The 55,735-nt window shown below is 65.1% G+C and carries 58 protein-coding genes (1 of these 58 cut by a window edge); 25 read left to right on the top strand and 33 right to left on the bottom strand.

The window, feature by feature from the left end; translation table 11 throughout:
* Positions 1–7 precede the first annotated feature (7 nt).
* Together HL666_RS24670 and HL666_RS24665 are read right to left on the bottom strand one after the other, a co-directional pair.
* On the bottom strand, positions 8–667 hold the full coding sequence (locus tag HL666_RS24670) for a DUF2865 domain-containing protein (protein ID WP_172184093.1): 660 nt from the start codon (positions 665–667) through the stop codon (positions 8–10).
* Positions 668–682: 15 nt separating this feature from the next.
* On the bottom strand, positions 683–1,429 hold the full coding sequence (locus tag HL666_RS24665; protein ID WP_172110062.1) for a L,D-transpeptidase: 747 nt from the start codon (positions 1,427–1,429) through the stop codon (positions 683–685).
* A 222-nt stretch (positions 1,430–1,651) separates the two neighbouring features.
* Here HL666_RS24665 and HL666_RS24660 point away from each other — a divergent pair, with 222 nt between their 5' ends.
* From HL666_RS24660 to HL666_RS24650, 3 genes are all read left to right on the top strand, one after another.
* Positions 1,652–2,770 carry an AI-2E family transporter gene (locus HL666_RS24660; protein WP_172110063.1) on the top strand — a complete coding sequence of 373 codons (1,119 nt, stop codon included), beginning with the start codon at positions 1,652–1,654 and terminating at the stop codon, positions 2,768–2,770.
* 81 nt (positions 2,771–2,851) lie between these two features.
* A complete protein-coding gene (locus tag HL666_RS24655) occupies positions 2,852–3,223 on the top strand; it encodes an ElaB/YgaM/YqjD family protein (RefSeq protein ID WP_172110064.1) in 372 nt (123 codons plus the stop codon).
* Between the two features lie 104 nt (positions 3,224–3,327).
* Positions 3,328–3,771 (top strand): hypothetical protein, encoded by a 444-nt coding sequence (locus HL666_RS24650; protein ID WP_172184091.1) that lies wholly within the window; start codon positions 3,328–3,330, stop codon positions 3,769–3,771.
* An 85-nt stretch (positions 3,772–3,856) separates the two neighbouring features.
* Here HL666_RS24650 and HL666_RS24645 read toward each other — a convergent pair whose 3' ends face one another.
* The gene (locus HL666_RS24645) at positions 3,857–4,297 is read right to left on the bottom strand and encodes a hypothetical protein (protein WP_172110066.1); all 441 of its coding nucleotides are present in this window, start codon (positions 4,295–4,297) and stop codon (positions 3,857–3,859) included.
* A gap of 354 nt (positions 4,298–4,651) precedes the next feature.
* Between HL666_RS24645 and HL666_RS24640 the strand changes: the two genes are divergently transcribed.
* Positions 4,652–5,083, top strand: coding sequence for an energy transducer TonB family protein (locus HL666_RS24640; protein WP_246741620.1), 432 nt, complete (start codon positions 4,652–4,654; stop codon positions 5,081–5,083).
* A gap of 97 nt (positions 5,084–5,180) precedes the next feature.
* Here the strand turns inward: HL666_RS24640 and HL666_RS24635 are convergent, their stop codons facing one another.
* Positions 5,181–5,984: a response regulator gene (locus HL666_RS24635; RefSeq protein ID WP_172110561.1), complete on the bottom strand. Its 804-nt coding sequence runs from the start codon at positions 5,982–5,984 to the stop codon at positions 5,181–5,183.
* A gap of 197 nt (positions 5,985–6,181) precedes the next feature.
* On the opposite strand from HL666_RS24635, the gene HL666_RS24630 reads away from it, so the two are divergent.
* Both HL666_RS24630 and HL666_RS24625 read left to right on the top strand, forming a co-directional pair.
* Positions 6,182–6,418, top strand: a complete 237-nt coding sequence (locus HL666_RS24630) for a NepR family anti-sigma factor (protein ID WP_172110067.1) — start codon at positions 6,182–6,184, stop codon at positions 6,416–6,418.
* Positions 6,419–6,967: a sigma-70 family RNA polymerase sigma factor gene (locus HL666_RS24625; protein WP_006612137.1), complete on the top strand. Its 549-nt coding sequence runs from the start codon at positions 6,419–6,421 to the stop codon at positions 6,965–6,967.
* Between the two features lie 111 nt (positions 6,968–7,078).
* On the opposite strand, the gene HL666_RS24620 is transcribed toward HL666_RS24625, so the two are convergent.
* The 16 genes from HL666_RS24620 to urtA all read right to left on the bottom strand — a co-directional run bounded on the left by HL666_RS24620 (position 7,079) and on the right by urtA (position 21,862).
* Positions 7,079–8,734 carry a CHASE domain-containing protein gene (locus HL666_RS24620; protein WP_172184087.1) on the bottom strand — a complete coding sequence of 552 codons (1,656 nt, stop codon included), beginning with the start codon at positions 8,732–8,734 and terminating at the stop codon, positions 7,079–7,081.
* 443 nt (positions 8,735–9,177) lie between these two features.
* Positions 9,178–9,801 (bottom strand): urease accessory protein UreG, encoded by a 624-nt coding sequence (gene ureG, locus HL666_RS24615; RefSeq protein ID WP_172110069.1) that lies wholly within the window; start codon positions 9,799–9,801, stop codon positions 9,178–9,180.
* Positions 9,802–9,945: 144 nt separating this feature from the next.
* Positions 9,946–10,668 carry an urease accessory protein UreF gene (locus HL666_RS24610; protein WP_172134465.1) on the bottom strand — a complete coding sequence of 241 codons (723 nt, stop codon included), beginning with the start codon at positions 10,666–10,668 and terminating at the stop codon, positions 9,946–9,948.
* Complete coding sequence (locus HL666_RS24605; RefSeq protein ID WP_172110070.1) at positions 10,655–11,275, bottom strand: urease accessory protein UreE; 621 nt, start codon at positions 11,273–11,275, stop codon at positions 10,655–10,657. Before HL666_RS24605 ends, HL666_RS24610 begins: the two co-directional genes overlap by 14 nt.
* Positions 11,276–11,302: 27 nt before the next feature.
* Entirely contained in the window at positions 11,303–11,602 is a 300-nt protein-coding gene (locus tag HL666_RS24600; RefSeq protein WP_172134450.1) for a putative quinol monooxygenase, read from the bottom strand.
* A gap of 49 nt (positions 11,603–11,651) precedes the next feature.
* Complete coding sequence (gene ureC / locus HL666_RS24595; RefSeq protein ID WP_172134451.1) at positions 11,652–13,367, bottom strand: urease subunit alpha; 1,716 nt, start codon at positions 13,365–13,367, stop codon at positions 11,652–11,654.
* A gap of 44 nt (positions 13,368–13,411) precedes the next feature.
* Complete coding sequence (locus tag HL666_RS24590) at positions 13,412–13,924, bottom strand: hypothetical protein (RefSeq protein WP_172134452.1); 513 nt, start codon at positions 13,922–13,924, stop codon at positions 13,412–13,414.
* Between the two features lie 14 nt (positions 13,925–13,938).
* A complete protein-coding gene (locus HL666_RS24585; protein WP_172134453.1) occupies positions 13,939–14,478 on the bottom strand; it encodes an HD domain-containing protein in 540 nt (179 codons plus the stop codon).
* A gap of 3 nt (positions 14,479–14,481) precedes the next feature.
* Positions 14,482–14,787 (bottom strand): urease subunit beta, encoded by a 306-nt coding sequence (locus HL666_RS24580; RefSeq protein ID WP_006612145.1) that lies wholly within the window; start codon positions 14,785–14,787, stop codon positions 14,482–14,484.
* A 170-nt stretch (positions 14,788–14,957) separates the two neighbouring features.
* Positions 14,958–15,260 carry an urease subunit gamma gene (locus tag HL666_RS24575; protein WP_172110074.1) on the bottom strand — a complete coding sequence of 101 codons (303 nt, stop codon included), beginning with the start codon at positions 15,258–15,260 and terminating at the stop codon, positions 14,958–14,960.
* Between the two features lie 62 nt (positions 15,261–15,322).
* Complete coding sequence (locus tag HL666_RS24570; protein WP_172184085.1) at positions 15,323–16,159, bottom strand: urease accessory protein UreD; 837 nt, start codon at positions 16,157–16,159, stop codon at positions 15,323–15,325.
* 58 nt (positions 16,160–16,217) lie between these two features.
* Complete coding sequence (gene urtE, locus HL666_RS24565) at positions 16,218–16,913, bottom strand: urea ABC transporter ATP-binding subunit UrtE (protein WP_172184084.1); 696 nt, start codon at positions 16,911–16,913, stop codon at positions 16,218–16,220.
* A gap of 4 nt (positions 16,914–16,917) precedes the next feature.
* A complete protein-coding gene (gene urtD / locus HL666_RS24560) occupies positions 16,918–17,679 on the bottom strand; it encodes an urea ABC transporter ATP-binding protein UrtD (RefSeq protein ID WP_172110077.1) in 762 nt (253 codons plus the stop codon).
* Between the two features lie 5 nt (positions 17,680–17,684).
* Positions 17,685–18,848 carry an urea ABC transporter permease subunit UrtC gene (gene urtC / locus HL666_RS24555; protein WP_172184082.1) on the bottom strand — a complete coding sequence of 388 codons (1,164 nt, stop codon included), beginning with the start codon at positions 18,846–18,848 and terminating at the stop codon, positions 17,685–17,687.
* Positions 18,845–20,407 (bottom strand): urea ABC transporter permease subunit UrtB, encoded by a 1,563-nt coding sequence (urtB, locus tag HL666_RS24550; protein ID WP_210262120.1) that lies wholly within the window; start codon positions 20,405–20,407, stop codon positions 18,845–18,847. Before urtB ends, urtC begins: the two co-directional genes overlap by 4 nt.
* 132 nt (positions 20,408–20,539) lie before the next feature.
* Complete coding sequence (urtA, locus tag HL666_RS24545) at positions 20,540–21,862, bottom strand: urea ABC transporter substrate-binding protein (protein ID WP_172110080.1); 1,323 nt, start codon at positions 21,860–21,862, stop codon at positions 20,540–20,542.
* Between the two features lie 507 nt (positions 21,863–22,369).
* Here urtA and HL666_RS24540 point away from each other — a divergent pair.
* The 3 genes from HL666_RS24540 (at position 22,370) to HL666_RS24530 (ending at position 24,611) form a co-directional block, all read left to right on the top strand.
* Entirely contained in the window at positions 22,370–23,782 is a 1,413-nt protein-coding gene (locus HL666_RS24540) for a DEAD/DEAH box helicase (protein ID WP_172110081.1), read from the top strand.
* A gap of 24 nt (positions 23,783–23,806) precedes the next feature.
* Positions 23,807–24,097, top strand: coding sequence for a translation initiation factor IF-1 (gene infA, locus HL666_RS24535; protein ID WP_172110082.1), 291 nt, complete (start codon positions 23,807–23,809; stop codon positions 24,095–24,097).
* 301 nt (positions 24,098–24,398) lie between these two features.
* Complete coding sequence (locus HL666_RS24530) at positions 24,399–24,611, top strand: cold-shock protein (protein ID WP_006612155.1); 213 nt, start codon at positions 24,399–24,401, stop codon at positions 24,609–24,611.
* 154 nt (positions 24,612–24,765) lie between these two features.
* On the opposite strand, the gene HL666_RS24525 is transcribed toward HL666_RS24530, so the two are convergent.
* From HL666_RS24525 to HL666_RS24510, 4 genes are all read right to left on the bottom strand, one after another.
* Positions 24,766–25,320, bottom strand: a complete 555-nt coding sequence (locus tag HL666_RS24525) for a TadE/TadG family type IV pilus assembly protein (protein WP_172110083.1) — start codon at positions 25,318–25,320, stop codon at positions 24,766–24,768.
* Between the two features lie 47 nt (positions 25,321–25,367).
* Positions 25,368–25,913, bottom strand: a complete 546-nt coding sequence (locus tag HL666_RS24520; protein ID WP_172110084.1) for a TadE/TadG family type IV pilus assembly protein — start codon at positions 25,911–25,913, stop codon at positions 25,368–25,370.
* A 305-nt stretch (positions 25,914–26,218) separates the two neighbouring features.
* Positions 26,219–26,656: a pilus assembly protein N-terminal domain-containing protein gene (locus HL666_RS24515; RefSeq protein ID WP_172110563.1), complete on the bottom strand. Its 438-nt coding sequence runs from the start codon at positions 26,654–26,656 to the stop codon at positions 26,219–26,221.
* Positions 26,657–26,854: 198 nt separating this feature from the next.
* Positions 26,855–27,682 carry a sterol desaturase family protein gene (locus HL666_RS24510; RefSeq protein ID WP_172110085.1) on the bottom strand — a complete coding sequence of 276 codons (828 nt, stop codon included), beginning with the start codon at positions 27,680–27,682 and terminating at the stop codon, positions 26,855–26,857.
* Between the two features lie 400 nt (positions 27,683–28,082).
* On the opposite strand from HL666_RS24510, the gene HL666_RS24505 reads away from it, so the two are divergent.
* From HL666_RS24505 to HL666_RS24460, 11 genes are all read left to right on the top strand, one after another.
* Positions 28,083–28,247 (top strand): Flp family type IVb pilin, encoded by a 165-nt coding sequence (locus HL666_RS24505; protein WP_008964729.1) that lies wholly within the window; start codon positions 28,083–28,085, stop codon positions 28,245–28,247.
* An 82-nt stretch (positions 28,248–28,329) separates the two neighbouring features.
* Positions 28,330–28,464, top strand: coding sequence for a hypothetical protein (locus HL666_RS34455; protein WP_283812593.1), 135 nt, complete (start codon positions 28,330–28,332; stop codon positions 28,462–28,464).
* Positions 28,465–28,567: 103 nt separating this feature from the next.
* A complete protein-coding gene (locus HL666_RS24500; protein WP_172134458.1) occupies positions 28,568–29,092 on the top strand; it encodes an A24 family peptidase in 525 nt (174 codons plus the stop codon).
* Between the two features lie 126 nt (positions 29,093–29,218).
* On the top strand, positions 29,219–30,019 hold the full coding sequence (cpaB, locus tag HL666_RS24495; protein ID WP_172110087.1) for a Flp pilus assembly protein CpaB: 801 nt from the start codon (positions 29,219–29,221) through the stop codon (positions 30,017–30,019).
* 17 nt (positions 30,020–30,036) lie between these two features.
* Positions 30,037–31,518 (top strand): type II and III secretion system protein family protein, encoded by a 1,482-nt coding sequence (locus HL666_RS24490; protein ID WP_172110088.1) that lies wholly within the window; start codon positions 30,037–30,039, stop codon positions 31,516–31,518.
* A 22-nt stretch (positions 31,519–31,540) separates the two neighbouring features.
* Positions 31,541–32,281 carry a CpaD family pilus assembly protein gene (locus HL666_RS24485; protein ID WP_172110089.1) on the top strand — a complete coding sequence of 247 codons (741 nt, stop codon included), beginning with the start codon at positions 31,541–31,543 and terminating at the stop codon, positions 32,279–32,281.
* Entirely contained in the window at positions 32,278–33,546 is a 1,269-nt protein-coding gene (locus tag HL666_RS24480) for a CpaE/TadZ family protein (protein ID WP_172110090.1), read from the top strand. Before HL666_RS24485 ends, HL666_RS24480 begins: the two co-directional genes overlap by 4 nt.
* A 21-nt stretch (positions 33,547–33,567) precedes the next feature.
* Entirely contained in the window at positions 33,568–35,031 is a 1,464-nt protein-coding gene (locus tag HL666_RS24475; protein ID WP_172184078.1) for a TadA family conjugal transfer-associated ATPase, read from the top strand.
* Between the two features lie 12 nt (positions 35,032–35,043).
* On the top strand, positions 35,044–36,018 hold the full coding sequence (locus HL666_RS24470; protein ID WP_172110092.1) for a type II secretion system F family protein: 975 nt from the start codon (positions 35,044–35,046) through the stop codon (positions 36,016–36,018).
* Positions 36,019–36,027: 9 nt separating this feature from the next.
* Complete coding sequence (locus HL666_RS24465; RefSeq protein WP_172110093.1) at positions 36,028–37,002, top strand: type II secretion system F family protein; 975 nt, start codon at positions 36,028–36,030, stop codon at positions 37,000–37,002.
* Positions 37,003–37,086: 84 nt separating this feature from the next.
* Positions 37,087–38,328, top strand: coding sequence for a Zn-dependent hydrolase (locus HL666_RS24460; protein WP_172184076.1), 1,242 nt, complete (start codon positions 37,087–37,089; stop codon positions 38,326–38,328).
* Positions 38,329–38,337: 9 nt separating this feature from the next.
* Here the strand turns inward: HL666_RS24460 and HL666_RS24455 are convergent, their stop codons facing one another.
* On the bottom strand, positions 38,338–39,147 hold the full coding sequence (locus tag HL666_RS24455; protein ID WP_172110095.1) for a tetratricopeptide repeat protein: 810 nt from the start codon (positions 39,145–39,147) through the stop codon (positions 38,338–38,340).
* Between the two features lie 194 nt (positions 39,148–39,341).
* On the opposite strand from HL666_RS24455, the gene HL666_RS24450 reads away from it, so the two are divergent.
* On the top strand, positions 39,342–40,724 hold the full coding sequence (locus HL666_RS24450; RefSeq protein WP_172184074.1) for a leucyl aminopeptidase family protein: 1,383 nt from the start codon (positions 39,342–39,344) through the stop codon (positions 40,722–40,724).
* Entirely contained in the window at positions 40,717–41,556 is an 840-nt protein-coding gene (locus HL666_RS24445) for a C40 family peptidase (protein WP_172184073.1), read from the top strand. The genes HL666_RS24450 and HL666_RS24445 overlap by 8 nt, the downstream gene beginning before the upstream one ends.
* 691 nt (positions 41,557–42,247) lie before the next feature.
* On the opposite strand, the gene HL666_RS24440 is transcribed toward HL666_RS24445, so the two are convergent.
* A complete protein-coding gene (locus tag HL666_RS24440; RefSeq protein WP_172184071.1) occupies positions 42,248–43,594 on the bottom strand; it encodes an O-antigen ligase domain-containing protein in 1,347 nt (448 codons plus the stop codon).
* 170 nt (positions 43,595–43,764) lie between these two features.
* On the opposite strand from HL666_RS24440, the gene HL666_RS24435 reads away from it, so the two are divergent.
* Positions 43,765–44,613 carry a DUF6502 family protein gene (locus tag HL666_RS24435; protein WP_172110099.1) on the top strand — a complete coding sequence of 283 codons (849 nt, stop codon included), beginning with the start codon at positions 43,765–43,767 and terminating at the stop codon, positions 44,611–44,613.
* The gene (locus tag HL666_RS24430; protein ID WP_172184069.1) at positions 44,610–45,860 is read left to right on the top strand and encodes a DUF5666 domain-containing protein; all 1,251 of its coding nucleotides are present in this window, start codon (positions 44,610–44,612) and stop codon (positions 45,858–45,860) included. Before HL666_RS24435 ends, HL666_RS24430 begins: the two co-directional genes overlap by 4 nt.
* A gap of 124 nt (positions 45,861–45,984) precedes the next feature.
* Here the strand turns inward: HL666_RS24430 and HL666_RS24425 are convergent, their stop codons facing one another.
* The 7 genes from HL666_RS24425 to HL666_RS24395 all read right to left on the bottom strand — a co-directional run bounded on the left by HL666_RS24425 (position 45,985) and on the right by HL666_RS24395 (position 54,862).
* On the bottom strand, positions 45,985–46,242 hold the full coding sequence (locus HL666_RS24425) for a hypothetical protein (protein ID WP_172184067.1): 258 nt from the start codon (positions 46,240–46,242) through the stop codon (positions 45,985–45,987).
* A 38-nt stretch (positions 46,243–46,280) separates the two neighbouring features.
* Positions 46,281–47,918 (bottom strand): ABC transporter ATP-binding protein, encoded by a 1,638-nt coding sequence (locus HL666_RS24420; RefSeq protein WP_172184065.1) that lies wholly within the window; start codon positions 47,916–47,918, stop codon positions 46,281–46,283.
* A 5-nt stretch (positions 47,919–47,923) separates the two neighbouring features.
* Positions 47,924–49,102, bottom strand: coding sequence for an ABC transporter permease (locus HL666_RS24415; protein WP_172184063.1), 1,179 nt, complete (start codon positions 49,100–49,102; stop codon positions 47,924–47,926).
* Positions 49,102–50,214: a microcin C ABC transporter permease YejB gene (locus HL666_RS24410; protein WP_172110103.1), complete on the bottom strand. Its 1,113-nt coding sequence runs from the start codon at positions 50,212–50,214 to the stop codon at positions 49,102–49,104. Before HL666_RS24410 ends, HL666_RS24415 begins: the two co-directional genes overlap by 1 nt.
* 3 nt (positions 50,215–50,217) lie before the next feature.
* Complete coding sequence (locus tag HL666_RS24405) at positions 50,218–52,095, bottom strand: extracellular solute-binding protein (RefSeq protein ID WP_210262097.1); 1,878 nt, start codon at positions 52,093–52,095, stop codon at positions 50,218–50,220.
* Entirely contained in the window at positions 52,092–53,936 is a 1,845-nt protein-coding gene (locus tag HL666_RS24400; protein WP_172184163.1) for an extracellular solute-binding protein, read from the bottom strand. The genes HL666_RS24405 and HL666_RS24400 overlap by 4 nt, the downstream gene beginning before the upstream one ends.
* A 377-nt stretch (positions 53,937–54,313) precedes the next feature.
* Positions 54,314–54,862, bottom strand: coding sequence for a c-type cytochrome (locus HL666_RS24395; protein WP_172110104.1), 549 nt, complete (start codon positions 54,860–54,862; stop codon positions 54,314–54,316).
* Positions 54,863–55,102: 240 nt separating this feature from the next.
* On the opposite strand from HL666_RS24395, the gene HL666_RS24390 reads away from it, so the two are divergent.
* A protein-coding gene (locus HL666_RS24390) for a 3-deoxy-manno-octulosonate cytidylyltransferase (RefSeq protein ID WP_172110105.1) crosses the window boundary here: on the top strand, positions 55,103–55,735 show its 5' portion. 108 nt of this gene lie beyond the right edge of the window; the window shows 633 of its 741 coding nt (coding positions 1–633); the start codon lies at positions 55,103–55,105; its stop codon lies beyond the right edge, outside the window.

The following is a 55,735-nucleotide window of genomic DNA, read 5'->3' as shown; positions in this document are numbered from 1 at the left end:
GCCGTGCTCAGTCCGATGCCATGACCGGCGCGCGCTCATATTTGGCGCGCAGCGCCGCCGGCGCCGGCGAGAAGTTGAGCTCGGCGCTCTTGCGGCCCGCGCTCCGGTTGGCGACCTTCAGGCCGTCCTCGCTGGCAACGACGTCGCCCTTGCGCAGGGTCGGGTCGTTGTCGATCGACACTTTGGCAAGGCCGAAATGGTCCTTGCCGTTGCAGGTGCAGCCGTCGAGCACCTCGGTCCGATACTTGAACGCGTTGGGCAGTGCCGAATACGGCCTGCCGCCGTCAGTCTCGGCGCTATCGATCGTGCTGCCATACACGACCTCGGTCTTGGACGCCGGGCAGAAGCTGTTGCACGTCGCCTCCTTGCTCTGGTCGCCGGTGGCGCCGAGCGGGAAGTAGCGGCCATCACAGGTGCGTACGCACCAGGCGACGCTGCTGCTGCCGCCGCGGTACGTGACATCTCCCCGCGGCGCCGGGCGTGGCGCCGGCGGCGCCTCATCGGCGAACGGCATGCGGATATAGGGCTGCGGCGCCGGCCGCGCGTGGAAGCCGCCGAACAGCGCGGAGAAGAAATCCTGCGCACGGGCGGCGCTCGGCGCAGCCAGCGCACCCGCGCCGACCACGGTCGCGAGCGAGATGATTGCAAGGGCCCTTCGGCTGGTCATGAACGCACTCCTAGATCAGTTGACGGCGGCCACCGGCAGCGACATCGCCTGCCGGCCGGAGGGCAACGACGTCACGCGCGGCACGCGACCGGCGCTTGCCTGCAGCGACGCATTCTTCGGCAGCACCACGACCTTGGTGCCGACCTGCACGCGGCTGAACAGGTCCGAGACATCCTCGTTGGTCAGGCGGATGCAGCCGGAGGACACGAACCTGCCGATCGTCGTCGGATCGTTGGTGCCATGGATGCGATATTCGCTCGAGCCGAGATACATCGCGCGGGCTCCGAGCGGATTGCCCGGACCGCCGGCCATGAAGCGCGGCAGATAGGGCTGACGCGCGATCATCTGGGCCGGCGGATGCCAGTCCGGCCATTCCGCCTTGCGCGAGACCGTCTGCACGCCCGACCAGGTGAAGCCTTCGCGCCCGACGCCGACGCCATAGCGCAACGCACGGCCGCCGCCGAGCACGTAGTAGAGATAGGTGTTGGCCGTATCGATGATGATCGTGCCGGGCGCCTCGCGGGTGTCGAGCGTGACGATCGTGCGGCGCAGCCGATCAGGCAGCAGGCTGTCCTCATCCTGGCTGGCCGCAGGCGCAGTCTGGTCGTCCGGCGGAAACATCTGCTGCTCGACCGGCGCATAGCCGAGGCTCTGCGCGTGAGAGGCGGTCATACCCGGTGCCAGCAGGAGCGCGGCGGCGATGGCGATCGTCGATGCGGTTCGCCGCGCGCGGCAGCGTTGACCGGAAACGAGGTTTGTCATGGGATGCCCCCTATAGACCAGCACCGCGAATGCGATGCGCAATTGCCTCAACAAACGCGAGATGGGCCGCCGCAGTTCCGGCCGCGATGTGGTCGCGCTGCGTCAGTCAAGCGCGGCAGCTCTCACGTTCTCGCGACGGAACCCCACGCCCCTTCGACGGTTGAGCGAATGTAGAACGTCATCACGCGAGGCGCGCGCGAACGGGTCCATCGGGCAATCATGGTGCATGTACTTCCCACCGAGCGGCTGCTCGCCAGCGGCAAGGACGGCTCTGCCCTGAACGAAAGCCGCCATGATCTGCCTCCGGTGATCAAACGGGCGGAGGTCGTCGCCGTCGCGCTCGTCATCGTCACCGCGATCTGCGTGACCGGTGTCCTCTATGTCGCCCGAGGATTCTTTCTGCCGATCGTCATGGCGTTCGTCGTCGGCACCATGCTGTCGCCCGCCGCCAATTTTCTCGAGCGCCATCGGGTGCCCCGCGGCGTGGGGGCCGTGGTGATCGTGATCGCCGTAGCGGCCGGGCTCGCCTTCATCATCGGCCTGATCTCGGCACCGGTGCTCGACTGGACCAACCGCCTTCCCGAGCTTGCCGCAACGCTCAAGGCGAAGCTGCACGTATTCGATCGGCCGCTGGCGCTGTGGCACGAGATGCAGGCCGCGATCGGTGGCGGAAGCTCGCAGGTCGCGACCAGCCTGGAGCTGCCGAAGTTCGACTGGGTGCAGCCGACGATCGAATTCCTGTCGCCGACCTTCACCGAATTCCTGCTGTTCTTCGCCACACTGGTTCTGTTCATCGCGAGCTGGCGCGATCTGCGCAGGACGCTGATCATGACCTTCGCCGATCACGAGGCCCGGCTGCGGACGCTGCGAATCCTCAACGAGCTCGAGCTGCACCTCGGCAACTACCTGCTGACGGTCACGCTCATCAACACCGGGGTCGGCATTGCGGCCGGGCTCGCCTGCGCGATCGCAGGCATGCCGAATCCGGCCGGCCTCGGCGCGCTGGCGGCGACGCTGAACTTCATCCCGATCATCGGCCCGATCGCGATGTTCGCGGTGCTGGTCGTGGTGGGCGTCATCGCATTCCCGACCCTGAGCGGCGGCATGGTCGCCCCGCTCATCTTCGCCGTCATCACCTTCATGGAGGGCCACTTCGTCACGCCCACCATCATCGGCAGGCGCCTCGCCCTCAATGCCCTCGCCGTCTTCATTGCATTGGCGTTCTGGACATGGCTATGGGGACCGATGGGCGCCTTTCTCGCGTCACCGCTGCTGATCGTCGGGCTCATCGTCAAGGAGCACCTGCTGCCGGACGATTCGCCGCAACTGCCTGCGGACTGATTCGGTTTCGGCACCGGGAACTTCGGCCGAAACGATGCGTTTGCCGAAAGTCCGCACACCAGCTTGCTCCGGGAGCCTCCCATGCCATCGACCAATGGTGAGACCGCGTTGAAAGATCTCGCCGACAAAGCGAACTATGAACGCCTGCAGAAGGATGTCCACGCCGTGAAGAACGATATCGCAGCCCTCACCGAACAGATCACCGACGCCCTCAACGCCTTCGCGGGTCAGGCCGGCAAGCAGGCCCGCAGCGGCTATCGCCAGGCGCGCGAGAACATGGACCAGACGTTCGACGACATGTCCGAGCGCGGCGGCGCCATGCTGGGCGCGGCCCAGGATGCGGCAAACTCTCTCGAAGAGCGGCTGGAGGACGTGATCTCACAACGGCCGCTCGCGACCGTCGGACTTGCGCTCGGTCTCGGCTTCCTGATCGGCGTGACCTGGAAACGCTAGGCTGCGCAACCCCGCGACGCCACCTCCGAACGAATCAATCGGCGCCGCTCGCGGCGCCGATTCGAGTTTATCGGCCAGCCATCGAGAGACGAGGGAGAAGTCACATGCTTCATCGCATGATCGCAGAGGTCAAGGAATCGACCGGACACACCGTCAGGCTGACTTCTCTTGCGTTGGCGGCCGCAGTCGGACTGTTCATTACCACCTGCTTCCTGTGCGCGGCGGCGTTCGTCGCGGTGCTCGAACGCTACGGCCTCGTCGCAGCCTGCCTGACGGGAGCGGCGATCTTCTTCGTCGTGACGTTGATTGCTGCAATCAGCTACATGGCGCGCAAGCGCACGGTTGCAAAGCATGCGCCGCGGCCGGCGGAGGCGGCACGATCTGCGGCTCAGTCGCTTCTCGCTGATCCGATGCTGCTCGCCAGCGGCCTGCAGGTCGTACGCATGATCGGGGTCAAACGGCTTGTTCCCCTTCTCGCTGTGGGAGGCTTGGCGCTTGGCCTCCTGGTCCGCAGCCAGATGGCGAACGAGGCGGAGCCGGCCGAGTAACGCGCGGTGAGTTGCCGGAAAGCACCTTGTGCAAGATCACGTCGTGGTGCCGTCGTCAGCCGAGTTGACGACGGTGGACCATGTTTCAGGTGATGCAGCGGCCCGGCTGCAATCGCTTGGCGATTTCCGTGAGCACGGAGACGGACGGCTCACAGGCGACCGGGCGCTTTGCTTCCCGTCTTTCGGTCTCGGTGGTGATGATCTGAGATCCCTGCGGGGGCGCTACCTGGCGGCCGGGCGTCGCCGCGCCGGTGAGTGGCAAGCGCAGCAGGAACGAGGTATCTGCGAACGCTGCAAGCTTGATGGAAACGGTTTGCGTGCGGGTGGAATCCACCAGTGCAGCAGCCCGATCAGTCTTGTTCGCCCGGTTCACATTGTCCACGACCGACGCCGTCTGGGGCTGGCTCGCGGCCTGCACAGGAAGTCCAGAGGCAAGATCATGCCCCGAGGCAAATTGCATCGCACCAACGAGCAAGCCGGACGCTGCGAGTGTGCCCAGAATGACAACTTTACCTGTCTGCGACATTGTCTCTGCTCCCCTCGCCTGCAGGCGATCGGCATTTCCAACGTTAGTCGCACGGGGTGGGTTCTCGGACGGGCAAATCACTTAACCGTGTCTTAACAGGTCCGACCGGCGAAAATATTCGGCGCTTCCAGGAACGACTTCAGGGGTCGTGCGTCATCAAGGCAGCCGGTTATTCCCCCTGCCCCATTGACCGGCGACGCGGGGCACCGCCGTGGTGATGCCGGCGGTGCCCCGCATCTTTTCGGTCGCACGGCCGAAACCGCTGTTCCAACCCGCTTGTTCGACGTCCTATGCTTGCCTGCGTGTCATGGGGCGCTGACGCACCCTTTTGTGTATCGGGTGGGATAGATGAGCATGTTGCGGGGAGCCGGCACAGCGCTGGCAATTGCGATGATCGTACCCGGGATCGCTGCGGCAGAGGGCACCAAGGACGTCTGGATCAAGAGCCTCAGCGTCAAGCTGACGGCGCAGCGGCGCTATCCGCCTCAGGCCACGGGCCAGGGCGGGACCGCGAGAGTCGTCTTCCACATCGACCGCTCCGGACATCTGCTCTCTGCAGCGCTTGCCGAAAGCGCTGGTGACCCGGCCCTCGACAAGGAGGCGCTGGCGATCGTCGAACGGGCTCAGCCATTTCCTCCCCCACCACCCGATGTGGGCGAAGACACCTTGACGCTGCGCGTACCCATCGTCTTCCCGCCAAGACCGAAGTCGAACCTCATCGAGGACATCGGACCAGACGACGCCGCACTGAGGGCGAGATTGAAGGGCGTTTGCCGAGGATGCTGATCGACCTCTTACGGCAATGCGTCGCAACAAAAACGGCGCGCTCCGAAAAGCGCGCCGAAGATAGTCTAGCCTCAAATCCGCTATCGGGCTGCAACGATTAGGCCGCCGGCTTCGGCATCCTGTTGCGCGAGTTGCGCTGGAAGAACAGCGCCTGGCTGGCAACAGCCGAGACCATGGCAGGCTGGAACGGCTTCGAGATCAGGAACGCCGGCTCCGGCCGCTCACCGGTGAGGAACCGCTCGGGGTAGGCGGTGATGAAGACGACGGGAACCTCGAACGTTCGCAGGAGCTCGTTGACGGCATCGAGGCCGGACGAGCCGTCGGCGAGCTGGATGTCGGCGAGGATGAGACCGGGCTTCTTATTCTTCGCCAGCGCGACCGCATCCGAATGGGTGCGTGCGACGCCGATCACGTTGTGACCGAGATTCTTCACCAGGCTTTCAAGGTCCATTGCGATGAATGTCTCATCCTCGATGATGAGCACGTCGGTCGCGATCTCAGCTGCCAGCTCCCGGCCGGCGGCGTCGGCCAGCCGGCGGGTCTCGGCGACGTCGATGTCGAGAATGAACGACACCTCCTCTTCCGGAAACCCCTCCAGGGAGAGCAGCAGGAACGCCTGGCGGGGGAGTGGAGTGATATTGGATAGCCGGCGCTCGGGTGGCATTGGCAACGTCGCCACTTCGGCGTCGTCGTTGAGTGCGACCGAGTTCCAGATCTGGGTAAACAGCCGGAACAGGCCTGCGCGGGGACCGTAACGCTCGTCCAGCAAGGCCGGATCCTGGATCAGAGCCTCCAGCATCGCGCCGACGTAAGCGTCTCCTGAACCCTGACTGCCCGTGAGGGCACGCGCATACCGGCGCAACAGCGGCAAATGTTCAGCAACTAGCTGTGATCGGCTCATCCCCACTCCATTCGGTATTCTGGGCTTCCCGCCCGGGTTCCGTGATGAGCTGATTACGCCTGAAACGAACAAAAGTTCCCCAAACGCGTGGAACTTTTAACGCCCGGTTGCATTAGTTCCCGATCAGACCCCCTCGATGGCGAGGATAATTCTTGAAGCTTCAGGGACTTAACTCTCGGGGAAACGTGGAAAAGGTCATGAAAGATGTAAAGTCTCAAGCCAGCAAGAATGCGGCACCGCGCAAGCCCGGCGGACTCAACGCGGAGATTCAATCCAGGATCGGTCATCAACTCCGCGCGATGTACGACGATGTCGTTCGTCAGGGGGTTCCGGACCGCTTCACGGATCTGATCCGCAAGCTTGATGGTCCGGCAGCACAGTCCCACGTAGAGAACGGCGGGGGATCCACCGACCAGAACGACGGGAGGGAGTGAATGCCTCTCACTGATTCTTTGCGGGACGATATCCTTGCGGCCGTCCCAAGCCTCCGTGCATTCGCGATTTCCTTGAGCGGTAATAGCGATCGCGCCGACGACCTGGTGCAGGAAACCCTGCTCCGGGCGCTGGCCAACATCGACTCGTTTCAACCGGGTTCGAATCTGCCCGCGTGGTTGTTTACGATTTTGCGCAACCTGTTCCGTTCCGACTACCGAAAACGGCGGCGCGAAGTTGAAGATGCCGAGGGCAACTATGCCAAGACGCTCAAGACGCATCCCTCACAGGGCGCTCACCTCGAGTTCGAGGAGTTTCGCGCAGCACTGGAAAAGCTGCCTCAGGACCAACGCGAAGCGCTGATCCTGGTCGGGGCTTCCGGCTTCTCCTACGAGGATGCGGCAGCGATCTGCGGCTGCGCCGTCGGTACGATCAAGAGCCGCGTGAACCGCGCGCGCTCGAAGCTTGCGGCCCTGCTCTATGTCGAAGGCGCCGAGGATTTCGGCCCCGACGAGACCGTGCGGGCCGTGATCGGCGGCAGCGGCGGCTGATCGCCGACGCAGTGTTGAGCAGAACACGAAGAGGCGGCTCTCGAACGGGGCCGCCTCTTTCGTCGTTTCGCGAATTTGGTCTCCTGCTCCGCCTGAAAGGCACGGCGGCGATCAACGCGGGGGATGCACCGGCGCGGAAAACTGCTCGGTGCGATCGCGCTCGGTCATGTCGATCACCGTGTGCATCGGCGCAGTCAGCTCGTAGACGTAGCTCGCCTCGGTGAAGAACCGCTTCGACGTGCCGCCGAGCGCCTCGGGCGCAACCCGATCGAGCAGGATCAGGCCGAAATCACTGTCCGGCCGCCGCGTTGCCTCGCTGGTGTTGCACTCCTCCCAGCGGAAATGGAACACGGCATTCGGCTCCTCGCCCGTCACCTCCCACTTCGCGGTGATATGCGGGTGCTTGCCGACCAGTGAAAGTCCCTCGTCGGAATGCGAGGCGAGTTCGAAGAACAGCAGCGACAGGCTCTGCGCGGCGCGCGCGCTGACGGTGATGTCGGGTCCGGTGACCGCGATCCGCTCGGCATGCGGAATGGCCCGGGCTTCGAACAGGCCGCGCAGCTGGACGCCCTGCCATTGGCTCTCGCTCAGCAAGGTGACCACGTTCGACATCGCATGGATGCGACCGATCAGAAGCTCGCGGGCCACGTCGATGTCGCTGCCATGACGCAGCGTGCGGGTCACGATCGACTGGATCACCGCCAGGATGTTCTTGACCCGGTGATTCAGCTCGTCGATGACCGCCGTCAACCGCCGTTCGAAGCCGATCCGCACCTGAATTTCACGGCTGAGCCGCAGATTGTTGTAGGCGACATAGCCGAACAGGCCGCAGATGATGCCGGTCAGTGCGAGCCCGATCACACCGACGATGGCTGCCGTCTGCTGGGCCCGGCGCACGGAGTTGCTTTTGGCGTAGTAAACCAGCGACCAGTCGTGATTGCCGAAGGTCACGGTGCGCGTCGACGACGGCACCGGATCGTCCGGTCCGCGGGTCCGGCTGCTGACCGCCCCCTGATCGTTCGCGACCAGCTCGTCCGAGGCATTGCGCGGGTCCTTCAACGCGACCGAGAACAAGGACAGGTCGTCATTGGTCAGGAGCAGCGGCCCGATCTCGTAGGAAAAGGTCACGAAGCCCGCCGGGGCGGTCGCCCCCTGCGGGACCACCGGAGCCGCCAGGACGATCCCGACGGGACCATCGGGGCGCAACAGCGGTGTGGGGTCGGAGGCCACCGGCTTGCCCTCCGCCATCGCCCGCGCCAGCATCGGCCCGACGATGGGCTGCCGGTCGAGTGCCATGCCGGGAAGCTTCGAGGTCTCGGAATTGCGTGGCTCGAGATCCATCAGCACGTCGATCGGGCGATCGACGTTGGGGCCGAGCGGGGTATCGTCGAAATTGCGGATGGTCGGGTTCGGAAATCCGGCCTGACGCAGCTCCGCTTCTGCGACGGTAAGCTCGTCCGGGCGCAGCCGCGCGATCCAGGACGCGACCACGAAATCGGTCTTGAAGGCGTAGATCGACGAGCGCAGCGGCTCCAGCATGTTGGCCTTGATCACGGACGGCGCCCTGAACAGGCCCGAGGCCACCCGGGCCAGCAGCTCGCGCTCGGTCAGGCGGTCCTGGACCAGGCTGGCATGGACGTCGATGGCACGCGCCAGAGCGATGCGGTCGAGCGCCAGTTCCTGGTCGTGAACGCGATACGCAGCCAAACCGGACAACGCCGACCCGAGCAGCGCAATCACACCGATGATGACACCCAGCCGCAGCACTCGTTCACTCTAAGGTCAAGGGTTGGCGAAGGAGGAAACGAGTCATCCAATAACCGGGCCTGCTACTCAAGTAACGCGCGCCTTCGGGGCGAGCGAAAGTGATCGGATCTCGGCGGAAATCCCAGGATACCGGCCATCCATGAGCCGTTCATGCACCCTTGGCAAGGCGCACCCCGGGTCGAGGCAACATCCGGGAGCCCAAGTTGTTCCGGCTTGTTGAGGCTTTTTTGCGTCTACTACACCGGCGCTTCGGTGTCGGCCTTCGCCGCCCTTATTCGCGAGTTCTCCTCGCCGAGGTCAATTCAAAAGCCGTGCCTAAGTCAAAGCCTTGGGCGTGCGATCCGTTTCCGCGATGAGAGCTCGGAAAACATATTACAACGTTTTGCAACAAACTCTGCGACGTTCCTTTGGCAACGATGGACGGTCCTGCGCGGATCATTCGCTCAGGCTGACGGCGTCAGTCCCCCCTTCGCCTCGATGAAGCCGATGATCCTGTCGAGTCCCTGGCTCTTCTTGAGGTTGGTCATCACGAAAGGGCGCTCGCCGCGCATGCGCTTGGCATCGGTCTCCATCTTCTCGAGAGAAGCGCCGACATGGGGCGCGAGGTCGATCTTGTTGATCACCAGCAGGTCGGAGCGGGTAATGCCTGGACCGCCCTTCGAAGGGATCTTGTCGCCGGCCGCCACGTCGATCACATAGATCGTAATGTCCGCCAGTTCCGGCGAGAAGGTTGCGGCGAGATTGTCTCCGCCTGATTCGATGAGCACCAGATCGAGCCCGGGAAACTTCGCGCGCATGTCGGCCACGGCCGCGAGGTTCATCGATGCATCCTCGCGGATCGCGGTGTGCGGACAGCCGCCCGTCTCGACACCGGCGATGCGATCCGGGGTCAGCGAACCGGAGCGGACGAGATATTCCGCATCCCACTTGGTGTAGATGTCATTGGTGATCGCGGCGATGTCGTATCGCTCGCGCATCGACTTGCACAGAAGGTCCATCAGCGCGGTCTTGCCCGAGCCGACCGGACCACCGACGCCGACGCGAAGCGGACCGTGAGACGATGCCATGTCATAGATCCTTCTGTCGTACGCGCAACGGCGCGCAGCCATGATTGCCGAACCAGCCGCTGTGCGGCCGTGGTGACGGATTTGCGGAACCGCCGCGATTCACAGGACTCGGCCCGAATTTGCAGCGAACGATGCTCTGCTTCGTCACGACCGAAACAGCCTCGTATATTGCGTTTCGTGACGAAGGCTGGCGAGATCGGCGCGGAACGTGGAGCTGCCGATCTCGTCGAGTGACGCGCGCAGAGCGCGTTCGGCGGTCGCCGCGACAATCGGCTCCAGCGCCCCGAGCACACGCTGGCTGTCGGTCTGCCCCAATGGAACGAGGCGGCTGCCCGCGGAAATCCAGTTCGAGGTCAAGGCGTGCAGAAAACCGTGCAGCAACGGCACCAGCGACACGCCATGCGCCGCACCGACCAGTCCCACCGCAACGGGATAAACGACCGTCTCACATTGCGCCACGGTCTGGTCGAGACCGTCGCAGTTCCAGGCTGAACGCACGATTTCGATGAAGGCCCGCCCCTGCGCCGTTGTCTCCAGCTGGCGCTCGCGCGATGGCACGAAGGCCGCGGCGAGCTCAGCCGTCCGGCGGAGCGCCTCCATGTCGCCGAGCTCGACCGCCCGATGGACATGAGCGAGGAACACGGCATCGCAGAAGCCGGAGCCGTCCGTAAGCATCACCGAGAGCCAGCCGCGAAGCGAGGCGGCATCGCTGATGTCGCCGGCTTCGACGGCCCATTCGATGCCTCCGGAGTAGGAGAAGCCGCCGACCGGAAAAGCCGGAGACAACCACGTGAGCACGCGGTAGAGCCCGGCTGAATCGAGCTCGGTCATTGCTTCCAAGGAGCGCGTCCGCTCACTTGTGGTCATGAGCATGGGAATGGCCATGATGATGTTGGTCGTGGCCGCAGTGCTCGTCATGTACATGATGATCGTCATGCGCGTGGTCATGGGCATGATCGTGGCTGCCGTGACCATGATGATGATCGTGACCGTGGTCGTGATGGCCGTGGTGGTCATGATCATCATGGCCATGTACATGGCTGGGTTCGGCATAGGCGCCGCCTTCCGGATCGAACGGCGCCTCGATCTCGATGACGCGGGCACCGAGGCCCTTCACCATCGCCTCGATCACATGGTCGCGGCGAATGCGCAGGCCCTTGGCCATGATCTGGGTCGGCAGATGCCGGTTGCCGAGATGCCAGGCGAGTCGCACCAGGTGGTGCGGATCGCTGGCGCGGATTTCGAGCAGCGGCTCGGCGGCCGCGACGACCTCGATCAGCCGGCCGTCCTCCAGCACCAGGGCATCGCCCCCGCGCAAGGCGGTGGCGTGTTCGAGGTCGAGCAGGAATTCGAGCCCGCGCGTGCCGGTCATCACGAGCCGCCGGCGATGCCGGTCGTCGAAATCGAGCAGGACGGAATCGGCGGCGGCCTCTTTCCAACGATGCTGCCCGAGCACGCGCGTGGCGCGGATCATGCTGAAATCCTCATTCTCTTATTCCGTTCAGCGGACATCGACCTTCTCGGGCGTGATGATCTCGATCTTCGGCGGCGCGGCCATGCACTTCACGGCCACGCGACCGAACGTCTTCATGTGCTCGGTCGCGCGATGCGGCACCAGCGCCTCGGCGTTGTCCCACTGCTCGACGAACACCATCCTGGTCGGGTCGGTGACGCTCTCGTGCAAATCATAAGCGATGTTGCCGGGTTCCTTGCGGGTCCCCTCGATGCAGGCAGTGGCGGCGGCAATGAACTCGGCACGCGTTTCGGGCTTGATGGTCAAGGTGGCGACGACATAGATCACGAAGCAGTCCTCCCGGTACGTTTCTGGGTTTCTTGTACCGGGCGGAAGTCTAGAACATGAAGTAGCGCTGCGCCATGGGCAGCACCTCGGCCGGCTCGCAGGTCAGGAGCTCGCCGTCGGCGCGGACCTCGTAGGTCTCGGGGTCGACTTCGATGTTCGGCGTCGCATCATTGTGGATCATGCTCTTCTTCGAGATCTTGCCGCGGGTGTTCTGCACCGCATAGAGCTTCTTGGAGAGGCCGAGCTTGCGCGCGAGACCGCCGGCAACAGCGGCCTTCGAGGTGAAGATCACCGAGGAGGCCGTCAGCGACTTGCCGAAGGCGCCAAACATCGGCTGGTAATGCACCGGCTGAGGCGTCGGGATGGAGGCGTTGGGATCGCCCATCGGCGCCGCGACGATGGTGCCGCCCTTGATGACGCAATCCGGCTTGACGCCGAAGAACGCCGGCGACCACAGCACGAGATCGGCGAGCTTGCCCTTCTCGACCGAACCGATCAGCTTCGACACGCCATGCGCGATCGCCGGATTGATCGTGTATTTGGCGATGTAACGCTTGACGCGGAAATTGTCGTTGTCCTTGCCCTTGTCCTGCGGCAGCGCGCCGCGCTGCTTCTTCATCTTGTCGGCGGTCTGCCAGGTCCGGATGATGACCTCGCCGAGCCGGCCCATCGCCTGGGAGTCCGACGACATCATCGAGAGCGCGCCGAGATCGTGCAGGATGTCCTCCGCCGCGATCGTCTCCTTGCGGATGCGACTCTCGGCGAAGGCGAGATCCTCGGCGATCGACGGATCGAGATGGTGACACACCATCAGCATGTCCAGATGCTCGTCGATGGTGTTGCGCGTGAACGGACGTGTCGGGTTGGTCGAGGACGGCAGCACATTCTTCAGGCCGGCGACCTTGATGATATCGGGCGCATGGCCACCGCCGGCGCCTTCGGTGTGGAAGGCGTGGATGGTGCGGCCCTTGAACGCCTTGATCGTGTCCTCGACGAAGCCAGACTCGTTCAGCGTGTCCGAGTGCAGCATGACCTGGATGTCGTGATCGTCGGCGACTGACAAACAATTGTCGATCGCGGCGGGCGTCGTGCCCCAGTCTTCGTGCAGCTTCAACGCGCAGGCGCCGGCCTTGACCATCTCGACCAGCGCCGCCGGGCGCGATGCGTTGCCCTTGCCGGAGATGCCGAGATTGACCGGGAAGGCATCGAACGACTGCATCATCCGGCCGATGTGCCACGGACCGGGCGTGCAGGTGGTGGCGAAGGTGCCGTGCGACGGGCCGGTGCCGCCGCCGAGCAGGGAGGTGACCCCCGACATCAGCGCGTGCTCGATCTGCTGTGGGCAGATGAAATGGATGTGGCTGTCGAAACCGCCGGCGGTGAGGATCTTGCCCTCGCCCGCGATCACGTCGGTGCCGGGGCCGATCACGATGGTGACGCCGGGCTGGATGTCCGGATTGCCGGCCTTGCCGATCGCCGAGATCATGCCGTCCTTGATCGCGACGTCGGCTTTCACGACACCCCAGTGATCGACGATCAACGCATTGGTGATGACCGTGTCGGCGGCGCCTTGCTTGTTGGTCGCCTGCGACTGGCCCATCCCGTCACGGATCACCTTGCCGCCTCCGAACTTCACCTCCTCGCCATAGACGGTGAAGTCCTTCTCGACCTCGATGATCAGATCGGTGTCGGCAAGCCGGACCTTGTCGCCGGTGGTCGGGCCGAACATGTCGGCGTAGACGGAACGCTTGATCTTGACGGACATATCGTGCTCCAGCCTCTAGCTCTCAACTATTTCCAGCGCGCGGATCATTTCGGACGTGCGCAGATCGATTGAAACTTCGCGATGGTCTCGAGACCGGGCTTGAACTCTTCGCGGATGGTGGTCTTGCCGATCTTGAACGTCAGGCGTCCGGTGCGCTTGAAAGCATCGAAAGCGGGCGCATCGGCCGCCACCTCGAAGCTGTACTCCCAGAGCGATCCCGCCTCGCTGTAGGACACGCTCAGCAGCGTTTGCCCGTAACGGCTCGCCGGCACCATCTCGACCTGCGGATATCCGTTCGAGCGCAGCAGATCCGCAACTACCTTCCGTAGCTCCTGGCCGGCATCTCCGGTGACAGCGATGGTGCCGGACTTGGCCTTGCAGCGGAACGACGGCGATCCGACGTCGTCGGTCGCCTCATCGCTCCGACTGGGCGACAGCAACGCGCCGTCGTCCTGCTCGAACAGCCGCCAGCGCCGGTCGTCGGCTGCCGAAGCCGCGGCAGCAAACCCCGCAACGGTCGATGCCGCGCACAGGCTGTAGAGGGCCGCCGAGGACATTCGCGCCAGGCCGCTCACAGCGTCCCCCGCGCGTTCGCAACGGTCTCGTCGAACAGCGCATCCAGCGCCGCATTGACGCCGCGGCAGCCGGCGACGACCTGCTCGGCCCAGCCGAGATACTCCATCAGTTCCAGCTGCTGCTCGAGATCCGGCTCGAAGAAGACGCGCGCGCGGATGTTGCTGATCTTGTCGGCGATCTTGATCTGCTTGGCGCCATCAGATTTGCCGGGAGACGCGATGACCTGGACGGCACGCCGCTCGCTCTTCGGCAAGGTCATGTCGTCTGTGACCTCCTCGACCAGCCCGGCGACGCGCGGGCCGAAGCGCTGCGACAGCTCATCGTGGCTGGTGTCGGTGTCCTCGATGGTGTCGTGCAGCCAGCCGGCCGCGACGAGCTCGGCGTCCTCGCCGTTGCAGGCCGCCGACAGGATGTTCGCGACCTCGGCGAGATGATTGATGTACGGCTCCTCGTCACGGCCCTTGCGCTGCTGGCCGGCATGACGGCGCGCCGCCAGCTCGGCAGCTTCGGAGACGAGGCGCAATCCGGTCAACATCGTCTACAGCTTGCCCATGACGTCGCCACGGAAGCCGTAGACCATGCGCTTGCCGGCGAGCGCGACCAGTTGCACATCGCGGGTCTGGCCGGGCTCGAAGCGCACCGCCGTGCCGGCGGCAATGTCGAGCCGCATGCCCCTCGCCTTCTTGCGATCGAACTTCAGCGCCGGGTTGGTCTCGAAGAAGTGGTAGTGCGAGCCGACCTGGATCGGCCGGTCGCCGGTGTTGGCGACCGACAGCGTCACCGTTTTGCGGCCGGCATTGAGCTCGATCTCGCCGTCCTGGATGAAGAGTTCGCCGGGGATCATGTGGTACCTCGCCTAGTTCAACTGCGTCATGGCCGGGCTTGACCCGGCCATCCACGTCTCGCCACTCGGAGCAAGCCGCGTGGATGCCCGGGCCTTCGCCGCGCCGAAGTGGCTTCGGCCGCGCAGGCGGGGCAAACCCGGGCATGACGATCGAATGAGTTTGGCCCGCCTCACCGGATCGGCTCGTGCACCGTGACCAGCTTGGTGCCGTCCGGAAACGTCGCCTCGACCTGGATGTCATGGATCATCTCGGGGATGCCGGGCATCACCTGGTCGCGGGTCAGGACCTGCGCGCCTGTTTGCATCAACTCGGCCACGGTGCGGCCGTCGCGTGCGCCTTCGAGGATGAAATCGGAGATGATGGCGACCGCCTCGGGATGGTTCAGCTTGACGCCGCGCTCGAGCCTGCGGCGGGCCACGATGGCGGCCATCGAGATCAGGAGCTTGTCCTTTTCGCGGGGAGACAGGTTCATGCGGACTCTCTGGTGATCGTCTTCTGGTAATCGTTACTTGGTAAGCGTCGCTTGGTAAATGTCTAGTTGAGCCAGAGCCGCGGCAGCGGCACGGTCGAGGCGCAGCCGAGCACGGCCATCATGTCGGCGCGCAGGCTTGCGGCATCTTGGGCACAGAAGCGCGCCATTGCAAATCCATTCCAGGCCGACAGCCCGGCCTCGCCCCGGAACGCCGGCAGGCTCTCCCTGATGCGCTCCACCAGTGCGGCGTCGCCGGGGACGATCAGCGCAGTCCCGATCGAAGCGGCGCCGTTGGCGATCGCAGGCTGCGCCAGCTTGGCGCCGACGTCGCCGTCGAGGCGGACGGTCTCGGCAAACACCAGCTTGCCGCCGCGCCGCAGCCGCCAGCGATCGACGAACTCGCCCTCGCGCATGCGCTCGCCCATGGCCGTGCGGCCGAACACGACGATCTCGCACAACAGTAACGAAGCGGTGTCGGCGAGATCGATGTCGATCCGGCGATGGATGCGGGCGCGGTCGAACAGGATGGTCTCCTGCGGCAGCCACGAGATATGCGCGCCCGCCGCGGCCTTCAGCACAATGTCGAGCTCGGCCGGCTTGCCGGGCGCGCGATAGACCTTCTCGGCTGCGGCGCTCGACAGCGTGACACGGCTGCCCTCGCCGGCCGCGACCTCGATCGCAAAGCGGTCGCCGCCGGCGATTCCTCCCGCGGTGTTGACGAACATCGCCGACAGACCGTCATCCTCGGGCGAGGGAAAGCGCACACGCAGCGAACCGGACTCGTGCAGATGATGGCGTCGCGTCACATCGTCCTGCAGCCGCACGTCGAAGCGCACCGCGCCGCGGGCGCGGTTGGCCTCGAAGATGTCGGCAGCGGCTCTGGCGGGATCGGCCCGCATCGATCCCCTCCCCTGGGACCAGACGCGGCGGATACCGCGTCGACAGACTAAGTCATCGTCACAGCGCCATCTGGCGGCTGATCTCGGCCGGATCGAGATTGGCGCGCGTGCAGCTAAATTTTACAGCGCCGCGATCCATGACGGCGAAGTTGTCGCCGAGTTCGCAGGCAAAGTCGAGATACTGCTCGACCAGCACGATCGCGATATTGCCGAGATTGCGCAGGTACGAAATCGCCCGGCCGATGTCCTTGATGATCGAGGGCTGGATGCCCTCAGTCGGCTCGTCCAGCAGCAGGACCTTCGGCCGCATCACCATGGCCCGCCCGATCGCGAGCTGCTGCTGCTGGCCGCCGGAGAGGTCGCCGCCGCGGCGGCCGAGCATCGATTCCAGCACCGGAAACAGCGAGAACACGTCGTCGGGAATGCTGCGGTCGGCGCGCTTGAGCGGGCCGAAGCCGGTCTTGAGGTTCTCCTCGACCGTCAGCAGCGGAAAGATCTCGCGGCCTTGCGGCACGAACCCGATGCCCTTGCGCGCCCGCTCATAGGGCTTTAGGTGCGTGATGTCGGCGCCGTCGAAGGTGATGCTGCCCGACGCCAGCGGATATTGCCCGACCAGCGCCCGCAGCAGCGAGGTCTTGCCGACGCCGTTGCGGCCGAGCACGCAGGTGACCTTGCCGGGCTCCGCCGCGATCGAGACGCCGCGCAGCGCCTGGGCGGCGCCGTAATAGAGATTGATGTCCTTGACGTCCAACATCGCCTTAGCGCCCCAGATACACTTCGATCACGCGATCGTTCGACGACACCTGGTCGATGGTGCCCTCGGCCAGCACAGTGCCTTCGTGCAGGCAGGTGACCTTGACGCCGAGCTCGCGCACGAAGGTCATGTCGTGCTCGACGACCATGACGGTGTGGTCCCGATTGATTTCCTTGAGCAGCTCAGCCGTCTGATGCGTCTCGACATCGGTCATGCCGGCGACCGGCTCGTCGACCAGCAGCAGCTTCGGATCCTGCGCGAGCAGCATGCCGATCTCCAGCCACTGCTTCTGGCCGTGCGAGAGGCTGCCGGCAAGCTTGCGCCGGACGTCCTTGAGCCGCACGGTCTCGAGCACCCGGTCGATCTGCTCGGCCTCGCCCCTAGAGCCGCGCCAGAACAAGGTGCCCCTGACGCTGTGGTCGACGTTGAGTGCGAGCAGCAGATTGTCCTCCACCGACTGGCTCTCGAACACCGTCGGCTTCTGGAATTTGCGGCCGATGCCGAGCTCGGCGATGCGGGTCTCGTCGAGCCGTGTCAGGTCCGTCTTGCCGTCGAACAGCACCGTGCCCTCGTCGGGCTTGGTCTTGCCGGTGATGATGTCCATCATCGTGGTCTTGCCGGCGCCGTTCGGGCCGATGATGGCACGCATCTCGCCGGGCTCCAGCGCCAGCGAGAGGTTGTTGATGGCGTGGAAGCCGTCGAAGGAGACGTGCACGCCGTCAAGGTAGAGCAGCGCAGAGGTCGATCTGGTATCCATCACGTTCATGCCGCTCACTCCGCCATCTTGGGTTCAGTGACGCCGTCCTCGCGGGCGGCGCTGTCGGCGTTCGGCCGCTTGCTGCCGAGCTGATCCCACCAGGAATTGAACGTGCCGATGATCCCCTTGGGCAGCAGCAGGGTGACAAGAACGAACAGCGCGCCGAGCATGAACAGCCAGTACGGAGCCAGCACGCCCGAGGTGAAGAACGTCTTGGCGTAGTTCACGACCACGGCCCCGAGCGCGGCGCCGACCAGCGTGCCGCGGCCGCCGACCGCGACCCAGATCACCGCCTCGATCGAATTGCCAGGCGCGAACTCGCTCGGGTTGATGATGCCGACCTGCGGGACGTAGAGCGCACCGGCGACGCCCGCCATGCAGGCCGACAGCGTGAACACGAACAGCTTGTAGGACTCGACGCGATAGCCGAGGAAGCGCGTGCGCGACTCGGCGTCGCGGATCGCGATCAGCACCTTGCCGAGCTTCGACGACACGACGGCCCGGCAGATCAGGAAGGCCAGAATGAGCGCCAGACAGCTCAGCGCGAACAGCGCGGCGCGGGTGCCTTCCGCCTGGACGTTGAAGCCGAGGATGTCCTTGAAGTCGGTCAGGCCGTTGTTGCCGCCGAAGCCAAAATCATTACGGAAGAAGGCGAGCAGCAGTGCGTAGGTCATCGCCTGGGTGATGATCGACAGATACACGCCGGTGACCCGCGAGCGGAACGCGAGCCAGCCGAAGCAGAACGCGAGCAGGCCGGGCACCACGAGCACCATCAGCGCGGCGAACCAGAACATGTCGAAGCCGTGCCAGTACCAGGGCAGCTTCGAATAGTTCAGGAACACCATGAAGTCCGGCAGGATCGGATTGCCATAGACACCGCGGGTGCCGATCTGGCGCATCAGGTACATGCCCATCGCGTAGCCGCCGAGCGCGAAGAAGGCGCCGTGGCCGAGCGAAAGGATGCCGCAATAGCCCCAGATCAAATCGATCGAGAGCGCCAGGATGGCGTAGCAGACATATTTGCCCCACAGCGCCACCAGATAGGTCGGCACCTGCAAGGCAGATCCCGCCGGCAGCAGCAGGTTCGATAGCGGGATCAGGACGCCGCAGGCGGCGACCACGAGCACGAAGATGGTCGCGGCGCGGTCCAGCGACCTCGTCAGCACATGCGCCATCATGCTTCCACCGCCCGGCCCTTGAGCGCGAACAGGCCGCGCGGGCGCTTCTGAATGAACAGGATGATCAAGACGAGGATCGCGATCTTACCGAGCACGGCGCCGGCGACCGGCTCCAGGAACTTGTTGGCGATGCCGAGCGTGAAGGCGCCGACAAGGGTGCCCCAGAGATTGCCGACGCCGCCGAACACCACGACCATGAAGGAGTCGATGATGTAGCTCTGGCCGAGATTCGGGCTGACATTGTCGATCTGCGACAGCGCCACGCCGGCGATGCCCGCGATGCCCGAGCCGAGGCCGAAGGTGAGTGCATCGACACGCGAGGTCGCGATGCCCATCGACGCCGCCATGCGCCGGTTCTGCGTGACGGCACGCATCTCCAGGCCGAGCGCGGTGTAGCGCAACATGGCCAGAAGGATCCCGAACACGGCCATCGTGAAGCAGAGGATCCAGAGCCGGTTGTAGGTGATGGTGATCTGGCCGAGTTCGAAGGCGCCGCTCATCCAGGAGGGATTGCCGACCTCGCGATTGGTGGGGCCGAACGCCGAGCGCACCGCCTGCTGCAGAATCAGCGACAGGCCCCAGGTGGCGAGCAGGGTCTCGAGCGGACGTCCGTAGAGAAAGCGGATGATGGTGCGCTCGATCACGACGCCGATCGCGCCGGCCACCAGGAAAGCGAGCGGCACCGCGATCAGCAGCGAATAGTCGAACAGCGCCGGATAGCGTGTGCGGATGACCTCCTGCACAACGAAGGTGGTGTAGGCGCCGAGCATCACCATCTCGCCATGGGCCATGTTGATGACGCCCATCACGCCGAAGGTGATGGCAAGCCCGATCGCGGCCAGCAACAGCACCGAGCCGAGCGACAGGCCGTACCACGCGTTCTGCACGCCGGACCAGATCGCGAGCGTGCCCTGGATCGAGGAGATCGCGCTCGCCGCCGCCTTGGCGACATTCGCCGGCTGATCGCCGCCGCTGATCTCGGTGAGCAGCGCCAGCGCCTCCTGGTCGCCGCGCGCCTTGATGGTGGCGACGGCTTCGAGCTTGTCCACCTCGCTGGCGTCGGACTTGAACAGCAGGATGGCGGCGCGCGCCTCGGCGAGCGCCTGTTTCACCGAGCGATTGGTTTCCTTGGCGAGTGCCGACTCCACGGTCGGCAGCGTCGCCTCCTCATGCGACTTGAACACGGACTTGGCCGCGGTCAGCCGGGTATTTGTGTCGGGCGACAGCAAGGTCAGGCCGCCGAGCGCGGCGTCGACGCTGCGGCGCAGCCGGTTGTTGAGGCTCACCGCCGCGGCGTTGTCCGGCAGCTTGTCGACGGCAGCTCCCGTCGCGGCATCGATGATCTTGCCGTCAGCCTGCTTGACGAAGACCTTCTTGGTCTCGGCATCGAACATCAGCCGCTCGTCCTGCAGCGCGCTGATGATTGGAAAGGCCAGCGGGTTGCCGGACACTGCGATCTCGCCCACCGCGTCGTCGGTGTCGGAGAAGTCGTCGTTGGCAAACTTGGCGACCGATTCTTCGAAGCTGGCGGCGAAAGCCGGAGCGGTCGCGACGATCAAGGCAATGGATAGAAGAAGGCCGCGCACAAGCGCGAGAACAATGGCAGGCACTGGACCACCCCGGCAGGAGGAAGAGAGAAGGCGGCGGAGGTCGCCGCCTTCTCCGGTCGTGATGACGTCGTAAGGCTCAGATCAGGTGCCCGAGCCCAGGCACTTGTTCGTCTTGGTGTTGAAGTTGCCGCACTTCTTGCCGACCCAGTCGCCGATCAGGTCCTTGGAGCCATCGAGCTCCTTCGACCAGGCGTCGCCCGGGACGAGATCCTTGGTCTTGTAGACGACGCTGAACTGGCCATCGCCCTTGATCTCGCCGATGAACACCGGCTTGGTGATGTGGTGGTTGGGCAGCATCTTCGACACGCCACCGGTCAGGTTCGGCGCCTCGGTGCCGGGGAGAGCGTCGATGACCTTGTCCGGATCGGTCGACTTCACCTTCTCGACCGCCTTCACCCACATGTTGAAGCCGATCACGTGGGCTTCCATCGGATCGTTGGTCACGCGCTTCGGATTCTTGGTGTAGGCCTGCCAATCCTTGATGAACTTCTCGTTTGCCGGGGTCTTGATCGACTGGAAGTAGTTCCAGGCAGCGAGGTGGCCGACCAGCGGCTTGGTGTCGATGCCGGCGAGCTCTTCCTCACCCACCGAGAACGCCACGACCGGGATGTCCTTGGCCTTGACGCCCTGGTTGCCGAGTTCCTTGTAGAACGGAACGTTGGCGTCGCCGTTGATGGTCGAGACCACGGCGGTCTTCTTGCCGGCCGAGCCGAACTTCTTGATGTCGGCGACGATCGTCTGCCAGTCGGAGTGACCGAACGGCGTATAGTTGATCATGATGTCGTCCTGAGCCACGCCCTTCGACTTCAGGTAGGCTTCCAGGATCTTGTTGGTGGTGCGCGGATAGACGTAGTCGGTGCCGGCCAGCACCCAGCGCTTCACCTTCTCTTCCTTCATCAGGTAGTCGACCGCCGGGATCGCCTGCTGGTTCGGCGCCGCACCGGTGTAGAACACGTTGCGCTCACTCTCCTCGCCCTCGTACTGGACCGGGTAGAACAGGATGCTGTTGAGCTCCTTGAACACCGGCAGCACCGACTTGCGCGACACCGAGGTCCAGCAGCCGAACACGACCGCGACCTTGTCCTTGGTGATCAGCTCGCGCGCCTTCTCGGCGAACAGCGGCCAGTTCGACGCCGGGTCGACCACGACGGCCTCGAGCTTCTTGCCGAGCACGCCGCCCTTCTTGTTCTGTTCGTCGATCAGGAACAGGATCGTATCCTTCAGCGTGGTCTCGCTGATGGCCATGGTCCCGGACAGAGAATGCAGAACGCCGACCTTGATCGTGTCGTCAGCGGCCATGGCCGGACCGAAGCCGGCGGCGCCGAGGGCCAGGCCGGCAGCAGCAGCCAGCCAGCGACGGCGGCTGAACGGCGCCGTTAATTCCTGAGTGAGTCGAGTAAGCATGAGGTAATATCTCCCTGACGCAGACGTGCTTCGCAGCCAAGGCGGCCGGCGGTCTGCGAGGGAAGAATCGCAAGAAGTGTGCCATGCCGTGCACATTCGGTAAGGCATTGACACAAAAGTGGAACCTGGCGATCTTGGGGCGAGAGATCGCAGTGTCCTGCCGTTAAATTGGGCAAGCTCGATGATTAATCAGATGGCATACAGTGCACGATTTATGCACTTTGTTTTGGATGGCTAAATTTAAAGCAGCCCAGTACCACTCGAAAAGCCAATCCGTTACGCACCGGCCTTGAAAGTGCCGTCCACCTGTTCCATATAGCCGGTAGATCGAGGCGAATCAGCCGGATCTTTGCAAGCCGCGTGTTCTTTGGCTCGATCAGAGCTTCTGGCTTCGCATTCTCACCCATCCAATCTAGGCGCTCCAAACACGCGGGTGTCTCTCAACCACCCCCCGCGTCCGGCTGCCTGCCGACACGGGCCTTATCCTCTTATGGAAAGCCCAATCTTTTGACATCCTTCCAGGATTTTAACCTCGCCGACGCGCTGACGCGCGCGCTGAAGGAAGAGAACTACACCACCCCGACCCCCATTCAGGCCCAGACCATCCCGCTCGCGCTCGAAGGCCGCGACGTGGTCGGCATCGCCCAGACAGGAACCGGCAAGACCGCCTCGTTCGCGCTGCCGATCCTGCACCGCCTTCTGCAGAACCGGATCAAGCCGCAGCCCAAGACGGCGCGCGTGCTGGTGCTGAGCCCGACACGAGAATTGTCCGGCCAGATCCTCGACAGCTTCAACACCTATGGCCGCCACATCCGCCTGACCTCCGCACTGGCGATCGGCGGCGTCCCGATGGGCCGTCAGGTCCGCTCCATGATGCCTGGCCTCGAGGTGCTGGTGGCGACGCCGGGCCGGCTGCTCGACCTAGTCCAGGGCAACGCCCTGAAGCTGACCCATGTCGAGTTCCTGGTGCTCGACGAAGCCGACCGAATGCTCGACATGGGCTTCATCAACGACATCCGGAAGATCGTGGCCAAGCTGCCGATCAAGCGGCAGACGCTGTTCTTCTCGGCGACCATGCCCAAGGACATCGCCGAGCTCGCCGACTCCATGCTGCGCGATCCGGCGCGGGTCGCCGTGACTCCCGTCTCCTCCACCGTCGAGCGCATTGCCCAGCGCGTGATCCAGGTCGATCACTCGGCCAAGCCGAACCTGCTGGCTCAACTGCTCAAGGATGAGCCGGTCAACCGCGCGCTGGTGTTCACCCGCACCAAGCACGGCGCCGACAAGGTCGTGAAGAGCCTGGAAAAGGCCGGCATTCCCGCCCAGGCGATCCATGGCAACAAGTCGCAGAACCACCGCGAGCGCACTTTGGCGGCCTTCCGCTCGGGCGAGATCCGCACGCTGGTCGCGACCGATATCGCTGCGCGCGGCATCGACGTCGACGGCGTCAGCCATGTCGTCAATTTCGACCTGCCGAACGTGCCCGAGACCTATGTCCATCGCATCGGCCGCACTGCGCGCGCCGGCGCCGAGGGCGTGGCGATCTCGCTGGTCGCCGGAGCAGACGAGATGTCGTATCTCAGGGATATCGAACGGTTGATCAAGGTCTCGCTGCCGCGTGAGGACCGCCGCACGCCGGGCCATCGCGAGGCCGCCCCGCCGGCCAAGCCGCAGCAACATCGTGGCGGCCGTCCTGGCATGCAGAACACGCGGGCCAATGAGGGTGGCAACGCCGCAAAAGGCCCTCGCCGCCGTCGCCGTTCCAATGCTAAGATGCCGGCTCTGCCAGGCAATCGTCAGGAGCCCCAACGTCCGTCGCAAGGCGGCGGCAAGGCCGGGTCGATTCAGGGCGTTGCGTTCCTGCATCGCGAAGGCAGACCCAAAAACCACGCTCACAACCGCAACCAACGGCCAAACTAGACGTCTATCGATCTGGAGAAAGACATGGCTAAGGAAGAGCTGATCCAGTTCGAAGGGCTGGTCACCGAAATCCTTCCCGACGCGCGCTACCGGGTGCAACTCGACGCGGGGCACGAAATCGTCGCCTACACCGCCGGGAAGATGAAAAAGAATCGCATCAAGACGCTCGCGGGCGACCGCGTGACCGTCGAGATGTCGCCCTATGATCTGGAAAAAGGCCGCCTGATCTTCCGGCACAAGGACGAACGACCCGCCGGCGCGGGCGGCCCTCCGCGTGGCGCACCGCAGCGTGGCGGACAGTTCCGCCGGCGCTGACGCCTGGGGCGGAAGAATGATCCGCCCTGGCCGTGCGACTTGATCAACCCTTACGCAATCAGCGACAATTCAGCGCGTCGGCCGCAGGCCGGCGCGTCAAAAAATCGTGCGCCCTCCCGCACCTCAGGATTGTTTTGCGCGGCCATTTCCAATAATATATCCCGCAATCGATTTTCGGCCGGACGAGATTAGCTATTACCGGTACAGCCGGTTCAGACGCTGACGACCCTTCCAAAAATTCGATCTAACCAGCCCAGACCCCTGGGTTACGCATTTGATATCTGAGAAGGGAACTACCCCCGTGAGCATGGGAACCGTGAAGTGGTTTAACGCAACCAAGGGCTATGGCTTCATTCAGCCGGATGACGGCGGCAATGACGTGTTCGTGCACATCAGCGCCGTCGAGCGCGCTGGTCTCGGCACGCTGCGCGAAGGCCAGAAGATCTCCTACGAGATCGTGGCGGACCGCCGTTCGGGCAAGTCCTCGGCCGACAATCTCCGCGCGGCCAACTGAGCTGCGCAAGAGCGGTTTCGATCGCTCGCGAACAAAACGAAAGGCCGCCTCGCGCGGCCTTTTTTATTGTCTGATCGTCTTGACGCCTGACGTTCAAGTCCGATGCATCGCCCTCGTCGCGTGAGGCCGGACCGGTCCTCGCCCGAACGGCGCCTCAGCAGCTCGTCGCCGGACTGTAATAGACGCAGGTCGATTGCCGGGGCCGAGTGTAGGCGACGTCGCTGAGGTTGACGCCGGTCTTGGCCAGCACATAGCCGATCGTGGGAACGTACTGATAGCTCACCTCGCTGAAGATCAGATAGGTGCCGCTGACCAGCAGATCGGCCGGCACCCCGACCGTCGTTCCCGTCGTCCGCGGCGCCGATCCCTTGCTCCACTTCACCGTCGCCTGCTTCGATGTCGGATCGACATAAAGCTCGGTGATCGTCGCGTTCACCGGCGTCGTCGAATACGGGTAAAGGATGCCGGTCGAGGCCGCGAAGAAGTTCGACATGTCGCTGTCGCCGACGGAGGTCGACTGCGAGGTCAGGTCGGACAGCGTTCGCGCCATCAGCGTAACCTTGCGGTCGACCGCGATCGCCGAGCAGAACTCCACCGTGCCGAAGAACATCACCAGCATCAGCGGCACGATGAAGGCGAACTCGGTCGCGGCGACGCCGCGTCGATCGGCCCCGAACGCGCGGAGGCGACGTAGCAGCTGGGATTCCATCTTCGACCTCGGTCTGTCTGCACAACGCATGATGGTTCCTGGCGCCCTTATGAGTAAGGCTCGTTCTTGAATGCGGCCGTGCCGACGAGCAGCCGCTTGCTGCCCGTCAGATTCGCGATGTTGTAGCCGAGTCCGGTCACGAAGATCGGCCATTGATAGAACAGCCTGACGACGACGATGTCGCCGGCCGCACCCGGGCTATAGGTCATGTTGTTGACGAAATTGCCGGTGTTGTCGATCTGGCTGTTGATCGTCACGCTGCCGAACGAAGAGTAGCTCTTCACGTCGATGTAGATCTTGTTGCAGTCGAACAGCGCCGGAACCTGAGTACAGACGTAGCTCGCGAATTGCGACTGCGTATACGAGCCCTGCTGGGCCTGCCCGGTCAGGATCATGCGGGCGGAGTCCTGCGTGATCGTCTCGAGCACCTGGCTGGCGAAGAACATCAGGGCCGTTTCGATGATCGCGAACAGCAGCGCAAAGAAGACCGGAGCGACCAGCGCGAATTCGAGCGCGGCCGACGCGCGTCGATTGCGCCGAAAGCGTCGCAGCAGCCTGCGGATCGAACCGGTCGCGGAAACGGAGGCTTGCATTGTCTGACCCGGAATTTGGAAAGCCACATCAACCTGAGTGAAACAAATAGCGGAAACTCCTTGGCAAAGGGTTTCCCACAATCCGAACGAAATGGGCGGCGGCGTCAACCGCTCGCTAACCAAGCTCACAGGACGCCGCTCATGCCGACCCACAGCGCGAACCGGCGAGCGGGTGAGCTCCGTCTGCAGGAAGCGGAAGGTCGAGACAGCGCGCGAGAGAGCCGTCCAGCTCGCTGGGCTGGGAACGCATGTCCGATCGAGCCTGGTCTGCTCCGGCTTCGGCGAGTACGACCGGATTTAGAGTCTCAGTTCGTCTTCGAGGCAGACGCGGCATTGCCGCTGGCCTGGCTCGACATGGTCCCGGCCTGGTCGAGCACGGATTTGAAGTAGCTGTCGCCATCGCCCAGGGTGACGCGGCGCTGACAGACCGGCATGCAGCTATAGGTCTCGCGGTCGACGCCGCGATACACCGTGACGAGCCGGTCGGTCGGCCCGGCAACCTGGATCTGGCGGTCGATCAGCACCTGGCCGCCGCGGTCCATGGCGATGAAATTGGTGGCGCCGTAGCTCTTGCCGGTCACGACGATGATGCCGCCACTCTGCAGGGTCACGTCCGCGATCATCGGATTGCCGACCACCAGCGTCGCAACCCGGTCCGGCAGCTTGACCAGCTTGGCCTGGTCGACGTTCACGGCGATCGCTGGATCGGGATCCGCGGACGCCGCGGCCGGCCACAGCAGCATCGCGGCCACGGCCGTCCGCAGAGCAAGGGAGACATAAGGACGACACGACACACTGAACGACATACTCAACCCCGGGACCTTGACGAGCCGTCTCAAGCGATACGCAGCGGTGACGGCGCCCGACGCGGCAAATCTGCGCTCAATTGGTGAACGATCTACAAACGCGCCCCAATTCTCTCGGCGGTGGGCGCGCGGCGATCAGCGACGGAACGGGAAGACGAGCTGACCGGCGAACTCACCGGGCATCGTCGCTTCATCCTTGCCGTAGCTCGTCGGAAGCTGCCCCTCCGGCATCCGGAACGTGCCGAACAGAATGTCCCAGAGTGGGAACGTTCCAGCGAAATTGGTGTTGCCGCCCTCCGCCATCGAGGTGTGGTGCCAACGATGGAACACGGGAGTTGCCAGGACATATTTGAACGGCCCGAGCGTCCAATTGAGGTTGGCGTGGACGAAGGCGGAATGGAAGGTCGTGAACGGGCCGACCCAGAGCATCACGTTGGGCGAGATGCCGGCCATCAACAGGATCACGTCGACCGCAATCGTGCCGATGATCAGGTTGACGGGATGGAAACGCGCCGCCGAGATCCATTCGAGGTCCTCCGACGAGTGATGAACCGCGTGGTATTTCCAGAACTCGCCGCCATGGAACAGGCGGTGGGTCCAATACAGCATGAAGTCGGCGAGCACGATGAACAGCAGCCCCTGCAGCCATTCCGGCAACTGCGCCAGCGGTCCATGGCCGTTCTCATAGAAGGCGATCAGCTCATCCGCATCGTGGATCTTGAAGATCACCCCGGCCCCCAGCACCAGCAGCCCGATGCGCAGCACGCGCGCGAACACCGGCACGAAGAACCAGTAGACCATGTCGGTGACGAGCTCGCGCTTCTGCCACCATGGCTTGCCAGGATTGCAGGCCCAGAAATGGCTGAGCACCGAGAACACGACCGCCAGGACCAGCGTGATCGGCAGCACCTTCTCGATGGTCTGGCCGAGCATCAGCACGACTTCCCATGGCAGACCGGACATAACGTTCCTCATCACATGAACTTTCCCGAGAGGTACTCTCCGGCGCTTAAGGAGCCGTGAACCTCACGGCGCATCCGGGCGCGAGCACGGCTGGGTCAAGCCTGCGCACCGAGGGAAGAATGTACAAGGAATCCTAGGACCCGCGGACCCGACGTGCCGCGCCTCTATTTCCTATGCCGTGGACGAACCTCGAATGCGCGAGCGGTTTGTTTCAGTTTTTTCCTGCGCGGTTCATCCGAAATTTACTCTGCGCAAGAACGGCCAACCGTCGCGATGTTTCATCGGTTGAATTAACTACGCCGAAATTCCTGCCCCCTAGGGTGCCCATATGGTCACGGTGCTGAGAACGCCGCAACGACCAGAATTTGTTCGACCAGCCACGTGTACATGGAGTTACCCTATGAAGAATCTGCTTGCTCGCTTCGTGAAGGATGAATCCGGCGCGACCGCCATCGAGTACGGCCTGATCGCCGCCGGCATCTCGCTCGCGATCATCGCGGCCGTGAACGGTCTCGGCTCCAGCCTGAGCTCCAAGTTCGGCTCGATCAACTCGTCGCTGAAGTAAGCGGTCATCACGACCGAGCAAAGAAGGCCCCGGACTTCCGGGGCCTTTATCATTTCCACGTCCAGCTCCGCGGCGTTCAGTGATGCGTAACCATGTTGTCTCCGCAGTCGCAGCCCGGCGCCCGCTCCGGCAGGCCGATGCGGCACTGCGTCTGATCTGCAGCGCGCTCGCTCTGTCCATCCTCGTTCTGGCGGCCCGCATCGCCAGCGTCTGGTGAGGCGAAAACGGCGGGAGGTCGGATCGTTTCCCGATCGTTTATCTGTTGCCGCTAGATTGGCGAGCCAGCGCATCCTGCGCCGGTTCTATGCCGTTGAGAGCCCATGACCCTCGATTTCGCGCGCCTGCTGCTGTTTCCGGCTCTGATGGCCTTCGCGGCGGCGAGCGACCTGTTCACGATGACCATTTCGAACCGGGTCTCGCTGGCGCTGGTCGCGGGCTTCCTGGTACTGGCGCCGCTGAGCGGAATGAGCATGAACGACATGCTGATGCATTTCGGCGCTGGCGCGGTGCTGCTGGTGATCGCCTTCGCATGCTTTGCGTTTGGCTGGATCGGCGGCGGTGACGCCAAGGTCGCTTCGGCCGCCGCTCTGTGGTTCGGCTTCGCCCATCTGATGAACTATTTGTTGTACGCCTCGATCTTCGGCGGCGTCCTCACGCTCGCTCTCATGCAGTTCCGGCAATGGCCCCTGCCCTACATGCTCGCCGGGCAACCCTGGCTTGCGCGCCTCCATGCCAAGGACAGCGGCGTTCCCTATGGCATAGCGCTCGCACTGGGCGCCTTGATGGTCTACCCGGAGACCGATTGGGTGAAGGCGATCGACGCTGCACGTCTTGCGTTTCTCTGACAACACCGTGTGAACGCGGTGTTAAGGCGATTTAGATACGCCTCATTAACCATGCTTTGACGAATAACTGCTCAACTCCCATTACGGCGGCGGAAGCGTCGCGGCGTAATGTGGAAAGTGAAGCGTATGAATACCGCACGCATTGTGGTTCTGACCATCGCTGTGGGCGCTGGCGGCGTGGCCGCATATCTGGCGAGCGGGTCCGACGATCGGCCGGCTCAGGTTGCCGCGCCAGCGCCACAGGTGCCGACCGTCGACGTTCTCGTCGCCAAAGCCGACATCGGCCTCGGCCAGTCGCTCAAGCCCGAGCACCTGCAATGGCAGAGCTGGCCGGCGGCGACGGCGAGCTCCAGCTTCATCCGGCGCAACGAGCGGCCCGAAGGTCAGAACGAAGTCACGGGCACGATCGCGCGGGCGCCGTTCATTGCCGGCGAACCCATTCGCGAGCAGAAGCTGGTCAAGTCCGACGGCTCGGGCTTCATGGCAGCGATCCTGCCGGCGGGCATGCGGGCCGTCTCCACCGAGATCTCGCCGGAAACCGGCGCCGGCGGCTTCATTCTGCCGAATGATCGCGTCGACGTCATCCTGTCCAAGCGCGAGCGAAATCCGGATCAGCCCAACGCGGGTGACGTCGTCAGCTCCGATATCATTCTGTCGAACATCCGCGTGCTGGCGATCGATCAGGCTCCGAAAGAGAAGGACGGCCAGACTACGGTGGTCGGCAAGACCGTCACGCTGGAGCTGAAGCCGGAGCAGGCCGAGACGCTCGCCCGTGCGCGGCAGACCGGAACGCTGTCGCTGGCGCTCCGCAGCATTGCCGACATCAACATGGCCGAGAAACGTCCGGACGAGAACAGCCGCAGGCGCAGCGACAGCGTGGCCGTGGTTCGCTTCGGCATTCCCAGCACCATGACGACGCAGAAGTGACCGAGAGGACTACCAAGATGATTTGCAGCGAAAATCAGCGGAAACTGCGGACCATGATGGTCCGCGCGCTGTCGTTTTCGGCCGCCGCTGCGCTGACATTCAATCCGGCGCTTGCACCGGTGATCGCCGCGGACTACCGCCCGGCGGCCGCAGCCGCGGCTGCCGACGGCCAGATCAACGCACGCTTCCTCGCTCTCGGGATCGGAAAGTCCGTGGTCATCGATCTGCCGCGGGACATCAAGGACGTCCTCGTCGCCGATCCGAAGATCGCGAACGCCGTGGTTCGCTCGTCGCAGCGCGCCTACATCATCGGCGCCGCGGTCGGCCAGACCAATATCGTCTTCTTCGACGCCCAGGGCCAGCAGATCGCGGCTTACGACATTGCGGTGAAGCGCGATCTGAACGGCGCGCGCGCCGCGCTGAAGCAGTTGCTGCCCAATGCCGAAATCCAGATCGAGGGCATCGGCGACGGCATCGTGCTCACCGGCTCGGCGTCGAGCCAGATCGAGGCTCAGCAGGCCGGCGAGTTGGCCGCTCGCCTTGCCGGCGGCGCCGACAAGGTGGTCAATTCGATCACGGTGCGCGGCCGCGACCAGGTGATGCTGAAGGTGACCGTCGCCGAGGTGCAGCGCTCGGTCGTCAAGCAGCTCGGCATCGATCTGTCGGGCCAGCTCAATTACGGCACGGCCGTCGTCAAGTTCGCCAACTCCAATCCATTCACCGCCTATGGCAGCAACCTCGTCTCGAACAATGCCGTGAGCGCAGCGCTGGGGGGAGCGACACCATCGGTTCAGGCCACGCTCCGGGCCATGGAGAACGCGGGCGTGATCCGCACGCTGGCCGAGCCCAACTTGACCGCGATCTCGGGCGAGTCAGCGACCTTCATCGCAGGCGGCGAGTTTCCGGTTCCGGCCGGCTACTCCTGCGATCCTACGACCCACGTCTGTACCACGCAGATCAGCTTCAAGAAGTTCGGCATCTCGCTCAACTTCACGCCGGTCGTGCTGAGCGAGGGGCGGATCTCGATGCGGGTGATGACCGAGGTTTCGGAGCTCTCGAACGAGAATGCGATCACGCTGTCGCAGGCTGTGAGCTCGACCACCACGAACTCGCTGACCGTGCCCTCGATCAAGACCCGTCGCGCCGAGACGACGCTCGAAATCCCCTCGGGCGGAGCGATGGCCATGGCTGGCCTGATCCAGCAGCAGACCAAGATGGCGATCAGCGGCATGCCGGGCCTGATGCAGCTTCCGGTCCTGGGCGCGCTGTTCCGCAGCCGGGACTATGTCAACAACCAGACCGAGCTGATGGTGCTGGTGACGCCGTTCGTCGTGCGCGCCGTTTCGCAAAAGGATCTGTCCCGTCCGGATGATGGCTTCGCGGCGGCTTCGGATCCGCAGGCCGACCTGCTGGGCAGCATCAACCGCATCTACGGCGTGCCCGGCCGGACCGAGCCCGGACGCAACTATCGCGGCACCTATGGCTTCATCACGGACTGAGCTGGGACAAGGACTCGCACCAATGACCATGAAATCCAGCCCCGCTCGACACCGCCGACTGCAGCTTGCCGTCGCCCTGGCCGGCACGGCGGTCCTGCTCGGCGCCTGTAACTTCCGCAGAGATCCGGCCGTCACGGCCAGCATCCCTGACGACTATCGGCTGCGCCACCCGATCGCGGTGCAGGAAGCCCCGGATTCCCTGGTCGTCTTCGTCGGCCAGGGCCGCGGCGGCTTGACCGCCGAGCAGCGCGCCGATGTCATGGGGCTGGCGCAGAGCTGGATGCGCCAAGGCACGGGCGCGATCAGCGCCGACGTCCCGAGCGGCACCCCGAATGCCCGCGCGGCCGCCGACTCGATGCGCGAGATTCAGTCCCTGTTCGCGGCTGCCGGCGTGCCTCCGCACGGCATCACGGTGCGCAACTATCAACCGAAGGATCCGCGCCAGATGGCCGCGATCCGGCTGAGCTATCCGAAGCTTTCGGCCACCGCGGGCCCCTGCGGCGTCTGGCCGGACGATCTCGGACCCTCGATCAAGAACAAGAACTGGTTCGACAACAAGCCTGATTGGAACTTCGGCTGCGCCTATCAGCGCAACATGGCCGCCATGGTCGACAACCCGTCCGATCTCGTGCAGCCGCGACCCGAGACCCCCTCCTACACCACCCGGCGCACCGCGTTGTTCGAGAAATACCGCAAGGGAGCGTCAACCGCGATCACGTATCCCGAAGCCGACAAGGCCAAACTCAGCGACACAGGCAAATGATCAGCTACGCCCGACAGACCCAAGAGGAGCAGCCTGACGTCGTGCCGCCGCCGGCCGACGATCATATCGCGCCGGCGCCGCGTGTCTCGGTGCAGGCGTTCTGCGAGACCGTGGAAACGGCCGCCACCGTGCAGGCCGCCGGTGAGGACCGGCGGCTCGGCAAGGCGCATCTGAAGATCCAGATGGGCGGCATGGCGGCTGCGATCGAGGCCTACCGGTCGGCGCCGACCCCCAACGTGATCATCCTGGAGACCGATGCCCGCACCGACATTCTTGCGGGCCTCGATCACCTTGCGACGGTCTGCGATCCCGGCACCCGCGTCGTCGTGATCGGCCGCGTCAATGACGTCACGCTGTATCGCGAGCTCGTACGCCGCGGCGTCAGCGACTATGTGCTGTCCCCGGTCACGCCGATCGACGTCGTTCGCTCGATCTGCAATTTGTTCTCGGCTCCCGAGGCCAAGGCCGTCGGACGCATCATTGCCGTCGTCGGCGCCAAGGGCGGCGTCGGCGCATCGACCATCGCGCACAACATCGCCTGGGCGATCGCCCGCGATCTCGCGATGGACTCGGTCGTCGCCGATCTCGACCTGGCCTTCGGCACCGCCGGCCTCGACTACAATCAGGATCCCGCCCAGGGCATCGCGGACGCCGTATTCTCGCCTGATCGGATCGACATCGCCTTCATGGACCGGCTGCTGTCGAAATGCACCGATCATTTGAGCCTGCTGGCCGCACCGGCGACGCTCGACCGCGTCTACGATTTCGGCGCCGAGGCGTTCGATTCGGTGTTCGATACGCTGCGGGCCTCGATGCCCTGCATCGTGCTCGACGTGCCACACCAATGGTCCGGCTGGACCAAGCGCGCACTGATCAGCGCCGACGACATTCTGATCGTCGCGGCGCCGGATCTCGCCTCGCTGCGCAATACGAAGAACATGTTCGACCTTCTCAAGGCCGCGCGACCGAACGACCGCACGCCGCTCTATTGCCTGAACCAGGTCGGCGTGCCCAAGCGGCCGGAAATCAATGCGAGCGAGTTCGCCAAGGCGATCGAAAGCCCGCCGATCGTGACGATCCCGTTCGAGCCGCAGATCTTCGGCGCGGCGGCCAACAACGGTCAGATGATTGCGGAGATGTCACCCAATCATCGGACCACCGAGATGTTTCTGCAGGTCGCGCAGCGGCTCACCGGCCGCAGCGAGACCAAGAAGCCGAAAGGCTCCTTCCTGTCGCCTCTGCTTGACAAGCTGAGGGCGAAATAAGCCCGCGTGGAGTTCTAAGTCGTGTTTGGTAAGCGTAGCGGATTAGACAACGATACCAGGACCCTCAGGCCGGCCGCGCCGGCGCCCGAGCCGGCCGCGGCAGCGCCGCGCGCGGCTGCTCCGGCCGTGTCGTCACCTCCTCTGGCGCCCACCCGGCAGGCGCCTCCGCCGCCGCCCCCCGTGGTGGAAGCCCGGCGCTCGGACAATTACTATCAGGTCAAGGCGACCATCTTCGGCGCGCTGATCGAAGCGATCGATCTCGCCCAGCTGGCCAAGCTCGACGGCGAGTCCGCGCGCGAGGAAATCCGGGACATCGTCAACGAGATCATCGCGATCAAGAACATCGTGATGTCGATCGCCGAGCAGGAGGAGCTGCTCGATGACATCTGCAACGACGTGCTCGGCTATGGCCCGCTCGAGCCGCTGCTGTCGCGCGACGACATCGCCGACATCATGGTCAACGGCGCCGGCACGGTCTTCATCGAGGTCGGCGGCAAGATCCAGCGCACCGGCATCCGTTTCCGCGACAACCAGCAGCTCCTGAACATCTGTCAACGCATCGTCAGCCAGGTCGGCCGCCGCGTCGACGAATCCTCGCCGATCTGCGACGCCCGTCTCGCCGACGGCTCGCGCGTCAACGCCATCGTGCCGCCGCTGGCGATCGATGGCCCCGCGCTCACCATTCGAAAGTTCAAGAAGGACAAGCTGACCCTCGATCAGCTGGTCAAGTTCGGCGCGATCTCGCCCGAAGGCGCGGAGATCCTGCAGATCATCGGGCGCGTCCGCTGCAACATTCTCATCTCCGGCGGCACCGGCTCGGGCAAGACGACGCTGCTCAACTGCCTGACAAACTACATCGATCACGACGAGCGCGTCATCACCTGCGAGGACGCAGCCGAGCTCCAACTGCAGCAACCGCATGTGGTCCGCCTGGAAACCCGCCCGCCCAACATCGAGGGCGAGGGCCAGGTGACCATGCGCGAGCTGGTAAGGAACTGCCTGCGTATGCGTCCCGAGCGGATCATCGTCGGCGAGGTCCGCGGACCCGAAGCGTTCGACCTGCTGCAGGCGATGAACACCGGTCACGACGGCTCGATGGGCACCCTGCACGCCAACAACCCGCGCGAAGCGCTGTCACGTTGTGAATCCATGATCACGATGGGCGGCTTTTCGCTGCCGTCACGAACCATCCGCGAGATGATCTGCGCCTCGATCGACGTCATCGTGCAGGCCGCGCGTCTGCGCGACGGATCGCGCCGCATCACGCACATTACCGAGGTGATGGGCATGGAAGGCGATACGATCATCACCCAGGACATCTTCCTCTATGACATGGTCGGCGAAGATGCGAACGGCAAGATCATCGGCCGCCATCGCTCCACCGGCATCGGCCGGCCGCGGTTCTGGGAGCGCGCCCGCTACTACGGCGAGGAGAAGCGGCTTGCGGCAGCGCTCGATGCGGCCGAAGTCGCGAGCAAGGAGTAACGGAGAGACCCCATGAAGTTTCAGGCTCTCGCACTCGCCTTCCTCGCAGCGACCGCCATCGGCGGCATCGCCTGGGTGTTCCTCTATCCTCTGCTCTCGGGCGAGCGGAAGGCGGAGCAGCGGCGCAGCACCGTCGCCAAATCGGAACCTGTGGTCCGTCAGGCCGAACGCAGCCAGCGCTCGCGCCGCGAGCAGGTCGAATCCTCGCTCAAGGATCTCGAGGCCAAGGCGCAGAAGCAGAGCAAGGTTCCGCTGAACATGCGGATCTCGCAGGCCGGGCTCGACTGGACCGTTCAGAAGTTCTGGATCATTTCCGGCGTCCTCGGCTTTGCCGTCTGCGCGATCGCCTTCTTCGCCGGCGGCGGCCCGCTCGGTGCGCTCGGCCTTGGCTTTGCGGCGGGTCTCGGCCTGCCGCGCTGGATCCTCGGCTTCCTCAAGAAGCGGCGGGAGAAGAAATTCCTGGCGGCGCTGCCGGACGCGGTCGACGTGATCGTGCGTGGCATCAAGGCGGGCCTGCCGCTGTTCGAATCCATCAAGGTCGTTGCCGCCGATGCGCCCGAGCCGCTGCGCGGCGAGTTCCTGGCCATCATCGAGACCCAGGCGATCGGCATGCCGCTGGGCGAGGCCTGCGCGCGGCTGTATGAGCGGATGCCGCTGCCCGAGGCCAATTTCTTCGGCATCGTCATCGCGATTCAGCAGAAGTCGGGCGGCAACCTGTCGGAAGCGCTCGGCAACCTCTCAAAGGTGCTGCGCGACCGCAAGAAGATGGCCGAGAAGATCCAGGCGATGTCGATGGAAGCCAAGGCCTCCGCGGGCATCATCGGCTCGCTGCCGCCGATCGTCATGCTGCTGGTCTATCTCAGCACGCCCGACTACATCTCGCTGCTCTGGACCCATCCGACCGGCCAGCTGATGCTGGTCGGCTGCGTCATCTGGATGTCGATGGGCATCATGGTCATGAAGAAGATGATCAACTTCGATTTCTAAGGTAGTCCCATGGTCGACTTTCTGATCACCAAGCTTCATGATCCGCACTTCATGACGATGTTCTTCGCCGCCATCGCGGCGTCGGCCACCGTCTACACGCTGATCATGCCGCTGTTCGCGGGCGAGAATCTGAACAAGCGCATGAAGGCGGTCGCCAGCGAGCGCGAACGGATCAAGCAGCGTGAGCGCGAACGGCTGAATGCCGGTGAAAAGGTCTCGCTGCGACAGACACCGAAGCAGCTCGTCTCCCGCGTGGTGGAGGATTTCAACCTCACCAAATGGCTGGCCCAGGAGGCCGCCCGCGAGAAGCTCATCATGGCGGGCTACCGCGGCCAGGCGCCCTACATCACCTTCCTGTTCGCACGCCTGGTGACGCCGCTCGTGCTGTTCGTCGGCTCGGTGCTCTACGTCTTCGTGATCGCACATCTCGAGAAGTCGATGCCGGTCAAGATCGGCATCTGCGTCGGCATGGCCTATCTCGGGCTGCAGGCGCCGATGCTGTTCCTCAGCAACGCGATCTCCAAGCGCCAGCTGTCGATCAAGCGCGCGTTTCCCGACGCGCTCGACCTGCTGCTGATCTGCATCGAGTCCGGCATGTCGATCGAGGCCGCGTTCCGCCGGGTGGCGATCGAAATCTCCAGCCAGTCGATCGCGCTGTCGGAGGAGTTCACGCTGACCACGGCGGAGCTCTCCTACCTGCAGGATCGCAAGGTGGCCTATGAGAACCTCGCCCGTCGCACCGGCCTGGAAGGTGTCAAGTCGGTCTGTCTCGCGCTTCAGCAATCGGAGCGGTACGGCACTCCGCTCGGGCAATCGCTGCGCGTGATGGCGCAGGAGAACCGCGACATGCGCATGAACGAGGCCGAGAAGAAGGCCGCCGCACTGCCGCCGAAGCTGACGGTGCCGATGATCCTGTTCTTCCTGCCGGTGCTGTTCGTGGTCATTCTGGGACCGACCGGCATCAAGGTCGCGGCCATGCAGTAGCCGACGGCCCGCACGGCGAAATATCGCTTGCGGAGGCGGCGTCACTTTGAAAGCTAGGCGGAGCATGATCGAGGTCTCCGCCTGATGTCCGACACTCTCCGCCGCGCCGATGGCGCCCGCGTCCTCGCCGACCTGAACGCGCTGCGCTCCTTCGGCACCTACAAGACCGGCGTCCACCGCCCGACCTTTTCCGAGGCGCACCGGCAGTCGCTGGATTGGCTCGCCGCGCGTCTCCCCGACGCGCAGCTCACGGCCGAGATCGACGGCATCGGCAATGTGCTCGGCACCAGCACCAAGCCGGGTCCCAAGCTGCTGGCCGGCTCGCATCTGGAGAGCCAGAACTACGCTGGCTGGCTCGATGGTCCGCTCGGCGTGGTCTACGCGCTCGAAGCCGCCCGCGTGCTAAATCCCGATCCCTCCATCGTAGGTGCCGTCGAGGTCGCCTCCTGGTGCGACGAGGAGGGCCATTTCGGCGCCTTCCTCGGCAGCCGCTCCTATGTCGGCGACGTCAGCGAGGCCGACATCGATGCCGCCCGCGACCGCAGCAGCCCGCGCACGATGCGCGAGGCGCTCGCCGAGATGGGCCTCGCGGGGCGACCACGCCTGCAGGCCGAGCGGGGCCGGCACATCGGCTATCTCGAGGCTCACATCGAGCAAGGTGACACGCTCGAGCAGAGCGACCTCAAGGTCGGCGTCGTCACCTCGATCGTCGGCATCTGGCAGTACCGCATCATCTTCACCGGCGAGCAGAACCACGCCGGCACGACGCGGATGGCGGTGCGCAAGGATGCCGGGCTCGCGCTCGCCAAATTTTGCGTCGCGATCGACGCGCGCTTTCCGGCCGCCTGCGGCCCGCGCACGGTGTGGACCACCGGACGGATCACGCTCGATCCGGGCGCACCAAGCATCATTCCAGGCCAGGCCGAGATGCTGTTCCAGATCCGCGACGACGATCCCGCCGTGATCGACCGGCTCGAGGGGTTGCTGCGCGAGTTGGCGTCGCAAGCCTCAGCGGCGGGTCCCTGCCAGGTCGCCGTGGAACGCATCCGCACCGGCGCGCCGGCGATGATGGACGGCGCATTCCAGGATGCGATCGAGGCTGCGAGCAGCGCACTCGCCGGCGGCAGATCGCTGCGGATGCCGAGCGGCGCTGGGCATGACGCGCAGGTGCTGGCGACGATCATGCCTGCGGGGATGCTGTTCGTGCCGTCGATCGGCGGCATCAGCCATCACTGGACCGAGAACACCTCCGACGCCGACATCGTCACCGGCGCCGACGTCTTCGTCGACACCTGCCGCCGCCTGCTGGCAGGTGCGGCACGATGAGAAGAGCCATCAGTCCGGCTGGTTGAGGGCGGCCATCGGCGCGGCATTGCGCGCCTTGCCCTTCGCCTGGCTCTGACCCTGGATCATCTGCTTCAGATAGGCGACGTTGGCCGCGGCCTCGTCGGGCGGCAGATCGGCGCGCGCGATCTGCTCCGCTTCCGCGAAACGTCCCTGCAGGCCGACGACGAGCGCGAGGTTCTGACGCACCCGCGCGTCCGCGCGCTGCGAGCCGTAGGCCTGGCGCAGAGCCTGCTCCGCCTTGGGCAGCTCCCGCGTCAGCATGTAGGACAGGCCGAGATTGGACAGCACCGAGGGCTCGCCCGGAACGATCTTCAACGCGCTGTCGTAATAGCGCCGCGCCTCGTCGTGGCGGCCCATCTGGTCGAGCGCGGTGCCCTGCACCGACAGCAGCTTCCAGTCGGGATTGTCGGGCGAATGCGCGCGCGACAGCACGTCGAAGGCCAGCTTGAAATTGCCGTTGTCGGCGAGCGCGCGTCCATACGCCGCGAGCACCACCTTGTTGCCGGGGTTGGCGAGCGTCGCCTGCTCGAGCACGGCGACCGCCTGCTCGCGCTGGCCGTTGTTGCGCAGCGCCTGGCCATAGGCCACCGCGGCGACGGCATCCTTGGGGTTGGCGCGATAGCGCTCGCCATAGACCTCGGCCGCACGCTGCGGCGTCGCCGGCGGCGGCTCGGCGGTACGGCTGCCCAGCGAGCCCGTGACGTCGGACACGGTCTGGCACCCGCCGAGAGCGGCAGCAAGGAGCGCGGCGAGCGCCGCCGAGGCGAGGAGCCGGGTGATGGGAGGCTGTCGACGCATGATCACTGGACTCGAAAGGACGAGCGGATTGAACGCGCCAGCAATAAACTGTTAACGCTAACAGCCGGTTAATGGCGCAATGCAGCCGCCGTCGTCACTGCGTCGGCTTGCGGGCCATGCGGCTAGCGCGATTGCGGGGGCGGCCGAACTCTGCGAAGTCTTCCTGCAGCGCGCCCGTCAAGGAACCATTAGGCATGCCGTCGATCTACGAGACCGCCCCAGCGACATCCGCCATCCCGATCACCTTCGTGACGAAGTCGAGCTGGCCGGGGATCAAAGAGGACCTGTCGGCGCAAGCGCGCAACTTTGCCGAGGCCAATGCCTACAGCGCCAAGCCCGGCAGCTGCCTGATCCTTCCCGATGCGGAGGGGCGCATCGCGCAGGTGCTGTTCGGCCTCGAGGACGACGACGCCAAGCACCGCGACCTGTTCCGCCCGGGCGTCCTGCCCGGCCAGCTGCCGGCGGGCACCTACCGTTTCGCCAACGCGCCGCATGATATCAGGCTCGCCGCGCTCGCCTTCGCGCTCGGCAGCTACCGCTTCGGCCGCTACCGCAAGGCAGAGACGCCGGAGGTCCGCCTCGTTCCGCCCGACGGCGTCGATGCCGCCGAGCTGAACCGCCTGGCCGATGCGGCGGCACTGGCGCGCGATCTCGTCAACACGCCGTCAAACGACATGGGGCCGGAGGAGCTGGAGACCGCCGCGAAGCAGGTCGCCGAACGCTTCGGCGCCCGCTTCAGCAGCATCGTCGGCGATGATCTGCTGGCCCAGAACCATCCGCTCATTCATGCCGTCGGCCGCGCCTCGACGCGGGCGCCGCGGCTGATCGAGCTTCAGTGGGGCGATCCATCGCACCCCAAGGTGACCCTGGTCGGCAAGGGCGTCTGCTTCGACACGGGCGGGCTCGACCTCAAGCCGTCCAGCAGCATGCTGCTGATGAAGAAGGACATGGGCGGCGCCGCCAACGTGCTGGCGCTTGCGCAGATGGTGATGGATGCCAAGCTCAAGCTGCAGCTGCGCGTGCTGATCCCCGCGGTCGAGAACGCCGTCGCCGGCAATGCCTTCCGTCCGATGGACGTGTTTCCCTCGCGCAAGGGCCTCACCGTCGAGATCGGCAACACCGACGCCGAGGGCCGGCTGATCCTCGCCGACGCACTGGCGCTGGCCGACGAGGATACGCCCGATCTGCTGATCGACATGGGCACGCTGACCGGCGCGGCGCGTGTCGCGCTCGGCCCCGAGCTGCCGCCGTTCTACACCACTGACGAGACGCTCGCCGCCGACGTCGCGCGCTGTGCCGCGGCCGAGAACGACCCGCTGTGGCGGATGCCGCTCTGGGCGCCCTATGATTCATGGCTCGACTCCAAGGTCGCGACCCTCAACAACGCGCCCTCGGGCGGCTTCGCCGGCTCGATCACCTGCGCGCTGTTCCTGCAGCGCTTCGTCGAGCATGCCAGGAGCTGGCTGCATCTCGACATCTTCGCCTGGACGCCATCGGCCAAGCCGGGCCGCCCCGAGGGCGGCGAGTGCCAGGCCGCGCGCGCGCTCTACAAGCTCCTGAGCGAGCGCTATGGCTGATCCCCGCCTCACACCTGCCCGCGGCGACATCGCGGCAAGACATCTCCAGGGACAGGTGACCGCTGAGCGCTTCGTCGAGGGCGAGACGCTGGTCGTCACCGATCCGATCGCGCCGCTGCGCCAGCAGCCGTTTTCGAGCGCCGAGCTTGCGACACAGGGGCTGAAGGGCGAGCGTGTCACGATCTACGACCGCAATGGCGAGGGCTGGGCCTGGGGCCAGCTCGTGGCCGACGGCTATGTCGGCTGGCTGCCGGAGGCGGCTCTCGCCGCGCCCGTCGCGGCGCCGACGCACAGGATCAGCGCGCTGCGCAGCTTCGCGTTTCCCGGACCGTCGATCAAGCTGCCGCCGGTGGAGACGGTCGTGATGGGATCGACCATCGCGGTGGTCCGCGAAGAGGCGAGCTTCGTCGTGACGGCCGAAGGCTGGTTCGTGCCGAAGCAGCATGTCGCTGGCCTCGACTCTGTCGAGCCAGACTACGTCGCCATCGCCGAGCGCTTCCTCGGCACGCCCTATCTGTGGGGCGGCAAGAGCAGCCTCGGCATCGACTGCTCGGGCCTGGTGCAGGTGTCGTTAAATGCTGCGGGCGTGGAATGCCCGCGCGACAGCGACATGCAGCTCGCCGCACTGGGGCGCGCGCTCGATGATGATGAGCAGCCGCGTCGTGGCGACCTCATCTTCTGGAAGGGCCACGTCGCGATCGTGCGTGATGCCGACACCATCGTGCATGCCAACGCGTTCCACATGGCCACGCAGATCGAGCCGATCGGCGAAGCGATTGCCCGCATCAAGGCGAGCGGCAGCGACGTGTTGGCAATCAAGCGGCTGAGTTGAATCCGCTCATTGCGCTGACAAGCTCTCTCCTCCGTCATTGCGAGCGCAGCGAGGTAATCCAGAGTCCCGCCCACCACCCTGGATTGCTTCGCTACGCTCGCAATGACGCGGAGAGAGAGCAGCGCAAGAGTCCGATATACCTATCAAACAGCATGAGGACGAGCGTCCGCACTCTCGCGGCCTCACCGGCCCGAGCTCTGCGACATTCATCCGCCCTCGACGACATGAGAGGGCGCAGGGAAGGCCGGGTGCCGACCGCACCCGTGGTTGCGTGCAGCAAAGCACGCGGTAGTCACCACAGGTACGAGCCGAACATCCGGCCTTCCCTGCGCGATGGCTTTACGACTTATACGTGATCTCCCCAGGGACCGGCGTTCTTGCCCCTGTCGGCCGCGCAGCTCATCGGGCCAGCGACCTTGACGCCAGCGTCGGGGCGCCAGGACCACACGACTTCGTCGTCCGCAGGAGCAGGCGCTCGTCCAGCACCACCCTCACGGCCACCGCATCCCGCACCCGACATCCGTGACGACGCGTACGTCCCTCTCGTGGGACGGGACGCCCGATCAATGGGGCCGATTTGCCCGACAGCGCAAGTGAATTCTTTTTCTCTGAACGACTTGACGGATTATCGGAAATTCAACCCGTCGGGCAAATCAGCTCATCCTGCACGATGCTCGCAGGCCTGGCGGGATCAGGTCGATCGAGGATCGAGGCAACCGCTCTGATCGCCGTCAATGGCGCCGGATCGTTGGCCATCGACGCGATCCGGCGCATTGGCGCGGCCGAGCATGACGCCGCCGGCAACGCCGACCCCGAGCACGTAGATCCATCCCTCGTTGACGTCGAGGAGGCTGGTGCTCAGAAGCGAGCCGATGACCGACTGCACGACGACCGTCAGCCCGACCCATGCCATCCAATCGGGGCTGCGAAACAGCCTGAAATGGCTGATCCACATCGCAGCAAGCAGGATCAGTCCCACAAGCCCCCATTGCAGGCCGACCATCATGCCCGGGGCGCTCGGGCGGATCTCCGTCTGGCGCGCCCCCTGTCGGTCGGGCTGGAGCTCGAACGGCCTCCGGATCCAACCCGTGCCATGACCGAACAACGGCGCCTCGCCGATCGCCCTGACCGAAGGCGGCCAGTCGCCGGGTCCCTGTGCCGGCCCGCCACTCACATAGACGCGATGCCGAGCGGCAAGCTCGGCGATCGGCTTGCCGAGAAACGGCGCGGCCGCCCAGGCGACGCCGCCGGTGAGCGCCGCCGACAGCACGAGAATGGACGCAAGGCGCCGGCTGAAATGGCGCCCCGCGAGCACCAGCAGGAGGATCGGCAGATACAGGCATAGGGTGCGCGCAGGCACGATGAACAGATCGTGCGCCAGGAAGGCGAGGCCGAGTCCAAACCAAGTTGCCGCCATCAGCAGCCGGCGTTGCGCCAGCGCGAGCAGCGCCGGCACCAGAAGCCCCAGCGCGCATAGCGTGAATTGCAGCGTTCGGCCTTGCGTGGGTTCGCCGAGAATGGCCGCAGAGCCGATGCGCAGCCTGGTCGAGGACAGATCGGCCATCGTCCACGACGACATCATGAGCACGGCGGACGAGGCGAGAAAGCCGACGAAGACCCACGCTGCGCGCTCCGAGCGCCTGAAGTGATGAAACAGGAACGGCAGCAGCAGCAGCTTCGATACGGGATTGATCGCCTGCAAGCCGGCTTCCCAGGGGGCGTCGGACCAGAGCACGCCGACATCGGCCAGCACGAACAGCGCCAGCGGCAAGGCACAGGCCGGCAGCGCCAGGCTGCGAATGAGTTCGTCCCAATCGATGGTCGGAACGATCACGGCAAGCCAGACCAGCATCAAGGCCCCCGTCAGCGTCGTCGACCACGGCAGCGCCACCGCGGTCAGCACCACCAGCGTATCGGCCAGTCGCAGATAGCCGGGAGAGTCGACCCACGAAGCGGCGGCTGGATCCGACGGTCGGACGCTCGCCGATACACGCGATGAGCCGCCCTCGACGTCCATGACATACGCCTCCTGGAGCATACCGCACTCCCGCTGCGACCAGCGCTGACCGGACCGCCCCCGCAGCGCGCCTTCGATGACGGCAGAGGCACCAGCCGGGGGTTGAACGCCCCTCCATTACGTGGGAATTTTTCACACGTCAATAAATGTGTGGGATTGTGTCCCACAGTGGCTCCGCTTAAAATCTGGGCATGGATCCCACCGCCCGGACGCCGTCGCCGCTGACCGCGACGCAGTTGCAAGCGCCGCTGGCGCGGCTGCTGCGTCCGCTCGTGCGGCTCTGCATCCGCAGCGGGATGACGTTCCCGGCGCTGGCCCAGCTGCTGCGCGAGCTGTTCGTGAACGTCGCCGAGCACGACTTCGCGCTCGACGGCAAGCCACAGACCGACAGCCGCGTCAGCCTGCTCACCGGCATCCATCGCAAGGAGGTGGCGCGGCTGCGTGGCGCGGGCGCGCCGGTCAACGTGGTGCCCGCGACTTTGTCTCGCACCAGCGCCATCATCGCGCACTGGCTCGCCGCGCCGGAGTTCACCGACGCCAGGGGCGAGCCGCTGCCGCTGCCGCGCACCGCTGAGGGCGATGCGCCCTCCTTCGAAGCGCTGGTGGCCGCGATCACCAAGGACGTGCGGCCGCGCGCGGTGCTCGATGAATGGCTCGACCGCAAGCTCGTGAGCATCGATGCCGGCGACAACATCGTGCTGGCGGAGACCGGCTTCGTGCCGCGCGGCGACGACGACCGCAAATGGTATTATCTCGGCCGCAACCTGCATGATCACATCGCAGCCGCCGCCGACAACGTGTCCGAGGCGACGCCGCGCTTCATGGAGCGCGCCGTCCACTATGACGGGCTGTCACCGAAGCTGGCGCGGCGCCTCGAAGCGCGCTCGCGCGAGCTGGCGATGGAGGCGCTGAAGACCGCCAACCGCGAGGCCAACCGCGCGCTGGCCAAGGACAAGGGCGGCGACGCCCGCTGGAATTTCGGCGTCTACATCTATCTGGAGGAGCCGAAGGACGCCCCCGGCGAGGACGGCAAATCATGAGCCGGCCGCCGATGCTCTCGCGCAGGGCCGTGCTCACCGGCCTCTGGCTCGCCGGATCATCGGCGCTCGCCTGGGGACAGACCCGCAAGGGCAATGACCAGGGTCTCGGCGGCACCGGGATCACCGGCGGCCAGGACCAGGGCATGGGCGGCACCGGCATCGTCGGCGTGATCCAGCGCTTCGGCAGCATCTTCGTCAATGGCGAGCGCGTCAGCTACGCGCCCAACGTGCCGGTGGCGATCGATGGCGAAGCTGCGTCCGTGAAGGCGCTGAAGATCGGCCAGCTCGCCCGCGTGCTGGCGCAGCGCGACCCCGGCGGCACGCTCAGCACGGCGCGCATCGACGTCGTCAGCGAGGTGACCGGGCCGATCGAGGCGGTCAGGCCGGGCGAGCTCACCGTGCTCGGCCAGACCGTGATCTCGCCGGGCCAGCAGAGCTGGCGCAAGGTCGGCAGCCAGGTTGCGGTGTTCGGCCTGCGGCGCAGCGACGGCGTGATCGTCGCCAGCCTCGTCGACCCGCGCAGCAGCGCGCCGAGCCGGATCAGCGGCGTGGTCGTGCGCGACCGCAGCGGCCTGTCGATCGGCGGCCTGCGGCTCGCCGGCGTCGACCAGGCGCAGGTCGGCCGGCGCGTGCAGGCCGAAGGCCGCGTCGTCCAGGGCGTGATGCAGGTCGCGCAAATCAGGCCGGATGATCTGAAGGAATTCGCACGGGCCAGCCGGCTCTTGATCGAAGGCTATGTCCAGCGCGTCGGCAACGACCTGCGGTTCGGCTCCGGCTACGTCGCGCGCGACAATTCGCGCTTCCAGCCTGCGGGGGAGACCCGCGTCGTGATCAACGCCGTTCCGGACGGTGCCGGCGGACTGCGCGCCGAATCGGTGCAGGCAGTGACCCGCTTCCCCGGCGAATCCGTGCAGGGTCCGCAGGCGCCACGTGGCCAAGGGCCGATGCAGGGACCGGGCGGTCCGGGCGGCCCTGGTGGCGGCAACCCACCGGGCGGACCCGGTGCACCGAACAATTCGAGGGGACCGGGATCTCCGGGTGCGCCCGGGTTCGGCCGAGACAGCGGCATGTCCCCGCCGGGCGGCATGGGCTCACCCGGCGGCTTCGGCTCAGGCGGCGCTTCGAGCCCGCCGGGCTTCGGCGGTGCACCAGGTGGTCCTCCCCCCGGTGGCGGCAGCGGCTTCGGCGGCCAAGGCGGCTTTGGTGGGGGCGGCGGTGGTGCTGGAGGCGGTGGCGGCCGCCGCTAGGGACACGCGCGCGATGAGATGAGACGATGCCCGCTCGTCGGACAAATCACGTGACCAAGGCACGGCCCCTGCCGGACATCCTCATGCTTCCGTCTGTTGCAGCATGATCAGCCTCGTCGGCGACCTAGCTCTGGTAGATCATCAAAGCCCTGGCAGCGACCAGACGATCGACTTCAGGACACCCTGTGAGTGACATTCTGTCCGTGACGACACCAGTGAGATAGCTCGCGATCGACGCAACATCGGCACCGTCTTGAAGCATGTTGAAGACCTGGAGAGCGTAACGATCATATTCGTCCTCGGCGCCCTCGCAGCAGGACACGCCGATCGGGTCCCAATCGGACAGCAGAAGAGCTCTGATGAGATCCAGCTTGGACGGCATTGTCTCGCGGCTGCTCGGGTGCGGATGTATGCGATCTTCTATGGAGCCGCCGCCCCGTTCCCCGCCGTCTCGTTGCGGAACGCCGCCGCAAACAGCGCCCGCGTGTAGTCGGTCTTCGGCGCCTTGAACAGCTGCGCGGCGGGGCCCTCCTCCACCACCTTGCCGTGGCGCATCACGATGAGATGGCTGGCCAAGGCGGCGACGACGCGCAAATCGTGCGAGATGAACATGTAGGTCAGTTCGCGCTTGCGCTGCAGCTCGCGCAGCAGCTCGACCATCTGGGACTGGAACAGCATGTCGAGCGCAGAGGTCGGCTCGTCGAGCACGACGAAGCTCGGCTCGAGCACGACGGCACGCGCCACCGAGATGCGCTGGCGCTGGCCGCCGGAAAATTCGTGCGGATAGCGGAAGCGGGTCTGCGGATCGAGGCCGACATCGGTGAGCGCCTTGACGACCTTCGCCTCGGACTGCTCCTCCGACAGATCAGGCTGATGCACACTCAAGCCTTCGGCGATGATGTCGCCGACCGACATGCGCGGGCTGAGCGCGCCGAACGGGTCCTGAAACACGATCTGCATGTCGCGGCGGAACGGACGGACCTGCTTGAAGGTCAGCCCCTGGATCTCGCTGCCGAGGAACACGATCGGACCGTCGGAGGAGATCAGCCGCAGCAGCGCCAGCCCGAGCGTGGTCTTGCCCGAGCCGGATTCACCGACGACACCGAGCGTCTCGCCCTTGCGCACGGCGATGCTGACGCCGTCGACCGCCTTGATGTGGCCGACGGTGGAGCGGAACAGGCCGCGCTTAATCGGAAACCAGACCTTGAGATCCTTGGCCTGCATCACCACCGGCGCATCGGGCCGCGGCGGCGCCGGATCGGGCTTCGGCTCGGCCGCGAGCAGCGCCTTGGTGTAGGGATGGGACGGCGACGTGAACACCTGCTCCACCGGGCCCTGCTCGACGATCTTGCCGCCGTTCATGACGCAGACGCGGTCGGCGATGCGGCGGACGATGCCGAGATCATGGGTGATGAACAGCAGGCTCATGCCGAGCCGCGCGCGGATATCGGCGAGCAGCGCCAGGATCTGCGCCTGGACGGTGACGTCGAGCGCGGTGGTCGGCTCGTCGGCGATCAGGAGGTCCGGCTCGTTGGCGAGAGCCATCGCGATCATCACACGCTGACGCTGGCCGCCGGAGAGCTGGTGCGGATAACTGCCGAGCCGCGTCTCCGGCTCGGGGATGCCGACCTGGGTGAGCAGCTCGAGGGTGCGCGCGCGCGCGGCGCTGTTCGAGATCGACTGATGCAGTTGCAGGATCTCGCCGATCTGCCGCTCGATCGTGTGCAGCGGATTGAGCGAGGTCATCGGTTCCTGGAAGATGATCGAGATGTCGCTGCCGCGGATCTCGCGCATCTCGCCTTCCGACAGCGGCAAGAGATCGCGGCCCTTGAAGCGGATGCTGCCCGAGGGATGCGAGGCGACCGGATAAGGCAGCAGCTTCAGCACCGACAGCGCGCTGACCGACTTGCCGGAGCCGGACTCGCCGACCAGCGCAATGCATTCGCCGCGCTTGATGTCGAACGAGACACGGTCGACCGCGGTCACCATGCGGCCCTGCTGGTGGAAGGCCACCGAGAGATCCCTGACCGAGAGCAGCGGCTGGCTGATCGCATCCATGTCGCTCACCTGAAGGTCTTGCGCGGATCGAACGCGTCGCGCACGGCCTCGCCGATGAAGATCAGCAGCGACAGCATGATCGCGACCGAGAAGAAGCCGGTGAGGCCGAGCCACGGCGCCTGCACGTTGGACTTGGCCTGCGACAGCATCTCGCCCAGCGACGGCGAGCCGGGCGGCAGGCCGAAGCCGAGGAAGTCGAGCGCGGTCAGGGTCATCACCGAGCTCGACACGATGAAGGGCAGGAAGGTCATGGTCGCGACCATCGCGTTGGGCAACAGATGCCGCCACATGATGACGACGTTGGAGACGCCGAGCGCACGCGCCGCCTGGATATACTCGAAATTGCGGCCGCGCAGGAATTCGGCACGGACCAGCCCGACCAGCGACACCCAGGAGAACAGCAGCATGATCCCGAGCAGCGTGAAGAAGCCGGGCACCAGCACCGCCGACAGGATCAGGAGCAGATAGAGATAGGGGATCGCGTTCCAGATCTCGATGAAGCGCTGGAACAGGAGATCGACCCAGCCGCCGAAATAGCCCTGCACGCCGCCGGCGGCGATGCCGATGATCGAGGAGAAGAACGTCAGCGACAGGCCGAACAGCACGGAGATGCGGAAGCCGTAGATCAGGCGCGCCACCACGTCGCGGCCCTGATCATCGGTGCCGAGCCAGTTGTATTCGAGATCGCGGCAGCTCTTGAGCCCCTTCTTCTCGACCACCGCCTTGCACTGCGATTCCTTCAGCATCCAGGTCGGCGGCGACGGCGCCGGCGTCGGCAGATCGAGATTGTGGGTGGCGTAGGAATAGCGGATCAGCGGCCAGATCACGGTGCCGCCCTTGTCGGCGATCAGCTTCTGCAGATAGGGATCGCGATAGTCGGCCGCGGTCTCGAAGTCGCCGCCGAACGCGGTCTCCGGATAGGAGACGAAGGCCGGCCAATACAGATGGCCGTCGAACTTGATCAGGAACGGCCGATCGTTGGCAATCAGCTCGGCGAACAGGGAGACGATGAACAGAAACAGAAAGATCCACAGCGACCAGTAGCCGCGGCGATTGGCCTTGAAGTTCTGCCAGCGGCGCTGATTGAGCGGCGACGGGCGGAAGCGATGCCGGGTCGGCGGCACGGCCTCGCCGAGTGGTGCCTGCGTGGTGGTCTCGACCGGGGGAGTGGCTGTGAGCGTCATCAGACCTCCCGCGCCTCGAAATCGATCCGCGGATCGATCCACATGTAGGTGAGGTCGGAGATCAGATTGACCACGAGACCCAGCAGCGAAAAGATGAAGAGATTGCCGAACACGACGGGATAGTCACGATTGAGGATGCTCTCGAACGAGAGCAGGCCCAGGCCGTCGAGCGAGAAGATGGTCTCGATCAGCAGCGATCCCGAGAAGAAGGCGTGGATGAAGGTGCCCGGAAAGCCCGCGATGACGATCAGCATGGCGTTGCGGAACACATGGCCATACAGCACCTGGCGCTCGCTGCAGCCCTTGGCACGCGCGGTCATCACGTATTGCTTGCGGATCTCGTCGAGGAACGAGTTCTTCGTCAGCAGCGTCATCGTCGCGAAGGCTCCGAGCGCCATGGACAGCAGCGGCAATGTGAGGTGCCAGAAATAGTCGAGAATCTTCCAGTACCACGGGAAGTCGGACCAGCCGTCAGAGGTCAGCCCGCGCAGCGGGAAGAGATTGAGGAACGAGCCTCCGGCGAACAGGATGATGAGCAGGATCGCGAACAGGAAGCCGGGAATGGCATAGCCGACGATGATCACGGCCGAGGTCCAGACGTCGAAGCGCGAACCGTCCTGAACGGCCTTGCGGATGCCGAGCGGAATCGAGATCAGATAGGTCAGCAGGGTCATCCACAGACCGAGCGATATCGACACCGGCAGCTTCTCCTTGATCAGCTGCAGCACGCTGGTGTCGCGGAAATAGCTCTTGCCGAAGTCGAAGCGCGCGAAGTTCCAGACCATCAGCGCGAAGCGCTCCGGCGCCGGCTTGTCGAAGCCGAACTGCTTCTCGAGCTGCTTGACGAAGGCCGGATCGAGCCCCTGGGCGCCGCGGTATTTGGAGTTGGTGTCGCCGCCCGCACCGACCTGCCCCGGCGGCCGCGCGCCGAAATCGGAGCCGCTGCCGCCGGAGATGCGCGAGGTGCCGCCGGTGTCCGCGCCGGTCAGCTGCGCGATGACGCGCTCGACCGGCCCGCCCGGCGCGAACTGCACCACGACGAAGGAGATGAAGAGGATCCCGAGCAGGGTCGGGAGCATCAGAAGCATGCGGCGGAGGATATAGGCAGCCATGAACTACTTCGCCTGCTCCAGCTTTGCGGCCTTGGCGGCATCGTACCACCAGATGTCCGGGGCGCCGACGCCGGAGGCATATTTCGGCGGCTTCGGCGGGTGGCTGAACTGATCCCAATAGGCGATCGGATGGGTCTGCCGATACCACTGGGGAATCCAGTAATGTCCGGCGCGGAACACGCGGTCGAGCGCCCGGCAGGCGAGCGTCAGATCGGTGCGGGTCTCCGCGGCGATCGCCTTGGCCACCAGCGCGTCGACAGCGGGATTGCTGATCCCGGCCAGATTGTACGAGCCCTTGGTCTTGGCGGTGTCCGAGGTGAAGTAAGCCCTGAGGCCGTCGCCCGGCGTCGGCGACATCGACAGCCGCTGCACCGTGATGTCGAAGTCGAAATCCTCGACCCGCGCGCGATACTGCACGGCATCGACGATGCGCAGATCGGCATCGATGCCGAGCGTCTGCAGGTTCTTGATCAGGGTGCCGTGATGCGGCTTGAACGAGACCTCGTCGATCAGGAACTCGATCGCGAAAACCTCGCCCGACGGCAGCAGGCGCTTGCCGTCCTTCACCGGCAGGCCGGCCTGCTGCAGCAACTGCGTCGCCTTGCGGAGCAGCGCGCGATCCTGGCCCGAGCCGTCCGAGGCCGGCGGCACGAAGGGGTCGCCAAAGACGTCGTCGGGCACCTGGCCGCGGAACGGCTCGAGCAGCTTCAGCTCCTCCGGCGACGGCGGACCGACCGCGACCATGTCCGAGTTCTGGAACGGCGACACCGTGCGCGCATAGGCGCCGTACATGATGGTCTTGTTGGTCCACTCGAAGTCGAAGGCGTAGGTCAGCGCCTGGCGGACGCGCGGGTCCTTGAATTTCTCGCGGCGCGTGTTGATGAACCAGCCCTGCCCGCCCGACGGCGTCTCGTCCGGCAACAGCTCGCGCTTGACGCGGCCGTCCTTGATCGCGGGGAAGTCGTAGCGCGTCGCCCAGATGCGCGAGGTGAACTCCTCGCGATACAGATAGCTCTTGGCGGTGAAGCCCTCGAAGGCGACGTCGCGGTCACGATAGAACTCGTAGCGGACGATGTCGAAATTGTAGAGGCCGCGGCTGACCGGCAGGTCGGCCGCCCACCAGTCCTTGACGCGGTCAAACTCGACGTAGCGGTTGATCTCGTATCTGCCGACCTTGTACGGCCCCGAGCCGAGCGGAACGTCGAGCGGGTTCTCGTCGAAGGCGCGGTTGGCGTACCAGGCCTTGGAGAAGATCGGCAGGGTCACGACGTAGAGCGGCACGTCGCGCGCGCGCTTCTCGACGAAGCTCACCACGACGGTCGCGTCATCGAGCGCCTCGGCCTTCACGAAGTCGCGCAGCTGCACGATGATGAGCGGATGGCCCTTCTCCTTCAGCGTATTGAGCGAGAAGGCAACGTCATGAGCGGTGATCTTCGAGCCGTCGTGGAAGCGCGCTTCGGGCCGCAGGGTGAAGCGATAGGTCAGCTTGTCGGCGGAGATCGCGACCGACTTGGCGACCAGGCCGTAGACCGCATCCGGCTCGTCGCTCGCGCGCACCATCAGCGATGCGAACGTCATGTCCATGCCCTGCGCGCCCTCACCCTTGAGGACATAGGCGTTGAACGAGTTGAACGTCTGGTAGGACTGGTTGTAGGCGCGGGTCGACGGGATCAGCGAGAACAGCCCGCCCTTCGGCGCGTCCGGATTGACGTAGTCGAACTGGCGGAAGTCGGCCGGATATTTGAGATCGCCGAACGCCGACATGCCGTGGGATTCGGCGCCGAACTCCGCGGCCATGGCCGGCCGCAGGGCGACGGCGCTCGCCGCGCCGAGCCCAAGCCCGAGCACGCCGCGGCGCGACAGATGCGAGAACGTGCTCAAGACCGCTTCACCTTCGCAGCCTTGTCGGCGTCGTACCACCACAGCGACGGCCAGCCGGTGCTGGCATATTTCGGGAACGGCTCGAAATGGCTGAAGCGGTCCCAGCGCGCGCTGCGGGCGAACGGATAGGTGAACTGCGGCACGACGTAGAAATTCCACAGCAGCACCCGGTCCAGCGCGTGCGTGGCCGCTTCCAGCGTGGCGCGATCCCTCGCGAAGATGATCTTCTCGATCAGCTCGTCGATCGCCGGGTTCTTGATGCCGGCCGTGTTCTTCGAGCCCTGCTCGTCTGCGGCCTTGGAGCCCCAGAAATCGCGCTGCTCGTTGCCGGGCGACAGCGACTGTCCCCAGACATCGGTGATCATGTCGTAGTCGAAGGTGCGCACCCGCTGCTCATACTGGACGTTGTCGACCTGGCGCACCGTGACGGTGACGCCGAGCCGCTCCAGCGACGGCTTGTAGAACAGGACAATGCGCTCGGACGACGGGTCCTGGACCATCAGCTCGATCGCAACCGGCTTGCCGGCCGGGTCGACCAGCTTGCGGTCCTTGATCTCGTAGCCGGCCTCCTTCAACAGCTTGGTGGCCTCGCGCAGATTGGCGCGGACGTTCTCGGGATTGCCGCCGACCGGATTCTGGTAGACCGTGGTGAACACCTCCGGCGGAACCTTGTCGCGCATGCCCTCGAGGATCTGCAGCTCCAGGCCCTGCGGCAGGCCGGAGCTGGCGAGCTCGGTGCCTTCGAAATAGCTGTTGATCCGCTTGTAGATGCCGAAGAACAGCTGCTTGTTCATCTCCTCGAAGTCGAAGGCGTAGTTGAAGGCGCGCCGCAGCCGCGCGTCCTGGAATTGCGGCCGGCGCAGGTTGAACACGAAGGCCTGCATGCGGCCGGAATCGCGGATCGGAAACTCGTGCTTGATGACCCGCTTGTCGGCAATCGCCGGGAACTCGTAGGCCGTCGCCCATTGCTTGGCCGAATTCTCGTTGATCCAGTCGGCCTGATCGGCCTTGAAGGCTTCGAGCGCGACGAGATTGTCGCGGAAATACTCGAACTGCAGCTCGTCGAAATTGTTCTGGCCGATCCGCACCGGCAGGTTGGCGCCCCAATAATCCTTGACGCGCTCGACCTTGATCGAGCGGCCGGGCACGAACTCCTTGATGCGATAGGGGCTCGAGCCGAGCGGCGGCTCCAGGCTCGTCGCCGTGACGTCGCGCTTGCGGCCCTGCGCGTCGGTGCCCTCCCACCAATGCTTCGGCAGCACGAGCAATTCGCCGACGATGTGCGGCAGCTCGCGGTTGCCCGGCCCGTCGAAGCTGAACTTGATCTCCTGGTCGCCGATCTTCTCCGCCTTCACGACATGCCGGTAGTAGGAGCCGTAGAACGGACTGTTCTTCTTGAGCACGTCGAGCGAGAAGATGACGTCCTCGGGGGTGACCGGCTTGCCGTCGTGCCAGCGCGCCTCCTTGCGCAGGCGATAGACCACCCAGGAGTAGTCGTCCGGATAGGCGGCCGCCTCGGCCAGCAGGCCGTATTCGGTCGAGACCTCGTCCTGCGCCCGCGACATCAGCGACTCGTAGACGGTCATCGCGGCCGCGGCGATGTTGCCCTTCACATACATCACGACGATGTTGAAGTTGTCGAACGTCCCGAGCGAGATCATCCGGGCGGTGCCGCCCTTCGGCGCGTCCGGATTGACGTAGTCGAACCGCTTGAAGTCGGCCGGATATTTCAACTCGCCGAACAGCGACAGGCCGTGGCGCCAGACCAATTGCTCGCCGGTCTGCGCCTGCGCGGCATCGAGAGGCGCGAGGCTGGCGGCGGTGCCGAGCGCCGGGGTCATCGCAGCGAGGACGCTGCTCTGCAGGAGCTGTCGTCGGGTAATCGTCAAATGAGACTTCCTCTGAATAAGACCGCTCGAAAGCGCCTGGCCGGCGCCGGCCATCGACGCTTCCTGATCCAACGTTTGATCGTAACCCAATCCGGACGGGACAGGTTGCACCGGCCGAAGCAGGGCGCTCCGGACCTTCCGAACCCGTTCCATTCAGGGACCAATATACGGCAAGGTTTCGACGGATAACCTTGCTTTTTCCTCATGATACCGGGTTGTGAACGACCGGCATGCGACCAAAGGTCCCAAATGCGGCGAAATTCGCTTCCCCCATAAGCAAAACGGCCGGGCGAGGCCCGGCCGTGTGCAATGCGAGATTAAGTCGCGGGTTACTTGGCTGCGGTCGGCAGCGGCGCCGGGCTGTCGGCCAGCGAGTTCAGATAGGCCAGCACGTCGGCACGCTCCGAGTCCTTCTGGATGCCGGCGAAGCCCATCGCGGTGCCCGGGATGTAGCCCTTGGGATTGGCGATGAACTGGTTCAGCGCATCGATCGTCCAAGTGCCGCCCTTGGCCTTGATCGCCGCGGAGAAATTGAAGCCGCGGCCTTCGCCGATGTGGTCGCCGACGATGCCATAGAGGTTGGGACCGACGCCATTCTTGCCGCCCTTGTCGAAGGTGTGGCAGGCGGCGCACTTCTTGGCGGCGGCAGCGCCCTTCTCGACCGACGCGGTCTGCAACAGCTTCTCGATCGGCTCGGCGGCAGCCGGCGCAGCGGCACCCTTGGCCGCGCCCTCGGCTTCCTTCACGGCGATCTCGAAGCCCGGCTTCTCCGGCATTTTCGGCGCGAACAGCGCGCTGGCGGAGAAGCTCGTGACCAGCACGACCAGACAGGCGGCCAGCACGGCGCCGAGGATTTTGTTAAGTTCGAAGGAGTCCATTTTGGAATCAGGCTCCGAGGGCGGATTTCATGGCTTGGAGGCCGCGGGGCCGCGGCCGTGAATCGCCTCAGGATTTCGTGAAGGCATCGAGCGGAATCGAGCCGTCGCGCCTCCCCCTGCGGCAGAAGTGAGATATCGGTTTGCCCGTGCTCTGGCAACCCGTATAAGCGGGCCGTTTTTGCTGTCCCCCATCATGTCCGGACGCGCTGTTGCGACCGGCTCCGAGCTATCGTTCCCCGGATGACCCGCTCCAAGATCCTCGTGCTGATCCCGGCCCGCATGGCCTCGACCCGGCTGCCCGGCAAGCCGCTGCTCGACATCGCGGGCGTGCCGATGATCGTGCAGGTGCTGCGCCGTGCCCAGGAGGCAGCGATCGGCCGCGTGGCCGTGGCCACCGATACGCCGGAGATCGCCGCGGCCGTGACGGCGGCGGGCGGCGAGGTGGTCATGACCAAGCCCGATCATCCCTCCGGGTCGGACCGCATCTACGAGGCGATGTGCAAGCTCGACCCGGCCGGCGAGGCGGAGATCGTGGTCAACCTGCAGGGCGACTTTCCCACCATCGATCCCCAGAGCATCAGTGACGTGCTGCCGCCGCTTGCGGACCCCGCCGTCGACATCGCCACCTTGGCGGCCGAAATTCACACCGAGGAAGAGAGCCTGAACCCCAACGTGGTCAAGGCCGTCGGCTCGCCGCTGTCAGGGCGGCGCATGCGCGCGCTGTACTTCACCCGGGCCACGGCGCCGCATGGCGACGGACCGCGTTACCACCACATCGGCCTCTACGCCTATCGCCGCGCGGCGCTCGAGCGCTTCGTCAGCCTGCCCCCGTCGCCGCTGGAACAGCAGGAGAAGCTGGAACAGCTCCGCGCG

It is taken from the genome of Bradyrhizobium aeschynomenes (genome assembly GCF_013178945.1).
Taxonomy (GTDB): Bacteria; Pseudomonadota; Alphaproteobacteria; order Rhizobiales; family Xanthobacteraceae; genus Bradyrhizobium; species Bradyrhizobium aeschynomenes.
This window is presented reverse-complemented; position numbering and strand designations above follow the sequence as displayed.

What these genes read in the sequence shown, in the direction of transcription:
- HL666_RS24580 (WP_006612145.1), bottom strand. Translation starts at nt 14,787, where the DNA reads ATGATCCCCGGCGAACTCTTCATCCAGGACGGCGAGATCGAGCTCAAT.
- HL666_RS24395 (WP_172110104.1), bottom strand. Translation starts at nt 54,862, where the DNA reads ATGGACTCCTTCGAACTTAACAAAATCCTCGGCGCCGTGCTGGCCGCC.
- HL666_RS24610 (WP_172134465.1), bottom strand. Translation starts at nt 10,668, where the DNA reads ATGACCACAAGTGAGCGGACGCGCTCCTTGGAAGCAATGACCGAGCTC.
- HL666_RS24465 (WP_172110093.1), top strand. Translation starts at nt 36,028, where the DNA reads ATGGTCGACTTTCTGATCACCAAGCTTCATGATCCGCACTTCATGACG.
- HL666_RS24625 (WP_006612137.1), top strand. Translation starts at nt 6,419, where the DNA reads ATGCCTCTCACTGATTCTTTGCGGGACGATATCCTTGCGGCCGTCCCA.
- HL666_RS24500 (WP_172134458.1), top strand. Translation starts at nt 28,568, where the DNA reads ATGACCCTCGATTTCGCGCGCCTGCTGCTGTTTCCGGCTCTGATGGCC.
- HL666_RS24470 (WP_172110092.1), top strand. Translation starts at nt 35,044, where the DNA reads ATGAAGTTTCAGGCTCTCGCACTCGCCTTCCTCGCAGCGACCGCCATC.
- HL666_RS24430 (WP_172184069.1), top strand. Translation starts at nt 44,610, where the DNA reads ATGAGCCGGCCGCCGATGCTCTCGCGCAGGGCCGTGCTCACCGGCCTC.
- urtD (WP_172110077.1), bottom strand. Translation starts at nt 17,679, where the DNA reads ATGAACGTGATGGATACCAGATCGACCTCTGCGCTGCTCTACCTTGAC.
- HL666_RS24510 (WP_172110085.1), bottom strand. Translation starts at nt 27,682, where the DNA reads ATGTCCGGTCTGCCATGGGAAGTCGTGCTGATGCTCGGCCAGACCATC.
- HL666_RS24410 (WP_172110103.1), bottom strand. Translation starts at nt 50,214, where the DNA reads ATGGCTGCCTATATCCTCCGCCGCATGCTTCTGATGCTCCCGACCCTG.
- HL666_RS24645 (WP_172110066.1), bottom strand. Translation starts at nt 4,297, where the DNA reads ATGTCGCAGACAGGTAAAGTTGTCATTCTGGGCACACTCGCAGCGTCC.
- HL666_RS24420 (WP_172184065.1), bottom strand. Translation starts at nt 47,918, where the DNA reads ATGGATGCGATCAGCCAGCCGCTGCTCTCGGTCAGGGATCTCTCGGTG.
- urtE (WP_172184084.1), bottom strand. Translation starts at nt 16,913, where the DNA reads ATGTTGGACGTCAAGGACATCAATCTCTATTACGGCGCCGCCCAGGCG.
- cpaB (WP_172110087.1), top strand. Translation starts at nt 29,219, where the DNA reads ATGAATACCGCACGCATTGTGGTTCTGACCATCGCTGTGGGCGCTGGC.
- HL666_RS24640 (WP_246741620.1), top strand. Translation starts at nt 4,652, where the DNA reads ATGTTGCGGGGAGCCGGCACAGCGCTGGCAATTGCGATGATCGTACCC.
- HL666_RS24570 (WP_172184085.1), bottom strand. Translation starts at nt 16,159, where the DNA reads ATGCGGGCCGATCCCGCCAGAGCCGCTGCCGACATCTTCGAGGCCAAC.
- HL666_RS24445 (WP_172184073.1), top strand. Translation starts at nt 40,717, where the DNA reads ATGGCTGATCCCCGCCTCACACCTGCCCGCGGCGACATCGCGGCAAGA.
- urtA (WP_172110080.1), bottom strand. Translation starts at nt 21,862, where the DNA reads ATGCTTACTCGACTCACTCAGGAATTAACGGCGCCGTTCAGCCGCCGT.
- HL666_RS24590 (WP_172134452.1), bottom strand. Translation starts at nt 13,924, where the DNA reads ATGTCCTCGGCGGCCCTCTACAGCCTGTGCGCGGCATCGACCGTTGCG.
- HL666_RS24480 (WP_172110090.1), top strand. Translation starts at nt 32,278, where the DNA reads ATGATCAGCTACGCCCGACAGACCCAAGAGGAGCAGCCTGACGTCGTG.
- HL666_RS24505 (WP_008964729.1), top strand. Translation starts at nt 28,083, where the DNA reads ATGAAGAATCTGCTTGCTCGCTTCGTGAAGGATGAATCCGGCGCGACC.
- HL666_RS24665 (WP_172110062.1), bottom strand. Translation starts at nt 1,429, where the DNA reads ATGACAAACCTCGTTTCCGGTCAACGCTGCCGCGCGCGGCGAACCGCA.
- HL666_RS24485 (WP_172110089.1), top strand. Translation starts at nt 31,541, where the DNA reads ATGACCATGAAATCCAGCCCCGCTCGACACCGCCGACTGCAGCTTGCC.
- HL666_RS24605 (WP_172110070.1), bottom strand. Translation starts at nt 11,275, where the DNA reads ATGATCCGCGCCACGCGCGTGCTCGGGCAGCATCGTTGGAAAGAGGCC.
- HL666_RS24650 (WP_172184091.1), top strand. Translation starts at nt 3,328, where the DNA reads ATGCTTCATCGCATGATCGCAGAGGTCAAGGAATCGACCGGACACACC.
- HL666_RS24490 (WP_172110088.1), top strand. Translation starts at nt 30,037, where the DNA reads ATGATTTGCAGCGAAAATCAGCGGAAACTGCGGACCATGATGGTCCGC.
- HL666_RS24515 (WP_172110563.1), bottom strand. Translation starts at nt 26,656, where the DNA reads ATGCTGCTGTGGCCGGCCGCGGCGTCCGCGGATCCCGATCCAGCGATC.
- HL666_RS24440 (WP_172184071.1), bottom strand. Translation starts at nt 43,594, where the DNA reads ATGCTCCAGGAGGCGTATGTCATGGACGTCGAGGGCGGCTCATCGCGT.
- HL666_RS24585 (WP_172134453.1), bottom strand. Translation starts at nt 14,478, where the DNA reads ATGTTGACCGGATTGCGCCTCGTCTCCGAAGCTGCCGAGCTGGCGGCG.
- HL666_RS24435 (WP_172110099.1), top strand. Translation starts at nt 43,765, where the DNA reads ATGGATCCCACCGCCCGGACGCCGTCGCCGCTGACCGCGACGCAGTTG.
- HL666_RS24455 (WP_172110095.1), bottom strand. Translation starts at nt 39,147, where the DNA reads ATGCGTCGACAGCCTCCCATCACCCGGCTCCTCGCCTCGGCGGCGCTC.
- HL666_RS24460 (WP_172184076.1), top strand. Translation starts at nt 37,087, where the DNA reads ATGTCCGACACTCTCCGCCGCGCCGATGGCGCCCGCGTCCTCGCCGAC.
- HL666_RS24400 (WP_172184163.1), bottom strand. Translation starts at nt 53,936, where the DNA reads ATGACCCCGGCGCTCGGCACCGCCGCCAGCCTCGCGCCTCTCGATGCC.
- HL666_RS34455 (WP_283812593.1), top strand. Translation starts at nt 28,330, where the DNA reads ATGCGTAACCATGTTGTCTCCGCAGTCGCAGCCCGGCGCCCGCTCCGG.
- HL666_RS24415 (WP_172184063.1), bottom strand. Translation starts at nt 49,102, where the DNA reads ATGACGCTCACAGCCACTCCCCCGGTCGAGACCACCACGCAGGCACCA.
- HL666_RS24425 (WP_172184067.1), bottom strand. Translation starts at nt 46,242, where the DNA reads ATGCCGTCCAAGCTGGATCTCATCAGAGCTCTTCTGCTGTCCGATTGG.
- ureC (WP_172134451.1), bottom strand. Translation starts at nt 13,367, where the DNA reads ATGTCCGTCAAGATCAAGCGTTCCGTCTACGCCGACATGTTCGGCCCG.
- HL666_RS24525 (WP_172110083.1), bottom strand. Translation starts at nt 25,320, where the DNA reads ATGGAATCCCAGCTGCTACGTCGCCTCCGCGCGTTCGGGGCCGATCGA.
- HL666_RS24450 (WP_172184074.1), top strand. Translation starts at nt 39,342, where the DNA reads ATGCCGTCGATCTACGAGACCGCCCCAGCGACATCCGCCATCCCGATC.
- HL666_RS24575 (WP_172110074.1), bottom strand. Translation starts at nt 15,260, where the DNA reads ATGAACCTGTCTCCCCGCGAAAAGGACAAGCTCCTGATCTCGATGGCC.
- HL666_RS24630 (WP_172110067.1), top strand. Translation starts at nt 6,182, where the DNA reads ATGAAAGATGTAAAGTCTCAAGCCAGCAAGAATGCGGCACCGCGCAAG.
- HL666_RS24655 (WP_172110064.1), top strand. Translation starts at nt 2,852, where the DNA reads ATGCCATCGACCAATGGTGAGACCGCGTTGAAAGATCTCGCCGACAAA.
- HL666_RS24670 (WP_172184093.1), bottom strand. Translation starts at nt 667, where the DNA reads ATGACCAGCCGAAGGGCCCTTGCAATCATCTCGCTCGCGACCGTGGTC.
- urtC (WP_172184082.1), bottom strand. Translation starts at nt 18,848, where the DNA reads ATGATGGCGCATGTGCTGACGAGGTCGCTGGACCGCGCCGCGACCATC.
- HL666_RS24520 (WP_172110084.1), bottom strand. Translation starts at nt 25,913, where the DNA reads ATGCAAGCCTCCGTTTCCGCGACCGGTTCGATCCGCAGGCTGCTGCGA.
- ureG (WP_172110069.1), bottom strand. Translation starts at nt 9,801, where the DNA reads ATGGCATCGTCTCACGGTCCGCTTCGCGTCGGCGTCGGTGGTCCGGTC.
- infA (WP_172110082.1), top strand. Translation starts at nt 23,807, where the DNA reads ATGGCTAAGGAAGAGCTGATCCAGTTCGAAGGGCTGGTCACCGAAATC.
- HL666_RS24635 (WP_172110561.1), bottom strand. Translation starts at nt 5,984, where the DNA reads ATGAGCCGATCACAGCTAGTTGCTGAACATTTGCCGCTGTTGCGCCGG.